Annotated in this window: 42 protein-coding genes and 1 riboswitch (1 of these 43 running past the window's edge); of the genes, 27 read left to right on the forward strand and 15 right to left on the reverse strand. The window is 42.4% G+C overall.

Annotation, left to right across the window (positions count from 1 at the left end; genetic code table 11):
- Positions 1 to 2341 carry the 5' portion of a type I pullulanase gene (gene pulA, locus KR50_RS06115; RefSeq protein ID WP_041056197.1) on the reverse strand. Its footprint begins 218 nt before the window's first position, so the window shows 2341 of its 2559 coding nt (coding positions 1-2341); its start codon is at positions 2339 to 2341; its stop codon lies beyond the left edge, outside the window.
- A gap of 320 nt (positions 2342 to 2661) precedes the next feature.
- Between pulA and KR50_RS06120 the strand changes: the two genes are divergently transcribed.
- The 3 genes from KR50_RS06120 to KR50_RS06130 all read left to right on the forward strand — a co-directional run bounded on the left by KR50_RS06120 (position 2662) and on the right by KR50_RS06130 (position 4706).
- Positions 2662 to 3285: an FMN-dependent NADH-azoreductase gene (locus KR50_RS06120; RefSeq protein ID WP_041056200.1), complete on the forward strand. Its 624-nt coding sequence runs from the start codon at positions 2662 to 2664 to the stop codon at positions 3283 to 3285.
- 422 nt (positions 3286 to 3707) lie between these two features.
- The gene (locus KR50_RS06125; protein WP_041056203.1) at positions 3708 to 3926 is read left to right on the forward strand and encodes a hypothetical protein; all 219 of its coding nucleotides are present in this window, start codon (positions 3708 to 3710) and stop codon (positions 3924 to 3926) included.
- A gap of 159 nt (positions 3927 to 4085) precedes the next feature.
- Positions 4086 to 4706: a flavodoxin family protein gene (locus KR50_RS06130; RefSeq protein ID WP_041056206.1), complete on the forward strand. Its 621-nt coding sequence runs from the start codon at positions 4086 to 4088 to the stop codon at positions 4704 to 4706.
- 127 nt (positions 4707 to 4833) lie between these two features.
- Here the strand turns inward: KR50_RS06130 and KR50_RS06135 are convergent, their stop codons facing one another.
- Positions 4834 to 5160, reverse strand: coding sequence for a DUF4870 domain-containing protein (locus KR50_RS06135; protein ID WP_041056209.1), 327 nt, complete (start codon positions 5158 to 5160; stop codon positions 4834 to 4836).
- Positions 5161 to 5260: 100 nt separating this feature from the next.
- Positions 5261 to 6073: a DUF368 domain-containing protein gene (locus KR50_RS06140; RefSeq protein WP_041056211.1), complete on the reverse strand. Its 813-nt coding sequence runs from the start codon at positions 6071 to 6073 to the stop codon at positions 5261 to 5263.
- 183 nt (positions 6074 to 6256) lie between these two features.
- On the opposite strand from KR50_RS06140, the gene KR50_RS06145 reads away from it, so the two are divergent.
- The 3 genes from KR50_RS06145 to yidC all read left to right on the forward strand — a co-directional run bounded on the left by KR50_RS06145 (position 6257) and on the right by yidC (position 8363).
- Positions 6257 to 7165, forward strand: a complete 909-nt coding sequence (locus KR50_RS06145; RefSeq protein WP_041056213.1) for a diacylglycerol/lipid kinase family protein — start codon at positions 6257 to 6259, stop codon at positions 7163 to 7165.
- A 103-nt stretch (positions 7166 to 7268) separates the two neighbouring features.
- Positions 7269 to 7568: a hypothetical protein gene (locus KR50_RS06150; RefSeq protein ID WP_041056215.1), complete on the forward strand. Its 300-nt coding sequence runs from the start codon at positions 7269 to 7271 to the stop codon at positions 7566 to 7568.
- Between the two features lie 24 nt (positions 7569 to 7592).
- Positions 7593 to 8363: a membrane protein insertase YidC gene (gene yidC / locus KR50_RS06155; protein ID WP_198134234.1), complete on the forward strand. Its 771-nt coding sequence runs from the start codon at positions 7593 to 7595 to the stop codon at positions 8361 to 8363.
- A gap of 96 nt (positions 8364 to 8459) precedes the next feature.
- Here yidC and KR50_RS06160 read toward each other — a convergent pair whose 3' ends face one another.
- The gene (locus KR50_RS06160) at positions 8460 to 9023 is read right to left on the reverse strand and encodes a maltose acetyltransferase domain-containing protein (RefSeq protein ID WP_041056218.1); all 564 of its coding nucleotides are present in this window, start codon (positions 9021 to 9023) and stop codon (positions 8460 to 8462) included.
- A 96-nt stretch (positions 9024 to 9119) separates the two neighbouring features.
- On the opposite strand from KR50_RS06160, the gene KR50_RS06165 reads away from it, so the two are divergent.
- The 3 genes from KR50_RS06165 (at position 9120) to KR50_RS06175 (ending at position 11111) form a co-directional block, all read left to right on the forward strand.
- Positions 9120 to 9875 (forward strand): (S)-benzoin forming benzil reductase, encoded by a 756-nt coding sequence (locus KR50_RS06165; protein ID WP_041056221.1) that lies wholly within the window; start codon positions 9120 to 9122, stop codon positions 9873 to 9875.
- A 188-nt stretch (positions 9876 to 10063) separates the two neighbouring features.
- Positions 10064 to 10318 carry a hypothetical protein gene (locus tag KR50_RS06170; RefSeq protein WP_052476836.1) on the forward strand — a complete coding sequence of 85 codons (255 nt, stop codon included), beginning with the start codon at positions 10064 to 10066 and terminating at the stop codon, positions 10316 to 10318.
- A 178-nt stretch (positions 10319 to 10496) separates the two neighbouring features.
- The gene (locus tag KR50_RS06175) at positions 10497 to 11111 is read left to right on the forward strand and encodes a pyroglutamyl-peptidase I (RefSeq protein ID WP_041056223.1); all 615 of its coding nucleotides are present in this window, start codon (positions 10497 to 10499) and stop codon (positions 11109 to 11111) included.
- Positions 11112 to 11140: 29 nt separating this feature from the next.
- On the opposite strand, the gene KR50_RS06180 is transcribed toward KR50_RS06175, so the two are convergent.
- Both KR50_RS06180 and KR50_RS06185 read right to left on the reverse strand, forming a co-directional pair.
- Positions 11141 to 12280, reverse strand: coding sequence for an MFS transporter (locus KR50_RS06180; RefSeq protein ID WP_041056225.1), 1140 nt, complete (start codon positions 12278 to 12280; stop codon positions 11141 to 11143).
- Between the two features lie 811 nt (positions 12281 to 13091).
- Positions 13092 to 13508 carry an organic hydroperoxide resistance protein gene (locus KR50_RS06185; RefSeq protein WP_041056227.1) on the reverse strand — a complete coding sequence of 139 codons (417 nt, stop codon included), beginning with the start codon at positions 13506 to 13508 and terminating at the stop codon, positions 13092 to 13094.
- 304 nt (positions 13509 to 13812) lie between these two features.
- On the opposite strand from KR50_RS06185, the gene KR50_RS06190 reads away from it, so the two are divergent.
- The 6 genes from KR50_RS06190 to KR50_RS06215 all read left to right on the forward strand — a co-directional run bounded on the left by KR50_RS06190 (position 13813) and on the right by KR50_RS06215 (position 21083).
- Positions 13813 to 15195 carry a PTS mannitol transporter subunit IICB gene (locus tag KR50_RS06190; protein WP_408606145.1) on the forward strand — a complete coding sequence of 461 codons (1383 nt, stop codon included), beginning with the start codon at positions 13813 to 13815 and terminating at the stop codon, positions 15193 to 15195.
- A gap of 17 nt (positions 15196 to 15212) precedes the next feature.
- Positions 15213 to 17318: a BglG family transcription antiterminator gene (locus KR50_RS06195; protein ID WP_041056233.1), complete on the forward strand. Its 2106-nt coding sequence runs from the start codon at positions 15213 to 15215 to the stop codon at positions 17316 to 17318.
- A complete protein-coding gene (locus KR50_RS06200; protein ID WP_041056235.1) occupies positions 17318 to 17752 on the forward strand; it encodes a PTS sugar transporter subunit IIA in 435 nt (144 codons plus the stop codon). Before KR50_RS06195 ends, KR50_RS06200 begins: the two co-directional genes overlap by 1 nt.
- Entirely contained in the window at positions 17749 to 18903 is a 1155-nt protein-coding gene (locus tag KR50_RS06205) for a mannitol-1-phosphate 5-dehydrogenase (protein ID WP_041056238.1), read from the forward strand. The genes KR50_RS06200 and KR50_RS06205 overlap by 4 nt, the downstream gene beginning before the upstream one ends.
- Positions 18904 to 19050: 147 nt before the next feature.
- Positions 19051 to 19914, forward strand: a complete 864-nt coding sequence (locus tag KR50_RS06210; protein ID WP_041056239.1) for a M15 family metallopeptidase — start codon at positions 19051 to 19053, stop codon at positions 19912 to 19914.
- Positions 19915 to 20099: 185 nt separating this feature from the next.
- Positions 20100 to 21083: an NAD-dependent epimerase/dehydratase family protein gene (locus KR50_RS06215; RefSeq protein ID WP_041056240.1), complete on the forward strand. Its 984-nt coding sequence runs from the start codon at positions 20100 to 20102 to the stop codon at positions 21081 to 21083.
- Between the two features lie 597 nt (positions 21084 to 21680).
- Here the strand turns inward: KR50_RS06215 and cls are convergent.
- From cls to KR50_RS06245, 6 genes are all read right to left on the reverse strand, one after another.
- Entirely contained in the window at positions 21681 to 23129 is a 1449-nt protein-coding gene (gene cls / locus KR50_RS06220) for a cardiolipin synthase (RefSeq protein ID WP_041056243.1), read from the reverse strand.
- Between the two features lie 315 nt (positions 23130 to 23444).
- Positions 23445 to 23816, reverse strand: a complete 372-nt coding sequence (locus KR50_RS06225; protein WP_041056246.1) for a VOC family protein — start codon at positions 23814 to 23816, stop codon at positions 23445 to 23447.
- A gap of 264 nt (positions 23817 to 24080) precedes the next feature.
- Entirely contained in the window at positions 24081 to 25277 is a 1197-nt protein-coding gene (locus tag KR50_RS06230; RefSeq protein ID WP_041056248.1) for a M20 family metallopeptidase, read from the reverse strand.
- Between the two features lie 17 nt (positions 25278 to 25294).
- Positions 25295 to 26113, reverse strand: a complete 819-nt coding sequence (locus KR50_RS06235; RefSeq protein WP_041056250.1) for a MetQ/NlpA family ABC transporter substrate-binding protein — start codon at positions 26111 to 26113, stop codon at positions 25295 to 25297.
- Between the two features lie 18 nt (positions 26114 to 26131).
- Positions 26132 to 26782 (reverse strand): methionine ABC transporter permease, encoded by a 651-nt coding sequence (locus tag KR50_RS06240; protein ID WP_041056253.1) that lies wholly within the window; start codon positions 26780 to 26782, stop codon positions 26132 to 26134.
- Complete coding sequence (locus tag KR50_RS06245) at positions 26772 to 27800, reverse strand: methionine ABC transporter ATP-binding protein (protein ID WP_041056255.1); 1029 nt, start codon at positions 27798 to 27800, stop codon at positions 26772 to 26774. Before KR50_RS06245 ends, KR50_RS06240 begins: the two co-directional genes overlap by 11 nt.
- Positions 27801 to 27942: 142 nt before the next feature.
- Positions 27943 to 28044: riboswitch (SAM riboswitch) on the reverse strand.
- A 196-nt stretch (positions 28045 to 28240) separates the two neighbouring features.
- On the opposite strand from KR50_RS06245, the gene KR50_RS06250 reads away from it, so the two are divergent.
- The 3 genes from KR50_RS06250 to KR50_RS06260 all read left to right on the forward strand — a co-directional run bounded on the left by KR50_RS06250 (position 28241) and on the right by KR50_RS06260 (position 31333).
- Positions 28241 to 28582, forward strand: a complete 342-nt coding sequence (locus KR50_RS06250) for a metal-sensitive transcriptional regulator (RefSeq protein ID WP_041056258.1) — start codon at positions 28241 to 28243, stop codon at positions 28580 to 28582.
- Between the two features lie 14 nt (positions 28583 to 28596).
- On the forward strand, positions 28597 to 28806 hold the full coding sequence (gene copZ / locus KR50_RS06255) for a copper chaperone CopZ (protein WP_041056261.1): 210 nt from the start codon (positions 28597 to 28599) through the stop codon (positions 28804 to 28806).
- Between the two features lie 115 nt (positions 28807 to 28921).
- On the forward strand, positions 28922 to 31333 hold the full coding sequence (locus KR50_RS06260) for a heavy metal translocating P-type ATPase (RefSeq protein ID WP_041056264.1): 2412 nt from the start codon (positions 28922 to 28924) through the stop codon (positions 31331 to 31333).
- Between the two features lie 99 nt (positions 31334 to 31432).
- Here KR50_RS06260 and helD read toward each other — a convergent pair whose 3' ends face one another.
- Both helD and KR50_RS06270 read right to left on the reverse strand, forming a co-directional pair.
- Positions 31433 to 33733: an RNA polymerase recycling motor HelD gene (gene helD / locus KR50_RS06265; protein ID WP_041056266.1), complete on the reverse strand. Its 2301-nt coding sequence runs from the start codon at positions 33731 to 33733 to the stop codon at positions 31433 to 31435.
- Positions 33734 to 33934: 201 nt separating this feature from the next.
- A complete protein-coding gene (locus KR50_RS06270) occupies positions 33935 to 34339 on the reverse strand; it encodes a CBS domain-containing protein (RefSeq protein ID WP_041056268.1) in 405 nt (134 codons plus the stop codon).
- A 253-nt stretch (positions 34340 to 34592) separates the two neighbouring features.
- Here KR50_RS06270 and KR50_RS18805 point away from each other — a divergent pair, with 253 nt between their 5' ends.
- Entirely contained in the window at positions 34593 to 34727 is a 135-nt protein-coding gene (locus tag KR50_RS18805) for an Lmo0850 family protein (RefSeq protein WP_269746061.1), read from the forward strand.
- Positions 34728 to 34901: 174 nt separating this feature from the next.
- Entirely contained in the window at positions 34902 to 35798 is an 897-nt protein-coding gene (locus KR50_RS06275) for a diacylglycerol/lipid kinase family protein (protein WP_041056271.1), read from the forward strand.
- 26 nt (positions 35799 to 35824) lie between these two features.
- Here the strand turns inward: KR50_RS06275 and KR50_RS06280 are convergent, their stop codons facing one another.
- Positions 35825 to 37000 (reverse strand): FtsW/RodA/SpoVE family cell cycle protein, encoded by a 1176-nt coding sequence (locus KR50_RS06280; RefSeq protein WP_041056272.1) that lies wholly within the window; start codon positions 36998 to 37000, stop codon positions 35825 to 35827.
- 276 nt (positions 37001 to 37276) lie between these two features.
- On the opposite strand from KR50_RS06280, the gene KR50_RS06285 reads away from it, so the two are divergent.
- The 7 genes from KR50_RS06285 to KR50_RS06315 all read left to right on the forward strand — a co-directional run bounded on the left by KR50_RS06285 (position 37277) and on the right by KR50_RS06315 (position 43429).
- The gene (locus KR50_RS06285; RefSeq protein ID WP_041056274.1) at positions 37277 to 38047 is read left to right on the forward strand and encodes a hypothetical protein; all 771 of its coding nucleotides are present in this window, start codon (positions 37277 to 37279) and stop codon (positions 38045 to 38047) included.
- 232 nt (positions 38048 to 38279) lie between these two features.
- Entirely contained in the window at positions 38280 to 39521 is a 1242-nt protein-coding gene (locus tag KR50_RS06290) for an ABC transporter substrate-binding protein (protein ID WP_041056276.1), read from the forward strand.
- Positions 39502 to 40368, forward strand: a complete 867-nt coding sequence (locus KR50_RS06295; RefSeq protein WP_041056279.1) for an ABC transporter permease — start codon at positions 39502 to 39504, stop codon at positions 40366 to 40368. The genes KR50_RS06290 and KR50_RS06295 overlap by 20 nt, the downstream gene beginning before the upstream one ends.
- A 10-nt stretch (positions 40369 to 40378) precedes the next feature.
- Positions 40379 to 41176, forward strand: a complete 798-nt coding sequence (locus tag KR50_RS06300) for an ABC transporter permease (RefSeq protein WP_041056282.1) — start codon at positions 40379 to 40381, stop codon at positions 41174 to 41176.
- Positions 41173 to 42156, forward strand: a complete 984-nt coding sequence (locus KR50_RS06305; protein WP_041056285.1) for an ABC transporter ATP-binding protein — start codon at positions 41173 to 41175, stop codon at positions 42154 to 42156. The genes KR50_RS06300 and KR50_RS06305 overlap by 4 nt, the downstream gene beginning before the upstream one ends.
- Position 42157: 1 nt before the next feature.
- A complete protein-coding gene (locus tag KR50_RS06310) occupies positions 42158 to 42826 on the forward strand; it encodes a TVP38/TMEM64 family protein (protein ID WP_052476837.1) in 669 nt (222 codons plus the stop codon).
- 21 nt (positions 42827 to 42847) lie between these two features.
- Entirely contained in the window at positions 42848 to 43429 is a 582-nt protein-coding gene (locus KR50_RS06315; RefSeq protein WP_041056287.1) for a CDP-alcohol phosphatidyltransferase family protein, read from the forward strand.
- Positions 43430 to 43666: the final 237 nt, after the last annotated feature.

Here is a 43666-nt window from a genome sequence, read left to right on the forward strand (position 1 = left end):
TTAATTGATAAGCAATTAAATGTTCATCAGTAGGGAAAAAGTGAAGACGGGAAAGGATCTCTTCTTTCGTTTTCATCCGAAATACGTCATTGGATTTCCTAAGTGAGATCAGGCCTTTAACATAGCGGACTTCTTGTTCAAATTCGGCTTTTCGGTTCCAATCAAGCTTGTTAATGTGATCGGGTGAACGGTAGCTGTTGTGGTCTCCGTTTTTTGTTCGCATAAACTCCTGACCAGCATGCAGAAAAGGAATGCCTTGTGATAACAGGATAATGGAAGAGGCCAGCTTGTGCATGCTTTTTAAATCTTCCTGCGAAGCACCTGAGTTTGTCAAAAGCAGCTTATCCCATAAGGTATGGTTGTCGTGTGCTTCGACGTAGTTTACAACTTGTGACGGGCATCTGTACTCCATATTGTCATATGGAAGATACATTCCAGCGGTAATTCCCTGTTTGATGGAATAATTATAGCCGCTCCGGCCGTTCACAAATCCTGAATCATGATCAGAAAAATTATTGCCTTTAAGATGATCCCTGATGGAATCGTTAAAATGTGCGATGCCTGGCATTTTATCAGCATTTGCCTGACTTGCTTTTAAATGTGAAGGGAGTGCTGTTGGCAGATCCCAGCCTTCTCCAAGCATAATGATGGATGGATCCACTTCATTCAGTGCTTTTCTTGCTTCGTTCATGGTGTCAATATCGTGAATGCCCATTAAATCAAAGCGAAACCCGTCAATTTTATATTCTTTAGCCCAGTAGACAAGAGAATCCACAATGAATTTTCTCATCATACGGCGTTCAGAGGCTGTGTCGTTCCCTACTCCAGTCCCATTTGACAGGACTCCGTCTTTTTTAAAGCGGAAAAAATAGCCGGGCATCAGAAGGTGAAAACTAGAGCACGGGACATCATACACATGATTAAATACGACATCCATGATCACGCGCATCCCTTTGCTGTGGATAGCCTGAATCATTTTTTTTAACTCCATGATCCTAGTGGAAGGTTCAAAAGGATTAATGGAATAGGATCCTTCGGGTGCATTGAAATGCTTCGGATCGTACCCCCAGTTGTATTGAGGAGTTTCAAGTTCCTTCTCGTCAATCGTCCAATAATCGTAAATCGGAAGAAGCTGAATATGCGTAATGCCGAGGTCACTAAAATAATCCAAACCAGTTTTGACCCCATCCGGTGTAACAGTGGCCGGTTCGGTCAATCCAAGGTATTTCCCCTTGTGAATGACGCCGCTGTTGTGATCAATAGTAGCGTCCCGTATATGCAGTTCATAAATGACTGCGTCTTCAAGCTGATCTAAAGGAGGGGCAGGTAGTTCCCATAGTGGCGGGTTGGTTCGAGCCAGGTCTACCACGACTCCTTTTTCACCATTAACTGTGACAGCTCTTGCATAAGGGTCAACGGCTTCCTGCCAATTTCTGTCGATCATGACCTTATACATATAGACCGTTCCATCAAGGTTGCCGGACTCCTCATAGTGCCAGGTCCCACAAGATCCCGATGCCATTTCATACTCTGCTTTTTTTGCTCCCTCTTTGGTATACAGAACTAAAATTGCTTTTTGAGCTACAGGGGACCACAACCGAAAAACTGTTTTTTCTTTTGTAAAGAGTGCACCGAGAGGCCCATCGTATGCAAAGTTCTCATCAAATTTTTCGGTCCGGACAATGTTCCCATATGAAACGTCACAATCACCAAAATGAGAAATCGTCACTTTATATTTTTCGTGAAGAGAAAGAGATTCTTTTGTTTTTATGGTCATCTGATGTGCATGGTCAGAAGAATGATGATCTTTAGATACGGAAATATCCTGAATGGTTGCCCCTGACAGACTAACGTCAATATTATCGTGCTCCCAATCAAATGCAAGGTTGGTCGTAACGCTTATATCATGCCAGGTGTTGAGCTTGGCACTTACAATCTCGGGTGAGATGTTTATTTCTTCTTCATGATGAAAAATTCTTTCCGTCCCTTGCATGAGCCAGACTTCTGCATGCCCATTTTCATCGAATTCAGTAATAAATCTGTCATCAAACCGTTTGCTGGCCCAGTCATTTTCGTCTGTGCTTTTGCGAATAATAAATCCGACTCGGGTGATACCTGACGGGTCCTCCATTTCGAATGTTGCCCTTTGTCCAAAAGGACGGTCGTCGGTGAATTCCACCATGCGGCCGTTCTTCCCATCAAGCCATACCCACAAATTCCATCCGCTGTAGTCTTCATCGTAACGGTGATAATGCAGCGTAATCGTAACTTTTTTTTGGCCTATTGTGGAGAGGTTGTCAGCTGAAAAATCTTCTTGTTGTTGACCGTGAATCGTTACCATATACATCCTCACCTTTTCTCACTTATAGTTTTAACGGTATGTTCATACCTTATTTTACGTTAGTTTACGGTAAGGGTGTTTTTAAAAGAGGCTTGTGCTGCCAATTCATCATTTCTGCCCTCACCATTATCATTGGCAATGTATTCTTTTAATATGTCTTTATCTATTTTATCGGTCTGCAAGCAAAATAATAAGTAAATAAATTAAATAAACTGGTGCTATTTAAATTAATTAAAATAAAATTATCAGAAAGCTTCAAATATTTCGTTAAACAGTTATCATATAGGTAGAGCTACTACTTGTAAAGGGAGGAAATAAAAATGAAGATCTTATACATTAACGCGAATCCTAGAAACAAAACATCAGTAAGTGAAGAAATTGCAGATGTTTTTGTCAAAGAACTCCTTGCATCAGAACAGCAAGCTAGTATTGAATATGTTCATTTATATGAAACACAGCTTCAGGAAATTGACGAAGAGGTGTTGGCGGTTTGGGGGAAACACAGATCTGGAGAGGCATTGACGACGAAAGAAAAACAAAAAAATGACGTCATGGAACGGGTGCTGGACCAATTTTTGTCAGCAGATGTGTATGTGTTTATCACACCATTCTGGAATTTGTTATTTCCACCAAGATTAAAAACCTATATCGACTCGCTATGCATTCCAGGGAAAACGTTCCGATACACAGCGGGCGGCCAGGAGGGTCTTGTGGAAGGGAAACGGGCTGTTCACATACAAGCTGTAGGCGGTATATATAAAGGAACCGGCTTAAATTTCTCTGAAGACTATCTAAGAGAAATTATGCGTTTTCTTGGGATTAAAGAATATGACTCAGTTATTTGCGAAGGAATGAGCCAATTCCCCGATATGGCAGATAAAATTCTTGCAGAAAGTAAAGAAGAGGCATCGCAGCTTGCACATAAACTCGCACGAATGGAATAAATCTTCATATGTGCAGCACTTCTGGCATCAGATAAAGATTCACACATTCAAGAGAAGACAATATCGGTCAGCAGAAAAAAAAAGTAAATTTATAAAAAGGTCTTCACGATAAGAATCATAATCGTGAAGACCTTTTTTGCGGAATCATAATAATCCGTTGAGATTAAAAAGGATTGTCATTCATCCTGTTCAAATGTGAGACAGAGAAGAGACACCTTCCGCCCCGCTAAAAAGATTACGCTTAGAACGAAGATAATCCGGTTACCTTTTTAAGAAAAGATTGCTGCATTTTAGTAAAGAAAAAGAAACGATCTTTGTAGGAAAAGTCATCCGTTGTATGGAGAAACTAAAAAAGGATAGGTTCATCGGAGTGGAAGGCGTCGACTCCAGCGGGATGCAGCGGGAAGGGTGAGACAGAGAAGATGCAAAGCAATGAATCGGCTCACCTCCCGCCCCGCGGAAAGCGTATGCCTGAAACGGAGATGAACCGGTCGCATTTTGAACGATCGATTGATGCATTTATAAAGAAAAAAGAAACGATCTTAGCTGGAAAAGTTATACGTTTGATAATGAAAATAAGAAAGGATAGGTTCATCGGAGTGGAAGGCGTCGACTCCAGCGGGATGCAGCGGGAAGGGTGAGACAGAGAAGATGCAAAGCATCGAATTGGCTCACCTCCCGCCCCGCTAAAAAGCGTACGCCTGAAACGGAGATGAACCGGTCAAATTAGCATTATAAATGATTGAACTTTCCACAAAAGGGAATAGGACGGAATAGATATTAATTGAAAGGATGATTGGATGCACGCGTTATTTTTAAACGGCTCACTTAAACCGAGTTCAGAAGACTCGAATACGGATGCACTGATTCGAAAAGTAATCAACTACTATGAAGATATGGGAATCACCTCTGAGGTCATTCGTCTGGCTGATTATACTATTGCACCGGGAGTAGAAGTAGACATGGGCAATGGAGACCAGTGGCCGGAGATTTTTGAAAAAGTGAAAAATGCAGATATCGTTATTTTAGGAACCCCAATCTGGATGGGTGAAAAGAGCAGCATTACGAAGCAGGCCATTGAACGTCTTGATGGAGGAAGCAGCTTAACAAACGAGCTTGGCCAGGCAATTTATTATAATAAAGTAGGAGGAGTTGTCGTAACAGGGAATGAAGACGGAGCAAAAAACGCCGCTTCATCCATGATTTATGCACTTTCTCATATTGGTTTTACCATCCCGCCAAATGTGGATACGTATTGGGTAGGAGAAGCAGGCCCGGGACCATCCTATATGGAAGCGATGCAAAAAGGCGAAAGCGAATTTACGGACCAGCACGTTAAGTTTTTAGCTTATAACACGGCTCATTTTGCCAGGATGCTAAAAAGCAGCCCCATCCCTCCGGAAGGCAATGTGATGGAATAAATGTAAGCCTGAAAGGATCCATCTTAAAGATCTTTTAAACACATAAATGGTCCTTGATCAAATGCTCATCCTTTTCTTTGAAGGAAAAGCATTGATTAAGGACCTTTTAAAAAGAAAAATAAACAGCTCAGCTGAAAAAACGGATGACGAGCGGGATGCGGAACTGTTTTCCCTTAAAAGCATAAATGCCTGCCACAGTAATAAAAACAGCCATCAATATACTAAGGATCACATTAATGATGAAGCCGATGGCGATGAAATAAAAAAATCCGGCGGCTGCCTGATATAAAAAGTAACTGACCAGAAAGTTCAAATAATGAAGTCCATGCTGGTTTACAAATGGAGAGTCTCTTTTTACATACCAGATGAGAAAAGGACCTATAATCGCAGTGAAAAAATTGAGAAAATACAGTAATCCGGCAGCTAGTCGTTCATCAGAGGTTGAAGATTGCATCAAATCACTCCTTTTATATGTTTACGGATTCATCGCCTAGTAGGATTCAATTATAACGAAAAACAGCCTGTTTCACATGGAAACAGACTGCTTCTTGTTCTTATCCTCTTTTGCCAAGCCAGACGGCAGCACTGAATCCCAGAATAAGAGATGCAAGGCTTAACAGGACATTGCTGATGTTCAGGTCAAGTCCCGGGAAAACGACGAACAAAGAACCAAAAACCAAGCCGATAATAAGGGAATACATCAAAAGTGGAAATCGATTCAACAAATAGCGTATTCCTTTACTGCTTAAAATAAAGCCCGTTGCAATTCCTGCACCTACAACGAGAATAACGGGAATATTCAGCTGCGTGATGGAATTAAGAACGGTAGGGTAGACACCAATTATCAATAGGATAAATGAGCCGCTGATACCCGGAAGAAGCATCGCCATACTGGCAACCGCTCCTGAAAAAAACAGCAGGACCAATGTAGAAAGAACGGCGGTGTCTAAAAGGGCGCCATCTTCCACAGGTTTCAAAAAGGCCATACTGGCAACCAGCACGGCGCCAATTAACAGGATTCCTATGTGCTTCCCTTTAAACGGTCCCATGTCTTTTGCTTCTCTTATTAAATAAGGAAGAATGCCTCCAATCAGACCGATGAAAAAGAAATTAGTCGGCTGAGGATAATATACCAGCAGCCATTCAACGACATGACTTAATGAGAGGATGGCAGTCGCCATGCCAAGGCCGATCATCAGCAGAAATGGAACATGTTTTTTCCATTCTCTTGTTGTAATCCCGCTTATTGCATTAATGAATTGATCATAGATGCCCATTAAAACAGCAATTGTACCGCCGCTGACACCAGGAATGACATCACTTGTACCCATGGCCATTCCGCGCAAAATATTTCTCCAATCAAACATATATCGTTCTCCTTTAGCTTATGTAAATAATTTAAAAATAACAGACTGCCAAATTCGCTTAACTCAACAGTCCTCATTATACTTGAAGATAGATGATTCGTCATTGATTAGCAGGAAAAAAGGATAAACACGAATAGATGCACAATTTAATATAAGGCTGTTATAAATCAAGGGGGTAAAAGAATGAAAAGAGCGATGATTATTGCCAATCCTTCTTCAGGAAAAGAAGAAGCAAAAAAGCATTTAGATAAGGTAGTAGAGGTGCTTCGGTCTCTTGAATACGAAACCGTCGTTAAGGAAACAGAAAAGGAAATGGATGCCACGCTTTTCGCAGAAGAGGCTTGTGCAGAACGCTATGACTCTGTTATTTCAATGGGGGGAGACGGCACATTGAACGAAGTCGTTACCGGCCTGGCTGAAAAAGCGTATCAGCCGACACTCGGGATTATTCCCCTTGGAACAGTGAATGATTTCGCTCGTGCCTTATCGATTCCATTGGACCCGGAAGAAGCTGTGGGCATTTTAAAAAATGCGGACAAGCGCTATGTGGATATTGGGAAAATTAATGGAAAGTATTTCATGAATATTATCGCACTTGGAGGAATAGCAGAAGCGACATTTGGAGTATCTGTTGAGCAAAAAACCAAGCTTGGACCTCTAGCTTACATGATAGAAGGCTTTAAAAAAATTAAAGACAAGGAACCATTCGATGCAGTTATTCATCACGATGATCAGGAATGGAACGGAGGGGCGCTGCTTATACTGATTGCGCTGACGAACTCCGTTGGCGGTTTTGAAAAACTGGCGCCAGAAGCAGAAGTTAATGATGGGAAACTCCATTGCTTTATTATTAAAAATGTCTCCATTGTGAATTTAATCTCTATTTCAACAGCGTTGCTAAAAGGAACACTGAAAGAAGATGAAAATGTAGAATACCTGACCGCCTCAAAAATCAGGGTAGCTTCCTATAAAAACTTAATTGCGAATGTCGATGGAGACGAAGGAGATAGTGTACCGATTACAGTGGAGATTCTTAAAAGTCATTTACCAGTATTTGTGCCTAACAACTCTTTGGAAAGCAAGAAAGAATAGGGGAACTTGTGACGATTTTTTAAACGAATCATGATTTTTTGCTTTTCGCTTTTAGGATGCTTTATACTGGATCTATCTAAATGCATGACTAGGAGTCTTTCAAATGGAATTGCTTATACAAGCATTAATGGAATCTTTAAACGAAGGCACCATTCCTTTAGCATTTATGCTTATGATGATCTGGAACTGGGACAAGCCTTTTTATATGAATGGATGGTCGAGCAAATGGTCAGATGATCAGGTTTCTGCTCCGCCTGTAAAAAAATTAATCAGTTACCATTTTAATTCAGTAGAAGCCAGATGCAGCAGGATGATTTTTGGCAAAACCATAAAGATGAAAACTTGTCCTGATGATTCAGACGTAGTCCCTTCTTTTCTTTTTCAACCTTCTATCGGATGTTAAAAAAGAAAAGGAATGGTGGAAACTTTGAAGAAGTCGCTTTTATTTTTTATAGGTATACTTGCAGCCGTTGTACTGTCGGGCTGTACAAGTGTACAGAATGAAACAGGTATTTTTTATCATCTGTTTGTTCTTCCTTTTGAATTTGGAATATATGAAATCGGTACACTGCTAAATGGCAACTTTGGCCTGTCGATTATTATTATCACATTAATAATCCGGCTGATTTTAATGCCTTCCATGCTTAAAAATTATCGAAATCAACAAGTAATGAAAGAAAAAATGAATGGCCTGAAGCCGGAAATGGATGAGATCCAGAAACGCTTAAAGGCAACAGAATCAAAAGAAGAACAGATGAAAATTCAGCAGGAAATGATGGGGTTATATAAGAAACACGGTGTGAATCCTTTGAATATGGGATGTTTGCCGCTAGTGATTCAAATGCCGATTCTAATGGGTCTTTATTTTGCCATCTCTTACTCTGAGGAGATCGCAACCCACTCGTTTCTCTGGTTTAATCTCGGCTCACCGGACATCCTGATGATGCTGATTGCTGGTGCCATTTATTTTGTTCAGGGATTTGTGACGCTAAACAATCTTCCGGAAGCACAAAAAAAGCAAATGAAGATCATTACGTATATCTCTCCGCTAATGATCATGTTTATTTCATTTTCCGCTCCGGCTGCACTTCCTTTATATTGGGCAGTGGGTGGAGCATTCCTGATCATCCAAACCTTAATCGGCCAGCGTTTTTATCAAAAGCATCCGGAAAAAGCACTGGAAGCTCAGGAAACATAATAAAGGAAATATGGATGAAAACAATGTAACAAATGCAAAAGAGAACGCACTACCGAACAAGATTCATGTTCGGTAGGGCGTTCTTTTTGTTCTACGTTACGAAATAGGAATGCTTTTAATCACTCTGGCCGGGTTTCCTCCCACTACTTTATTAGCCGGAACATCCTTCGTTACCACAGCACCGGACGCAATTACTGCATTGTCTCCTACAGTGACACCAGGGTTGATGACAGCTCTTCCGCCAATCCATACATTATTGCCGAACTTCACAGGCTTCGCGTACTCCAATCCACTGTTGCGTTCTACTGGATGAAGGGGATGCGTGGCAGTGTATATATGCACGCCTGGTGCAAGCATGCAATTATCTCCGAATTCAACTTTGCATACATCAAGAATCAAACAATCAAAGTTTGCATAAAAATTTTCACCTGTATGGATGTTATAACCGTAATCACAGCGAAATGGAGCCTCAATATGTATTTGTTCTTTTGTCGAGCCAAAAAGTTCCTTTATAAGCTCTTGTTTCACAGCTTCATCCGTTTCAGTTAATGCATTAAAACTCCTCGTCAGTTTTCTGGCAGACTGCCGATCGGCAACAAGCTCCGGATCATACGCTGCATACATTTCTCCTGCTATCATTTTCTCTTTTTCACTCTTCATGTGAATCTCTCCCGTCTTCTTTATATGGTTATTTTATCGTAGTTCAGGGTACAAAATAGTACAAGTATAAATGTAAAATAAGGGAGAGGAAAATGAATGAAATATGCCATAGTAACGGGAGCTTCACGCGGGTTAGGAGCGGCGGCGGCAGAACAATTATTATCCCGAAATTATCATTTGATTGATGTTTCGCGCACCGGAAATGATTCACTTCGAAAAAAAGCGGACGGGATGGATGGAACCTATACCCACATAAGAGCAGATCTAAGTTCGTCTGAACAAGCACAATCCATTATAGAAAATTGGCTCACAAGCATAAAGTCTTCATCACCAGAAGAGATTTTATTTATTCAAAATGCAGGTACCGTGGAACCGATTGAAATTACCGGTAAACTGGAAATAGAAAAAATTAACCATGCTGTGCAGTTAAATTATGTAACCCCAGTGGTCATTGCTAATACTCTGATTGCTCATCTAAAAGAGCTGGATGTGCGTATGACCATTGTAAATATCACCTCTGGAGCTGCGGATAAACCAAATCACGGATGGAGTATCTATGGAAGCACGAAGGCAGCGCTGAATTTATTTACTGAAACAGCTGCTTTGGAACAGGCGGAGCTTCATCCTGAGTTGAAAATCATTTCATTCAGTCCAAGTATTATGGATACGGATATGCAACAGGTCATTCGTTCTTCTTCTTCTGATGCATTTGCTCAAGTTGAGCGGTTTCAAGAGTACAAAAAGCAAGGGAAATTACGTAAGCCAGAAGAAGTGGGCAGTGCACTGGTCCACTTATTAATGGGAGGAGATTTGCAAAGCGGTAAACTTTATCATATTAACGACCTACTTTGAAAATGTTCATTGCTTAGTATAGTAAAGATAGGATTGGGCATACTTTTTAATGGCCCTTATCCTTTACCATTGTAATAATAAAAATCAGAATCTTTACAGTACGAAAATATTCTGCCGGTTTTAACCAATTATTTGGCGGGTAAAATATAGGGAGCAACAATATTATAGATTGAAGGGAGTTTTACAGTATGAATCTTAAAAAGTGGACACAATTAGGTGCAGCAAGTGTATTAAGTCTAGGACTATTAGCAGCATGCAACGGTGACACGGAAGAGGAAACTCCAACAGACACGGAAACAGAAGAAGAAGCACCGATGGATGAAAACACAGACATGGAAGAAGAAAATGGTGAAGAAACAGAAAAGGAAGATGAAGAAACGGACATGGAAAATGATGACGAAGATGCCGTGCTAGACAACGAAGATGAGGATTCAAACGAATAATAATCAGGAAAACTGATGGAAGGCTGCCGTGCAAACACTCGGCAGCCTTTTTTAGTTTGTACAAAGCTATGGAAACATTGATGAGGATAACTGTCTGCTTTTTTTTTCGTTTTGCGAAATAGTATGTTAATTTATAGGTAGGCAGAGTATAATCCACATTTGTTTAGGAGGTTTCATGATGAAAAAATTAATGCTGACAGGCTTTGAACCCTTTTTACATTTCAAGACGAATCCTACCATGAAAATAGTGGAGGAGCTGGATGGTCAGGTAATAAACGGATTTCGCATATATGGCAGAATTCTGGAAGTGGACTTTAAAAAATCAGGTAACCAGATTTTGGACTGCTGGAATGAAATTAAGCCTGATGCGGTTATTTCACTGGGACTTGCTGCAGGCCGCTCAGCTATAACACCCGAACGAATTGCGATAAATTGCAATGATGGTGAACAGGATAACAGCGGAAACCTTCCGTCGGGAGAGAAAATCATGGAAGACGGACCAGATGGGTTATTCAGCACACTTCCGATCCGGTCCATGGTGGATAAGTTAAAGCAGCAAAACTATCCGGCAGCTATATCAAACTCAGCCGGCGCTTACTTATGCAATCATGTGATGTATCAGATCCTGTATAGGCTGAAACAGAAGGAGCTAATAAGACCAGCTGGTTTTATCCACATACCAGCCTCGCATGAATTAGCAATTCAATATGGAAAAATACCGAGCTGGTTCCAGGAAGATTTAACACAGGCCATTCGGCTTTGCATCGAGACGCTGGAGTCATACTCTCAATAAACTATGACAATTCTGATCGGCATTCTTTATTAAGCTATTTTCTTTACCTTCATTAAAAAGCCAAGAAAAACAGCCGGAAGGACAGCGGCACTCATACCAATAAAAGAGAGACCAGGAGAGACTTCATACAGATAGCCTCCTGCTGTGGTAAGAAGAGCCGTGCTGAACCCCATACCGACAGAAGCATAGAGACCTTGTGCCGTGGGCAGCAGTGGTTTTTCTACTGCGCGATATACATAATTGATAAAGGCATAATGAGCTAAGCCAAATGTCATTGAATGAAACGCCTGAGTCAGGATAAACAGCCAAAGAGACGGAAATAAACCTACGAGCAGCCAGCGGATGACAGAAGCCATTCCGGCAAAAATAAACATGGCTGCAACAGACGTCCGTTTTAACATCCGATCTGCCACAGCAAAAAAGATGATTTCAGAAAGAACGGCAATATTTAAAATAAGTCCTATGTAAACACTTGATACGTTGAGTTCCTGTAAGTAAATGAACCCATAGCTGTAATAGGCTGCATGGGCACCCTGAATCAGAACGCAAATTGTCAGGACGATTAAAAACCCTTTCGTCTTAAAAATTGACCGGTATCCTCCGATCTGAGGAGCAATTTTTTCCTTTAGAGCATCGGGAGCAGGGCGAAGCGCACATGCAGCTAAAAAGAGACTGCCAATCATCATTGCGACGAGAATAGAGGATTCCGTCCACAGGTCTGTTGTTATGCCTATAACAATTAAACTGATCGTATAGCCCGCGGATCCCCATGACCGGCTTCTTCCATAATTAATCCGGTTGGTCTTCATCAGAACGGTGGCGTTGCTTTCCATAAGCGGAAGGATCGTAGGGTAAAATAAACTGTATATGACCATAACCGCTAGTAAAGCTGAAAAGGACTCAGCCGGGATAAAAAGCAACAGAAGAAGAAATGAAAGAGCCGGCATAAGTTTGATCAGCACGGAAAGGCTGAAATGCTTTGTCAGTGCTGGAAATAAAAATAAAGTAGAGAATGACCGTGCAAACAGCCCGGCTGCGATCACGGTGCTTGCTGCAGCAACTGTTAAGTCTTTCTCATAGACCAGCCATCCGGTCCAGTAAGGTAAAAAAATGCCCCATGTGAAAAAGAAGGCAAAGAAATTAGTAGATAACCATGCTTGCTGTTTCAATCAGTATCACTCCATTTGGTAGTACTTTCATAAGTTACAAGTATAGCAGAAATGGAAGATTCAGTAGTTGGAAAAAAAGGACCGGTTCATTTCCGCTGCGTCCGGAGGCTTTCCGCGTGGCGGGAGGTGAGCCCCTTTGATGCTGTCGCATCTGCTTGGTCTCACCCTTCCCGCTTTTTCACGCAGGAGTCACCGGCCTCCGCTGCAATGAACCTATTCTTTGGTGATTTCACTTCTAAATACAATGGGCAACAGCTGCAGATTGTTCTTTATGAAGACAACTAATCTTTTTGTGAAAGGGAAGGACCGGTTCATTTCCGCTGCGTCCGGAGGCTTTCTTACGTGGCGGGAGGTGAGCCCCTTTGATGCTGTCGCATCTGCTTGGTCTCACCCTTCCCACTTTTTCACGCAGGAGTCCCCGGCCTCCGCTGCAATGAACCTATTCTTTGGTGATTTCACTCGTAAATAATGAAACAGCTGTCTAGATCTTTTTACAAGCAGAGTTTTTTTTGAAAAAAGAGCGGGACCGGGTCAAGGGAATTAATCCATCTCCTTTACACCACCTTACTTATTGTTTGGTATACGGCGATTCACAATCAAGATGGTTAACGAAGAATTTAATATCTGCCTGTATAGTTCAGGAGTTCTTGTCGAACCTTCTGTCTCAGCCGTTTCAGACTCTTGGTTACAAGTCTTACCGGTTTGAAGAGGTTGAATATTTGAACTATCTAAAAAAGCCGCAATGATTTCCGTTTGGAAGTCATTGCGGCTTTCGTTATTTATATACAATTAGTAGACTTTGAAAGTGAAATTAGCCTGCTTTTATTTCAAGTGCTACGTCAATATTGCCTCTTGTCGCTTTTGAGTAAGGACAGAATTGGTGTGCTTTTTCAAGAAGTTCTTCTGCTTCGTCCTGGCTAACGCCTGTTACGTCAACTACCAGCTTCACAGAAATTTTAAAACCGTCGTCTTCTGAATCTTTTTCAAGACTCACATGAGCAGTTGTTTTTGATTCTACTTCTTTGTTTTCTTTTTTTGCAATTAAATTAAATGCTCCGTCAAAACAAGATGCATAACCGGCAGCAAATAGTTGCTCGGGATTTGACTTGCCTTCCGGGCTGCCCCCGTCTTTTGGCATTCCAAGTTCTAATTGAATTAAACCGTCAGATGATGATACTTGTCCTTCTCGTCCACCTTGTGCTACGGCAGCTGATGTTAATACTGGCATGCTTCTCATCTCCTCATTTGCTTGCGATTTGTCAAGTCAATTTATATTGACAACATAGTATCTGTTTTCACGATTAATCCATTTTCTAAACATATTTGCAAAAATTCTTTTCTGCGTTTGTGACAATCTGTCAACTTGCCTCTTGCCAAAAACGAGTTTGGAAGTTGTTGTGGATGTGTTGTAAGCGTTTTATGATGAGGTTAAAGATTTACACATGTTAAAAGGAGGAATGAATGTGGAACAGACAAAGAAAAAATCTGGTATACGTGAAAGAGTTCAGCGCTTTGGTTCGTTTTTAAGCGGCATGATTATGCCGAATATTGGTGCGTTTATTGCCTGGGGGTTAATTACAGCTCTTTTTATTCCGGATGGCTGGATTCCAAATGAAAACCTGGCTGAATTAGTCGGTCCGATGATTACGTTCCTGCTGCCTTTGTTAATTGGTTTTACAGGCGGCCGGATGATTCATGGCAACCGCGGTGGTGTGGTTGGTGCCACTGCAACAATGGGGGTTATTGTCGGCGCTGGGATCCCGATGTTTCTTGGTGCGATGATTATGGGGCCTCTTGGCGGCTATGTCATGAAAAAAATTGATGGGTTTACAGATGGAAGAATACGTTCCGGCTTTGAAATGCTGGTAAACAATTTTACTGCAGGAATTGCAGCCGCTATTCTTGCGATTGGCGGACTGCTAGGAATAGGACCTGTAGTCGAAGGAATTACTACAGTACTCGCTTCAGGTGTAGAATTAATGGTTAATGCAGGCTTGCTTCCGTTAGTGAGCTTATTTATAGAACCAGGTAAGGTATTGTTTTTAAACAATGCCATTAACCACGGGATCTTGACTCCGCTTGGCACAGAACAGGCGGCACAAGCAGGTAAATCTGTTTTGTATCTTCTTGAATCCAACCCAGGGCCTGGTCTTGGTATCCTGCTTGCTTATATGTTTTTTGGAAGAGGAACAGCCAGACAAACCGCTTCAGGTGCTTCCATTATTCACTTTGTCGGAGGAATCCACGAAATTTATTTCCCTTATATTTTAATGAAGCCTGTTCTGATTGTGGCTGCTATTGCCGGAGGAGCGAGCGGTGTTTTCACTTTCGTCCTTCTTGACGCAGGATTAAGCGCTCCGCCTTCACCGGGAAGTATTATTGCGATCCTCGCACTTACTCAGCAGGGCAATTATATTGCTGTTATTTCAGGGGTGCTGATTGCAACTGCCGTATCTTTTGGTGTGGCATCGATCTTCCTTCGTACCGCTAAAGCGGATGAAGCGGATAATATTGCGGAAGCAACGGAAAAAATGCAGGAGATGAAAGGCAAAAAGAGTCAGGCATCTGATCATCTTTCAGCTTCTCAGCAGGAAAATGTGAACGACACGTCGTTGACAGCGCCGAATGAGCTTTCAAAGGAAAATATTAAGAAGATCATTTTTGCCTGCGATGCCGGAATGGGCTCAAGTGCAATGGGGGCTTCGCTGCTTAAAAACAAAATGAAAAAAGCTGGATTGCAATACGATGTGACGAATACCGCGATCAATCAGATTCCTGATGACGCAGACTTAGTCATCACACACAAAGATTTAACAGAGCGCGCGATGACGAAAAAACCGGATGCGCTTCATATCTCGGTTGAAAATTTCCTTAACAGCCCAAAATATGATGAGATTATTGAAGCTTTAAAATAAAAAGGAGGTGCTGAGTGATGGTCTATGTGACAGGCAGAGAAAGAAAAATAATGGAAACTTTGCTGCGCACTCAGCATCAATTTACCACGATTCGTGAACTGGCAGACGCTATGGACGTCAGTTCACGGACCATTCACCGCGAGTTAAAGAAAATAGAGCGGATGCTCACGAAGTATTCAATCACTATTGAAAAGCTGGCGGGAGAAGGGATTCGACTCTCCGGGGATGGGAATAAGGTCCTTGAGTTTGAGGCTGCGATTCGAGAAGGGGGCGACCGTGATCTGCAGCAAGATGAGCGGCTTGTCCTGCTGCTGCATTATTTAATTCGCCATCATGAGCCTGTAAAAGCGGCAGTCGCTACACGTGCCCTGAATTGTGCACTCGGCACACTCATGCAGGATTTGGATTTATTAGAAGAAGCCATCAAACCCTATGGCCTCTCCATTATTCGTAAAAGAGGATTTGGCATCCAGCTTGCCGGCTCCGAGCGTGAACGGAGAAGAGCCCTCGCTACACTCCTAATAGAACAAATTGACACTGCTTCTCTTTATTCGATGGTGGATGATCACTTTGTGATTCCAGGCGGCCTTGATGAAAAAATTGCCAATATCGTCAGCAAAGAACTAGTGACTCAGATTGAACGGCTGATTATGGATGAAGTGAAGGAACTGCCTTATACGATTGCAGATACTGCGTACATGGCTCTTGTCATTCACATCGCACTTGCGATGGACCGCATACAAAGCGGAGAACAAATAGAGCTTGAAGAAAATGTGATTCAGGAACTCAGGGAATCAATAGAATTCAAAGTAGCGGAGTCATTAGCAAGGTCTTTATCTGAAGAATTTAATGCAGTCATCCCGCTTGATGAAATCGGCTATATGGCGATTCAATTAAAAGGGGCAAACCGAAGAGAACAACAATCTGTTACAAATCTTGAACAGTCAGAATGGACGTTGATTGTTCAGTCCATCATTCAAAAAGTAGGGAAGCAGGTCGGGGTTGATCTAACCGATGATCATTCTTTATTTGAAGGGTTAATTGCGCATCTTGAACCTGCCATTCACCGGGCAGAAGAAGGCTTGCAGGCATTTAATCCACTTCAGCAGACGATTAAGGACGACTATCCTATTTTGTATCATTCACTTGAGCAGGTCCTGAAGGAGGTCTTTCCGCAGCTGGAGTTTTCAATGGGCGAATTAGCTTTTCTTGTCCTGCATTTTGCGTCCACGCTGGAAATGAGAAAAGAAGCCGTGTCCGTATCAGCGCTTGTCGTTTGTTCAAGCGGGATAGGAACCTCAAAAATGCTCGCAAGCCGGTTGAAAAAGGAATTTCCTGAAATCACAGATATTACACTGGCCTCACTTCAGGATGCCAGAGTGCTCACACTGGATCATTTCGATATGGTCATATCAACAGTCGGCTTAGTGGACATAAATAGAGAGTTTCTTCTAGTTAGTCCACTGCTGCCCGAAAACGAAGTTGAAAAGGTAAGGCGGTATCTTCAAAAAAATATGCCGTTCATTACCAATAAAAAAGGGTATAGAACAACAGAAGTTACTCCATCCTCTGATGCACCTGTTCTTGCTTCACTTGAACAAATCAACAAGCTTACCTCTGTAATGATGGACTTGCTGACGAATTTCGACTTAATAGAAGCAGGGGATGGAAAAACAGAAGAAGATCTGATGAAGATGGTGGATGCTTATTGTGCAGACAAAAAGGCAGTCAGCAGAGAAAATATTGTAAAAGATTTGCTTGAGGCAAGAGAGCATTTAGGCGGTCTTGGCATTCCGGACACAGAACTTGCTCTTTATCATGCAAGGTCTGAAAAAATAGAGCGCCCGCTGTTTGTGATGTTTGAGTTGAAAACACCAATTACTGTTAAAGCGATGGATTCTTCGAGTATTAATATGCAGCGGCTGCTCCTTTTGATCGCACCGGACGGACTGGGTCAGGATGTATACGAATTGCTGAGTTTAATTAGTGCTTCCATTATTGAAGAAGAGCATCAGATGGCACTTTACACAAATGGCAGCAAGGACGATATCTACAGCCTTTTGGAAAGAAAATTTGATCAATTTCTACGTAAAAAAATGAACTTATTCTTGGAGGGATCATGATGAGCACATTATTAACAGCACAAAATATCTTACTGAACACATCACTAAGCACAAAGGAAGAAGCAATTGAACGTGCAGGTAGAGTTTTAGTAGATCAAGGATATGTTACAGAGAATTACATTGCTGAAATGAAAAAAAGAGAAGAACTGACTTCCACTTTTATGGGGAACTTTGTAGCGATTCCACATGGTACGGAGGAAGCGAAGACAGAGGTTAAGGCTTCTGGTTTGTCTTTTCTTCAAGTCCCTGAAGGCGTTGAGTGGAACGGAGAACAAGTGAAGCTTGTGATTGGGATCGCCGGCAAAGATGGAGAGCATCTTGAACTGCTTTCTCAAATTGCCATCGTCTGCTCGGAAATGGAAAATGTTGAAAAGCTGGCATCCGCCACGTCAGAGCAGGAAATTATTCAGATCTTTGAGGATGCAGACGTATGAAACATGCCGTTCACTTTGGTGCAGGAAATATTGGACGCGGATTTATTGGCGCAGTCTTGTCAAAAGCCGGTTATCATGTGAATTTTATTGATGTAAACGAAGAAGTTATTAATGAATTAAATCGTACAGAACAATACACGGTTCAAATTGCTTCAGAGCAGAAAGACTCTTTTGTCGTAAATCATGTTTCAGGTATTCACAGCTCCACTCAAAAGCAGGATGTCTATCACGCAATCGCAGAAGCAGATCTTATCACAGCATCCGTGGGGCCTGGAATTCTGCCGATTATTGCAAAGGATTTGGCAGGGGGACTGGCAGAAGCTGCTCAAAAAGAAAAGCTGAATGAACTGAACATCGTAGCCTGTGAAAATATGATTAACGGAACAAGTTTTCTAAAAGAAGAGATAGAAAAGCATCTTTCAGAAGAAGTTAAACAAAAAGTAAACGAAAAGATAGGATTTCCAAACTCAGCTGTCGATCGCATCGTACCCATTCAGCATCATGAAGATCCTCTAACAGTCGAAGTGGAACCTTTCTTTGAATGGGTGATTGAGCAAAGAGAGTGGAAAGGCGAAATTCCTGTTATTGAGGGAGTACAGTTTGTAGAGGACCTGAATCCATTTATCGAGCGAAAGCTTCTGACAGTCAACACAGGTCATGCAGCCATTGCCTATTTAGGATTAGCAGAAGGATTTGTCACCGTTGATCAGGCGATAGGTCAAGCCTCCATTAAACAAAAAGTTGAAAAAGTCTTGGCTGAAACAAGTGAATTTCTTGTTCAGAAGTATGGTCTTCAACAAGAAGATCATAAGAAATATGTTCTCAAAATCATAGAACGCTTTCAAAATCCTTACCTTTCAGATGAATTGTCCCGTGTAGGACGCGCACCGCTTAGAAAACTTGGCGCAAAAGAGCGGTTAGTTTATCCTGCTGTATCATTAATGAATGAGGGGAAACAGCCTGAAGGACTCATTCAGACGATTGCAGCTGCTCTTCTTTTTGATGAGCAAAGCGATCAGGAGAGTCAGATGCTTCAAAAGGATATAAAAGAAAATGGTGTGCAGCAGGCATTTGCTGCTATAGCAGGTTTGCCAAAGGAGCATGACTTGGTGCAACAAGTGGTACAACAGTTTAAACAGTATCAGAAATAATAATCAGCCTGTCCAGGAAGAAGTATTACTTGGGCAGGCTGATTATTTTATTTCATCACTTTATTAGTCTAAGATGCTATTTGTTTGATAGAATGGAAGTCGGGTGAATAAATGAAGATAAGGTAGCAGGAAAGGAAATGTTTCAGCATGAGTGAAAATCGGTTAGTTAAAAACAAGAAAAAAGGAACAAAAGTGTGGATCACACTGGCCGTTCTTTTTACCATATTCCTTGGAGCTTCCCTAGGCGCATTAAGTGTTTATGATTGGTCGGTTGAAAAAACGATACAAGGATTATTTTACAGTTCAAATCAGTCTAATACAGAAGAGCAGGATAAAGCAGAACCGGAAGAAGAACAAAACCCGGATGAAGTTGCACAGGAGCCTGAGTCGGCAGAAAAAGATATAGAAGAGCCAGAGCCGACAGAAGAAGAAATAGAAGAAGAGCCCACACCTTCTGAAGATGAAGAGCCACAGACACCTGAAACCGTTTCAGAACCAACTTACATTCAAGGGGTTCTTATTGCCAATAAGCAGTATCCTTTGCCCGCCGACTATGCACCGGGAGAGAGTGAAGAAGCAAAGGCTGCTTATAATGAAATGGAAGCTGCAGCAGCAGAAGAGGGTTTTGAACTGATCGCCTTCAGTACCTATCGATCGTATGAGTATCAGGATGAACTGTACCATCGTTACGTGGATGAACATGGTCAGGAAGAAGCAGATCGATTCAGCGCCAAACCAGGCTATTCTGAGCACCAGACGGGACTTGGCTTTGATATTGGAGAAGTCGGAGAAGAAACGTTATGGGCAGATGATGACTTTAAAGATACGGAAGCAGCACAATGGCTTGAAGAAAATGCCCATCACTTTGGATTCATTCTTCGCTATCCACCTGGTAAAGAAGAAATTACCGGTTATCAGTACGAATCATGGCATTTTCGTTATCTGGGAAAAGAACTTGCCGGAAAAGTCTACAGCAGCGGCTTAACACTTGAAGAGTATTTAAATATTTAGCTAGTAACTGTCCGGGGAATCTTTCCCTTGGGCAGTTTTTTCGTTTCTCTAAATAAATTAATCAGTTATACTATTTAGAATAATGAGAAAAAGACATTCTCATTTTAATGATGTGATCAAAGAAAGAGGACGTTTCATTTATTGAGTAATGGGCTGGACAATTCAAATCTAAAGGAGGCGTCAAAATGAATCTGTTGATCTTGGGCGGAACTCAATTTTTAGGAAAGCATGTGGTTGAAAGTGCTTTAGAAGCGGGACATCACGTCACGATTTTTAATCGGGGCAAAACCAATGAGGATTACTTTCCTAACGTGGAAAAAAGAAAAGGGGATAGAAATGGCGATCTGGCTTCTTTAAAAGAAGGGAACTGGGATGCAGTCATCGATGTTTCGGGGTATACACCAAGCCAGGTTAAAGCGACAGCCGAGCTATTAAAGAACCGAGTTAAGCAGTATGTCTTTATTTCAACGATATCCGTGTATGGCGACTTTGCAAATGGCCCTGCTAAAGAGGACGAAACAGCGTTAGCGAAAATGGAAGGAGAATCAGAAGAGATTACAGGGTCAACGTATGGTCCGTTAAAACAAAAATGCGAGGAAATCATTAAAGATCAATTTGGTCACGGGTCACTTTGCATTCGTCCCGGGTTGATTGTGGGACCGGATGATCCGACTGACCGTTTTACATACTGGGTTGAACGAACAGCAAGAGGAGGAGAGGTGGCAGCTCCCGGTGAACCGTCCCGAGCTATCCAATGGATTGATGTGAGGGATTTAGCTCAATGGGTAATCCGTATGACGGAAAAAAGGACGTCAGGTACATTTAATGCTGCCGGTCCTGCAGGAACAATGGATGAGCTTCTGCGGACAGCCAAACAAGTGACCGGATCAACTGCTTCTTTTAAGTGGATTGAGGATCAAACGCTGCTGGAGCATGAGGTGGCGGTCTTTATGGAAATGCCATTCTGGATACCGCGCAGCGACAGCCATCCAGACGGGTTCATTATGGCAGATGCACAAAAGGCGATTGAAAAGGGATTAACCTTCCGTTCACCAGAGGAAACCATTCGCGACACTTACCATTGGCAGGCCGCAAGAAAAGATCATTCCTGGAAAGCGGGACTCGCGGCAGAGAAAGAAAGGAAGATTCTGCAGTCTATGGATGGCTAATGAATAGGGACCGGTTCATTTCCGCTCCGGTCGGAGGCTTTCTTACGTGGCGGGAGGTGAGCCCCCTTGATGCTGTCGCATCTGCCTGGTCTCACCCTTCCCGCTGCATCACGCAGGAGTCCCCGCCCTCCGCTGCAATGAACCTATCCTTATGATCGTATATAGTAGAGGTCTTGAAGCAAACTGTCATTGTTTTCACCCACTCATTCTACTATATGTAAAATGAGAAGGGGAGCGGTTCATTTCCGCTGCGGTCGGAGGCTTTCTTACGTGTCGGGAGGTGAACCCCCTTGATGCTGTCGCATCTGCCTGGTCTCACCCTTCCCGCTGCATCACGCAGGAGTCCCCGCCCTCCGCTGCAATGAACCTATCCTTATGATCGTATATAGTAGAGGTCTTGAAGCAAACTGTCATTGTTTTCACCCACTCATTCTACTATATGTAAAATGAGAAGGGGAGCGGTTCATTTCCGCTGCGGTCGGAGGCTTTCTTACGTGGCGACAGTAAATCAAAAGGTCCTTATGCCATTTGGGCGTAAGGACCTTTTGATTTATAGTATTTTTCTATTTAACTTTATTCGCATCGATGGGACTTCTGTTACAAAATAGGCGACAGAAGCCTTGAGATTGATTCTTTAAACTTAATGTAATTTGAGCGCTTTTTGTAGAGTTCAGGTGTCAGTTCAGTGGAGAGCTCCATATCCTCTATGAAGATCTGACAAAGAGTCGTGACGGTTTCCTGATGATAAACAAACGCGTTCACCTCGAAATTTAAGCGAAAGCTCCTTAAATCAATATTTGCCGTTCCCACGGATGCGGCTTCATCATCCGTTACAAGCGTTTTTGCGTGAATAAAGCCATTATCATAAATATAGATGCGTGCGCCTGCTTTCATCAGCTCACCAACATATGAATAAGTAGCCCAGTATACAAACATGTGATCCGGCTTGTTTGGAATCATAATCCGGACATCCACACCTGATAATGCTGCAATTCGCAGGGAATCCAGTAAGCTGAGATCCGGAATAAAATAAGGTGTTTGAATATAGATATATTTTTTTGCGCTCGTAATTAACTTAATATAACCATTTTTGATTTGTTCCCATTCGGAATCAGGGCCGCTTGATACAATCTGCATAGCGACATCCCCTTTAGTGGGAATTGCCGGAAAATAATTATCCGCATATTCAATATCATATCGATGCGAGGCCTGGTTCCAATCTAAGACAAATCTTGTCTGGATCGGGTGCACTGCGCTGCCTTCCACCCGAAGATGCGTGTCCCGCCAGTACCCAAACCGTTTATCGATTCCAAGGTACTCATCACCGATATTAAATCCGCCAATATAGCCGACCCGTCCATCCACAATAATTAATTTTCTGTGGTTTCTGAAATTAAGCCGAGGGTTAATAATAGGCACATTTGAAGGAAAGAAGGCTTCCACTTCACCGCCTGCTGCACGAAGCTCTCTGAAAAAACGTTTGGTCATGCCCCGGGAACCCATATCATCATACAAAATTCTTATTTTTACACCCTGATTGGCTTTTTTAACCAGCAAAGTCATCAGGCGTTTTGCCAGATCATCACGGCGTAAGATATACGTTTGGATATGGATATGATCTTTAGCTTCTTCAATATCCTGAAACAACGCTTCAAACTTTTTTTGCCCATCCACAAAAATATCCACCGAGTTGTCCTGTGTTAAAACAGCATCATTATTATACAGCTGCATATAAATCAGATCTTGTTTCATTTCGGTCTCACGTGATTTAAACTCAAATGATTTGTCTTGTATAGCATTTATCTGATAGCGGATCAGCTGTTCAATTCCAACTCGGCTTCTGCCTTCCCAATCAAATAAATCCTTTTTGTACAATTGCCGTCCCAAAAGAAGATAAAGAGCGAAGCCTGCTATAGGAATAAAAAACAGGACCATCAGCCATGCCCAGGTTGCCCCGGCATCTTTTCGCTCAAGAAATATAAGGACCCCGGCAAGAACAAAGTTGAAAAAGAAAAAGAAACCGACAATAATAGATATCCAGTCCATAGGTGTCCCTGCCAATCTGTATAAGTAGTTTAGTTTATCCAGCGTAACCTGTCTGACCAAAGAAAAAAAGAAGAAGGTCTAAAAAATATTCATTTATAATCATAGCATACAGAAAAAGGGCGGGAACTGTTCATAGAATAATGATGAATAATTTTTAAAGAACAGGAAAGTTACATCGAAAAAGAATGCTCTCATGAACAAATACCTATTCATGAAAGCACTCTATACTTGGAGGATTATCATTTTTCTTTTATATTCCCTAAACAATTGAATGCTTGGGTTCACTTCGGCTCACCACCTGCAGTTATTATAATCTCACCAATGTACTTGAAGTTTATTACCAGTTGGATCATAAAAGTGGAAGAAGGTATGACCATTATCTTCTTTTATATCCTCGACTATAACTTGATTATTAATTAAGTGTTGATGAAATTCAGATAATTCTGGACTTGTAAAGCCAATGCTAAATTCTTTTTTATTATCAATGGTAAAATGTGCAAATGTTTCATCTTCGGTAGAAACTAAGATAAGTAAGAAAGGTCCTTCATTAACTTTTAAAACTGCAAATTCCTCAGTAATGTTTAGTAACTGTAGCCCTAATACATCTCTATACCAGTGTGCAGACAGTTCTAAATCTTTTACAGGAATTCTAATATAATGTACTTGTTCAATAAATGATTTATTCATAGCATTCTCTCCTTTATTTTATCCGGTATATTAAATAATTCCCTTTCTATCTCCTTTTTCCTTCCAATTATTGAATTAATCTGCACGTTAATTTAAGTAAAAACTTTCACAATATCATTGATCAATTCTAACTTAAACAAACGATTAAAGACCCCTCTAGATAATCATGTCTAAAGGGGTCAAATGATACAAATTTTTATATAAAGCCCAACTTTATGTAAAGCCGCACCATACACCCGTAAGGTTCCAGACGCTTCTACCAGACTATTCCCGTATTTCCTTAAATTCCTGCTGAATTTGCTTAAGCATTTCAGGGTTTGTATAAAGAGTCATAGCGGTTAACGCAAGTGACTTTGCACCGATGATCAAGCCCAAGTCGCCTTTCTTTGATTTCGCTGCTTCTCTAAAAGCATCTGTATGAAGAACTAGCTCCTTGGGACCAATTTGTATATAAGGATGAATGGTTGGCACGACATGACTTATATTGCCTGCATCAGTCGAACCGATTCCATTGCGTCCATCCCCGCTAAACTCACCGCCGAGAGAGTTGAACGCTTCTTCAAAAACATCATCAAAGAGAGGGGTAGGGATTAAGTTATCCACTTCATTTTGAAAAGCAATGACATTAAGTGAAGCACCGGTTGCAAGTGCGGCACCTTCAGCGATAGCACGTACTTTCTCTGTCACCTCGTTTAAAACAGTGCGGCTCGCTGCACGGATATAAAAGCGTGCTTTCGCATACTCAGGAACAATATTCGGCGCATCTCCTCCGTGAGTAATGATCCCATGAATCCGTACATCGTCTTGTACATGCTGACGAAGGGCATTGATGCCATTGAACAGCTGAAGTACGCCATCAAGCGCATTGATGCCGTCCTGTGGGGAGGAAGCGGCATGAGCAGGCTTACCAATAAACTCAAAATCCAGTGGATCAACTGCCAAAGAAGTCGTCGTACGGCCTGACTGATAAGAAGGATGGATCATCATGGCTGCGTCAATGTCCTCTAAGTAGCCGTGTTTAACAAAACTTCCTTTTGCACTCCCGTTAGGTCCGCCTTCTTCTGCAGGTGTGCCGAGAACCACCACTTTCCCGCCGATTTCATCAAGCACGCTCGCTACGCTGTTGGCAGCTGCGATGCTTGCCGTGCCGATAATATTATGACCACAGGCGTGGCCGATGCCGGGAAGAGCATCGTATTCAGCTAAAAATGCAATAGTCGGTCCTGGTTTATTGCTCGATTTCACAGCATAAAAGGAGGTCTCATGACCTGCAACTCCTTTTTCGACCTTGAAGCCTTCAGAAATCAAGTGGCTGGTCAGCAGATCCTGTGCATAAAACTCTTTATTGCCTATTTCAGGGCGTTCATGAATCGAGTGGCTTGTTTGAATATACCCTGATCGACGGGACTCAATATGATGCGTGATGACATCTTTAACAGATGTGGCTGAAACGGAACTCATTTAAAAAACTCCTTTGCTTAATAGTCTGTCAGATCTTCGACTGGAATGAATGTAGGAATCATTCCTCCGTCATATTCCTCTTCAATAAACTGCGCTACATCATCCTCTTGATAAAGTTCGCCAATTCGCTGTAAATCTTCGCGGTCTGTGTCTTCTGTTTGCGCTGCAATAATATTGATATACGGTGTTGCAGTGTCGCTTTCACGGAAAATAGAATCATCCACCGGGCTGTACCCTGCGTCCACTGCAATTCCATTATTGATAATCGCTGCATCTACATCCGGCAGAGAACGTGGTGCCTGACCTGCTACAACAGGAAGAATTTCAATGTTCTTAGGATTACTTGTAATGTCCTGCTCTGTTCCTGTGAGACCTGCTTCCTCGCTCAGTTCAATTAATTCTGCTTCTTCAAGCAGCAACAGTGCTCTGCCAAGATTCGTAGCTTCGTTTGGAACTGCTATTGTTGCGCCATCCGGAAGCTCTTCAATACTTTCTACTTTTTCCGAGTACAAAGCCATTGGTGCAATAACGGTCGAAGCGATCGGTGCTAAATCAAGCTCTCTTTCTTCTATAAAATCATCAAAGTAGGAGATGGTTTGAAAGGCGTTTAAGTCAAGCTCTCCTTCTGAAAGGGCGATATTTGGCTGTACATAATCTGAAAAGGTGACAATCTCAATTTCAATATCCTCTTCTGCAGCTTTCTCAGAAACAAAATCCCAAATGCGCGTATCCGAACCGCTGATTCCGATTTTTATAGGTTCGTTTTCATCATCCCCACAAGCTGCAAGCGTAACGGTAAGTAGTGAAATAAGTGAAAGAATAGTCCATTTTTTCATTTTCATTTCCTCCTAAAATTAACTTCTTCGTATTCTTTTTGACATCAGATTGCCAGTTGTCTGCAAGCCTTGAACCATAACAATTAAAATGCCGAGAGTGATATACATGGTCGTCGTATCAAATCGCTGATAGCCGTATGTGATGGCCAGATCACCGAGTCCGCCGCCACCGACAGCACCCGCCATAGCTGAAGCACCGACCAGACCGACTGTTGCAATAGTGAGCGCAAGTACGAGAGAGCTGAGGGCTTCAGGGATCAAAAATCGAAAGATAATTTGATGCGGTGCTGCGCCCATTGCTTCAGCTGCTTCAATAACACCTTTATCCACTTCTAAAAGAGAATTTTCTATTAGTCTGGCAATATAAGGTCCCGCATAAAACACCAAAGGGACGATAGTGGCTGCTGTTCCAATCGATGTCCCGACGATAAAACGCGTCACGGGTACGATGGCGACGAGTAAGATAATAAACGGTACCGATCGAAAGATATTCACTACGCCATTTAGCACGTTAAATAAAGATGCATGTTCCCAAAGATGTCCTTTCCGGGTAATGACAAGCAAAATGCCTAAAGGCAAGCCAATTAAAGCGGAAAACAAGAGGGAGAATCCGACCATCCAAAGTGTCTCCCATAGTGCTTCGATAATTTGACTAGAATCAACCAGCATCCTGGATCACATCCTTTACTGTTATGTGCTGCTGCTGAATGGAGAGGAGCGCACGTTGAATGTCAGCTCGTTCACCAATAAACTCAACAATAAGATTGCCATATGGAATTCCTTGCAGTTCTGTGATATTTCCATAGAGTACATTTAAATCCAGGGTGAACTCTCTTGATACTCTTGAAAGAAGAGGGTAGCCGGTTGTGCTTCCAGTGAACTGAAGTCTATAAATATGGTTATTCTCTTTTTGATTGATTTCCTTTAAAATGCTTTCCGGCAGCCCGTCATTCATAATAGAGCGCACAAATTTTTGAGTAGTCCTGTGCTGCGGATTTGTGAAGACGTCAAAAACTGTTCCCTGTTCAATAATAGAACCGCTCTCAAGTACAGCGACTTTATCGCAGATTTCGCGGATCACACCCATTTCATGCGTAATCATTAAGATGGTAATCTTATATGCTTTATTTATTTTTCTCAGCAGTTCAAGAATCGATTGGGTCGTTTCCGGGTCAAGAGCGGACGTTGCTTCATCACATAACAGAACGGAAGGATTGGTGGCGAGCGCCCGGGCAATGCCGACTCGCTGCTTCTGTCCTCCCGATAACTGATCGGGATATTGATCCGCCTTATCACCGAGCCCGACAAAATCAAGAAGGTCTGCTACACGGCTCTTAACTTTTTGTTTATTTTCACCTAACAAAAGAAGGGGCATCGCTACATTGTGATAAACCGTTTTTGAATTCAACAAGTTAAAATGCTGAAAAATCATCCCAATATCTTTCCGCGTTTCACGCACTTCTTTTTTTGAAAGTGCGGTAATGTCTTTGTCGTGGATTTTAATTGTCCCTTCTGTCGGCCTTTCTAAAAGATTGACACAGCGGATCAACGAGCTTTTTCCTGCACCGCTGAAGCCGATGACGCCGTAGATTTCGCCTGTTTCGATGGTAAAATCAATCCCGGAAAGCGCCTGCACTGCGTCTTTGCCGCTGCCATATGTCTTACTTACCGATGAAAATTGAATCATACGCCTTCCTCCTTTTTATTTTAACTAATCTGATTTGATTAGTCGGTTTAGAGTACGGAAGAAGCCTGGTTACCAGAAACAGTTCCAATAAAAAAGCCTCTTCCTGAAAAAAACAAGAAGAGGCCGCATACGCTAACACCTCTTCTCATCTCTCAGACTGCTGTCTGCTGGAGTTGGCACGGTGCTAAAATAGTCCGCTGCCGAGGTATCAAAGGGCCAGTCCCTCCACCTCTCGTGATAAGAAGAAATTGTTCTATTTAATTGATGTCCCTTACTTTACTATGGCATATTTACTCTGTCAAACGATTCTTTAAAGTTGAATAATTCAGAAAACTTCCTGTGTTTTCATATCATTGATTGTAAGCGTATTGGTTTACATACCGCCATAGGGTATATTATACTCGAAGACAGATGAAGAAGACAGGTGGGGGGTGAGGAGCATGGAAGGTCTGACAAACCAAGAACCGATTTTAGAAAAAAGTCATTGTGCAGCAGAGGATCATCGCAAAAGCCACCACTCTGAAGAAATGAAACATAATTTAACATCCCGTTTAAATCGTATCGAAGGACAAATCAGGGGAATAAAGGGTATGATTGAAAAAGATACCTATTGCGACGATGTGATCACCCAGATCGCTGCTACTCAATCCGCCTTAAATAGTGTATCGAATCTATTGCTTGAAGGTCATATGAAAAGCTGTATTGTAGACAGAATTCAAGAAGGCGATCTCGAAGTGGTAGATGAACTGCTCGCAACGATGAAACGCCTAATGAAAAAGTAGGAGGATGATTTCAAATGGTAGAAGCAGTAACGTTGAATGTTGAAGGCATGTCCTGTCAGCACTGTGTAGAAGCAATTGAAGGCAATGTCCGTGATCTTGGCGGCGTAAATGAAGTGAAAGTCAACTTGCAACAGGGCACTGTGGATGTTGATTTTCAGGCTGCTTTTGTCACATTAAGTGAAATCCGAGCTAAAATTGAAGAACAGGGCTATAAAATTAAATAATCAAATTGAAGTGTGCAGATTTTCCGCACACTTTCTTTTTCTTCGCTATATACCCTATATAGGTATGTGGCATTATAGTTTTCAACAAAGGTTACTGACAGAAAGGAGTGAGAGAATGACACAAATTAAAAGTAACTTGCATATCACGGGTATGACGTGTGCTGCGTGTTCCAATCGGGTGGAAAAAGGATTAATGAAGCTAGAGGGAGTTGATCAGGCTTCTGTAAATCTGACGCTTGAACAGGCGACAATCTTCTATAATGAAGATGAACTATCGTTAAAAGACATTGAAAAAAAGGTAGAAGATCTTGGATATGGAGTTGTGGCAAAAAAAGCTGAACTTGAATTAACAGGGATGACGTGCGCCGCGTGTTCTTCTAGGGTAGAAAGAGGTCTGCAGAAAGTGAATGGGGTTCAGTCTGCAACAGTCAATCTTGCGCTTGAACAGGGGACCATTCACTACACGGACGGCGCAGTTACAGTGGAAGAATTAATCGAACAGGTAGAGAAATTGGGATATGGCGCGAGACAAAAGCAGAGCGGTGACAAACAGAAAAAAGATCATCGTCTCGTTGAAATTCAAAAACAGCAGCGCAGATTTATCTTGTCCCTCATTCTTTCCCTGCCGCTTTTATGGACCATGGCAGGGCATTTCAGCTTTACACAGTGGATGTATGTTCCAGAAATACTGATGAATCCATGGGTTCAAATGGCCCTTGCGACTCCGGTTCAGTTTTATATAGGAAAAGCCTTTTATACCGGAGCGTACAAAGCACTTAAAAACGGCAGCGCGAATATGGATGTTCTCGTCGCACTGGGAACATCTGCTGCTTACTTTTACAGTGTATATCTTGCCATTCAGTCCATTGGAATGCCAGGCCATACCATGGGTCTGTACTTTGAAACCAGTGCGGTCCTTATCACGTTAATTGTACTCGGAAAGCTGTTTGAAGCAAAAGCAAAAGGAAGATCTTCAGAAGCGATTAAAAAACTGATGGGTCTGCAGGCGAAGACGGCTGTGATCATGAAAGGTGAAAATGAAATAGAAGTGCCGATCGAAGAAGTAAAAATCGAAGACATCGTCGTGGTTCGACCGGGAGAAAAAATACCGGTAGATGGGATCATCACAGAAGGCAGCTCTGCTATCGATGAATCGATGATTACAGGCGAAAGTATTCCCGCAGATAAAGCAGCTGGAGATGCAGTCATCGGCTCGACCATCAATAAGCAGGGGTTTATCAAGCTTCGGGCCTCCAAAGTGGGGAAAGAAACGGCACTTTCACAAATCATACAAGTAGTGGAGCAGGCTCAAGGATCAAAAGCACCTATTCAGCGGCAAGCAGACAAAATTTCTGGTATTTTTGTCCCTATCGTTGTCGGGATTGCTTTGGTAACATTTGCAGTCTGGCTTTTATTTGTGTCCCCTGGTGAAGTGGCCTCCGCACTTGAAGCAACCATAGCCGTTTTAGTAATCGCTTGTCCGTGTGCATTAGGTCTTGCAACACCAACTTCTATTATGGCAGGATCCGGCCGCTCTGCTGAGTATGGAATTTTATTTAAAGGCGGAGCACATCTTGAAACCACACAATCTGTGGACACGGTCGTGCTGGATAAAACAGGAACGATCACAAAGGGTGAGCCTGTTGTCACAGAAGTAAAACCGTTTGGTGCATTTTCAGAGCATCAACTAATGTATTTTGCAGCATCTGCGGAAAGAGGGTCCGAGCATCCACTCGCCAAATCAGTCGTTAAAGGTGCTGAGGAAAAAGAGATTAAGACTTCTTCCGTGCTCGATTTTAAATCCGTCACAGGATTTGGCATCAAGGCCATTGTAGATGGAAAAGAAGTGATGGTCGGCACGCGCAGTCTGATGAGGCAGTCTCATATTCAATACGAACAGCTTGAAGACGATATCCTGGCTCTTGAACATGCAGGAAAAACAGTAATGCTTACGGCTGTGGATCAGCAGTTAGCCGGCTTGATCGCAGTAGCAGACACAATTAAAGAAACATCAAAAGAGGCAATTACAAGGCTGCACCAGGCAGGGATTGACGTAATGATGATCACAGGCGATAACGAACGCACAGCACAATCCATTGCAAAACAAGCGGGCATTACTCAAGTTATTGCGGAAGTACTGCCGGAGGGAAAGGCTGATGAAATAAGAAAGCTTCAAAAGCAGGGAAAAGTCGTGGCAATGGTAGGAGATGGCATAAATGATGCGCCGGCGCTGGCGGTTGCTGACATCGGCATGGCAATCGGCACCGGGACAGATGTAGCGATGGAGGCTGCTGATATTACTTTAATGCATGGCGACCTGAATCGTATTGCAGATGCCATTTTTATGAGCCGAAAAACGATGAAGAATATTAAACAAAACCTGTTTTGGGCATTTGGCTACAACACACTTGGTATTCCAATTGCAGCAGCAGGCCTTCTAGCGCCATGGGTGGCAGGAGCTGCGATGGCCTTCAGCTCGGTCTCCGTTGTCTTAAATGCCTTAAGACTGCAGCGCATCAAACTGTAACCAAGGACCAATTAAATCTAAATGAATAAGCCCCGGACATACTAAACGGCCACTCTTAGACGTGGACTGTTTAGTATGTTCGGGGCATTTTTGTGCGGATTACGTCTTTTGCCAGGTCATTTTTGTCTTTGCCGATTCGTCGAGCAGCAAATCCTCAGGGTGCTCACTATACAAAGCCAGCCTGTGCATGGCACGTGTCATCGCTACATATAAAAGCTTGCGGTCAAGCTCATTTCCCTTATACCTTTCAATCAAAGAAGGAATAAGAACCGCGTCAAATTCAAGTCCTTTGGCTAAATGAGCGGGCAAAAGAGTAATCTGATTTTTCTCAAGCTCTTCATTTTCTGTCAGAAGCTGCACAGTAACTGAGCTCGCAGCAAATAACGTAAACATTCTTTTGCATTCAGCGGGTGTTTTACAGATTATTGCAATCGTCGTGAAGTTTTCTTGTTGAAAGAGTGCAATATCCTGTTCCATTCTTTGTACCAGCGAAGCAGCAGGCAGCTGATGGTAAGAAGGCAGCACTCCATGGCGCACAACCGGCTCAACAAGAGGAAGCGACTCTTCCATTTTTTCTAAGATCATATTGGCAAGATTCATGATTTCAATTGTCGTACGATAACTTTTTTGCAGTGTAAAATAATGCGCTTCGCCAAATATTTCTTTTTTCACAACACCCCAGTCCCGCATCCCACGGTAGGAGTGAATGCCCTGTGCTAAATCCCCGACAATCGTAAACAAACTTGTATCGAGAATTTTTCTGAGCGCAGCAAGCTGAAAATAACTGTAATCTTGGGCTTCATCAATAAACACATTTTTGACTCTCGATTCATCATCCAGCCCATATAGCCGGCCATGTAAATAGTAAATAGGCGCAAGATCCTCCAGTTCAAACATGCGGCTTGAAAGGAGGCGCTGACTGTATTGAACCAGCTGGTCGACGTCCTCTCGGGCTAATTCAGGGGCACATAATTCGAGCAGCTCTCGTGAAGTAAGCAATTCTTTGTAGTAATCAACCGCACTTTTTCGTTCAAACTGTTTCATATATGCTCTGACTGTAGAACGGGCTTCTTTTTGAATGGCGTCGGTCCTTTGCGCTTTCGTATCCATAATGAACGTCACTCTTTTTCTGCGCTTTGCATCATTCCGGATGCCATATAACGCTTTTTCAAGCGCCTCATCATAGACATCTTTTATTTTTTTGAGGACTTCTTTTTTCTTCGTTCGCAAGTGATTTTGAATGACCCCTTTTATTTTATCGAATCTTCTATAGACCGGCAGATAGTGATAATCATGCAGAAATAGATTGGCAAGTCTGTCTCCGCGCAGGATTCTAAATTTCTCTAGCATAACGTCTGTTTTAGGAGCCAGCGATTCTTCTATATGATTCAAGTAGCGGTCGATGATTTTCAAGAATAGGAGAGAGCCTTTAAATTCGGAAAGCTTCTTAGTTTCTTCACTTGAATCATCTTCTTCAATTAAGGAAACCAGCTTCTTTACCGGATCTGCAAGCCGTATGGTCTGGCCAGTCGCTTTCGTCATGTAGTCTATTAAGGTCGTTTGGTTAATTTTATCCACGCCTAATTCCGGCAGAACTTCTGAGATATATTCAATAAATAGCTGATTAGGTGCAAGAATCATTAAGTCAGAGGGATGGAAGGTTTCGCTGTTTACATATAAAAAATAGGATATCCGGTGAAGCGCAATCGTAGTTTTGCCGCTGCCGGCAGCCCCTTGTACAATAATCGGACGATTTAAGGGAGCGCGGATGATGTCGTTTTGTTCTTTTTGAATAGTGGATACAATTTCGGTTAACCGATTATCGGCTTTTCCTGCAAGCGACTGCTGAAGGAGCTCATCGGTGGTCGTTAGATCAACATCCTGAATACTGAGCAGTTCGCCTTTTTCAATTTGATACTGCCGTTTAAGGGATAAATAGCCTTGTGTCGTCTCACCGTTTACTTCATATTCCACTTCTCCAAGACGCCCGTCATAATACACATTTGAGACAGGTGAGCGCCAGTCCACAATAATCTGAGACTGATTTTCCGGATTATGTAGAGAAGCTTTTCCAATATACAGAGACTCTTTTTCTTCATTTTCCTTTTGATAATCAATTCGGGCGAAATAAGGTTTGTCGTAGACACTTTGAAGCCGTTTAACCTGATCCGTATTCATCTGAAGCAGACTCGCTCCAGTTAAAAGGTTCATATAGCTTAAGCTGCTGTCTAAGGAGTCAAGCGTTTCATACGCTTCCTTTAAATGCTGCCGGGCATTTCCTGCGCTTTGCTTTGAAGTCGCAAGTGCCTGGTCAATGTAAAGTCTGGTGAAGAGTAAACGATCCACTTCGTTTTTAAAATCGGGGTGTGAGAAGGAAGAATGTTTTGTTTTGTCGGTCAAATTTGTCACCTCAATCGCTAGATTATCGATCGCAGCCGCGAAAAAAGAGCGTTTACAATCGTACCATAGTGACAATAAAAAAAGAAGAGGAAATGTAAAATTTCCCCTTTGGACCAAAATGAAATCTGCGTTATTAAAGAGCGCTTGAACTGCTTTAACGTATAAAAGGGGCCAGACCCCTTCTATACGTTAAAGCGTTAATTAAGGCTGTGAAATATCTGTCAGGGCGTCTCCTGCCTGGTCGTTGGATTGAGTGGAAACGGCAAGGTCGCCAAGTGACACCATCCCAATGACTTTTCCGCCATCTACTACTGGCAATCTGCGCACCTGATTCTCTGCCATAAGTGCAGCAGCTTCCTGAGAACTCATGTCGGGTTTGACGCTGATGACATTGTGTGTCATTACCTCATCTATCTGCTCCTCTTTGTGCTCTGCTATGCCACGAATGACGACATCACGATCGGTTACCATTCCAATTACTTTGCCTTGATCGAGGACTGGCAAAATTCCTATATTCCGATCTTTCATGATCTTCGCCACTTGTTCGATAGAATCTGTTTTTTCACAGCTTATTACTTCATCAGTCATCACTTCGCGCACATTCATTAAAAGCACCTCCATATTGTCAAAAATCATCTGTAGTATTGGGAAATCAATCATATTTATACATTTTCCTTAAAGTGATTGTTCAATAAATGTTCAAGAATAATGTTTTTTTTACGCTAAAGGGATTAAATGATGAAATTGGTGGTATTATACCCGTAAACAAGATGAATAAAATTTCAAAAAAATGAAACCATATAAAGGCATAGAACGTATTACTAATTATCAGCATGTAAAATAAAGAGAGGTGTCGATCATGACTAGAGACAGTGAAAGTCTAAAAAGAATGATTGTCAAACTGTCAGAAGTAGGTGTTAAAATCACCAAAACAAAGTCACGTCTGGAAATTCTTGAATCAGTCAAAAGCACCCAGCAGATCTCCAGTACGTAAAGAACAGCGGATTCCAACCCCTCTAGCGGCCTATAATTACATAAACAGGATCAAGGTGCTCATTTTATTGAAATGTGAGGACCTTTTTTTCGTTTGAATGCACCTTCACAGAGAAAATAGGGTATAGAAAGGTAATTAGTTTATTTACAGGTTTAAGAAAGGAGAAAGCTTTTCATGTATAAGACAGCGATGTTAATTTATAACGGAAACGCAGGCCAGAAACAAATGGATAAAATTCTTGCTCAAATAATAGGACCACTCAGTTTGGCCATTCCGAATCTGACTTTGCTTCAAACCCAGAAACCAGGGGATGCAGAGCACTTTTGCAGGCAGCACGGAGAAGAAGTTGAACTGGTAATTGCTTTAGGTGGTGACGGAACGGTGCATGAATGCATCAATGGACTCTCTCCATTAGATAAGCGCCCCATTTTCAGTGTCATTCCATCTGGGACATGCAATGATTTTGCGCGTGCTTTGGACATTCCGCTCAACATAAAACAAGCAGCAATGCTCATCAGTGAAGAAGGAATAGAAGAAGAAGTTGATATTGTGCAGACGAACGATCAATATTTCGGGAATTTTTGGGGGACAGGTCTAATTGCTGAAGCATCACTCAATATAGACGAGCAGTCAAAAGGAGTTTTTGGCCGATTGAGTTATTACGTCAGCGCGATTAAATCGATGACTGCCCAAGACCGCTTTTCATTTGAAATGGAAGTGGACGGTGAAACACTGAAAGATGAAGCGGTAATGGTACTTGCATTAAACGGGCGATTTATAGGGGCAACCGAATTTCCGCTTTCAAGCATTCAGTTAAATGATGGGAAGATCGATGTGATGGTCATCAAAGAAGCGGGTTTTCCATTATTTAAAGAAATCCTTTCTGCCAAAGCCACCGTTGACTGGGAAAAAGATAAAAGCACGATTGATCATTTTCAAGCGTCTTCATTAAAAATCTCCACTTCTTCCAAGCGCTATATAGATTTAGATGGCGAGCATTATGAAGGAAAAGACCACAGCATGACGGTGCTGCCTGGCCATTTAAATGTGGTAAAAGGAAATAGAGGATAAAAAAAAGAGGCATCAGCCTCTTTTTTTTACACTTCTTCATCTGAAGAAAACATATAGGTGCGATGATGAAATTTCATTGAAAAGATTAAACCGAGTGCAAACATAATGCCGATTAGCGAGCTGCCCCCATAACTGATCAACGGAAGCGGGATCCCTGTAATCGGCAGAAGCTGGATCGTCATCCCGATGTTTTGGAAGGCATGGAACGTAATCATGGAAATAATTCCTGCACATACGTACACATTAAATGGACTTTTCGTTTGCAATGAGACTTTTGTTAAATGATAAATCAGCATGAAAAACAAACTGACAATAATACTTGCGCCGATGAAGCCATATTCTTCCCCGACAACGGCAAAGATAAAATCCGTGTGATTATCAGGAACGTATACCTGACGATCCTGATATCCTTTACCAAAAATCTCACCCGATCCAATGGCGCTCATGGAAGTCGTGAGCTGATAGGCATCACCGGAAGAAAATTGATAAGGGTCAAGCCAGGAATAAATTCTTCGCAGCTGATAATCGTCAAAATATTGAGCGATTAAGCTGGGGGCAAAAATAACAATTGAAATCAAAGAGGCTGCGAGTGCGCCTACCGTTAAAAATGCGGGAAACAGAATCTTCCAAGTGATACCTGAAACTAAAACGATCCCTGCTGTTATCGCGATGAAAACCAGCATGGTTCCAAGGTCTGGCTGTTCATTAATTAAAATAAAAGGAACGCCTGCAACAACACCGATTTTAGCAAGCATCCAAAGATCGCTTTTCACCGTCCGATGTCCATAGGTTTCATTATGTGAAGCGACCACCCGTGCAAGGGCAATAATCGTAAAAGTTTTCATAAATTCAGACGGCTGCAGGGTACCGATAACAGGAAAACGATACCAGCTGTAAGCTCCATTTATGTAAGGAACAATACTTTCAGGTGCTACAAGAAGTCCGACTAAAAGCACAATGCCAAAGCCATAAAGCACCCAGGCAATTCTTCTGAACTGATCCATATCCAGTAACATGGTTATACTAATGATGACAAAACCCACAACATAAAGCATGCCCTGTCTGAGCGCAAAATTCATGTTCCCGTATTGCTCAGTCGTTTGTGCAGACGAAATGGCAAGAATACTCGCCATCATAAAAAAGATCAAAAGGATCGCCAGGCTCCAATCAATGCGATCTGAAAATTGCTTCTGGTTATTCAATATATTCACCTGAATTCTATATACTTTAGTAAAGCTTAATCAGTTATTTTTGTCACTTCTACTAGACTATCAAATGTCAGATCAATTCACAATTGACAGGAAGTCTTATCTTGCTTAACTGTAACATGATTCTTTTGATGCATGCGTTAATATGTTAATTAATTAAGCTATTCTTAAATTAGACGGGAAAGGTGTAACAAAAGTTTCTTTTTTTATTCGATCTTTTACAGCTGAATACACTATACTTAATGAAATAACAGAAGGGGTGATGGTCAGTTGAAACCTCAAGCGGGATCTTCTGAATGGATTTATATTCATCTTAATTCAGCGCAGGATTATGTGATGTCTGCTGGCATCGAATTTAAAGAATTTTACCATGCATTGTCTGCAAATCTCCATCACCTTTTGCTCCTGAAACATCAGTATGACAATGCATCTTTTAATATGCATACTCATATGGAATATGTCAGTGCAGATGAGTTGAGTAAGATGGCTAAGGACACGATTGAATCATACGGGGATTTTTGCTGGATTGATTTTGAGGATGAAGCAGGAGTCGATGAAATGACTTCTCAGGAAATCGCCGAGCTATTATATATCGGGCATATGAAAAATCATCTTCGACTACCATTTTATCGAAAGCTCAATAATCAATACGTTTACCTTACAGCGGAAGACGGCACGATGAATCGTACGTATTACCGTAATTGGGAAGATTTTTATTCAGTATTGGGCACAGTACTGCCGGCTAAATGGTATCACCATCGAAACGGAAAAAACATGATGCGATGGAAAAAGGAAAAAATGATCTCTTTGCTTCCAAAAGAAACGGTAAGAACCATAACTCATTTGTTGCAGGAGGGAGCCGTCATCTCACTTGCAAAAGCCAGTACGACGAGAACCAAAATAGACATTCCTATTTGGCTCGTAGGGGATTATGAAAGTCTCAATGATCTTGAAGAAGAGATGACAGTACGGATGAAACAAACCCCCGATGCCTGGTTTAGCTACGATCGCAAGTCCAAAGATTGGACAGCGGTTATTTAAAAATCCGTTTTCGCTGATAGGAAAAAAGCTGCCTCCTGAAAAATGGAAGCAGCTTTTTTTGGAATCAACTCAGAACGAGTCAGGTCGTGATTGTGATTCTATGCTATAAAGAAGTGATCTTTTTGTAGAGCACTATCGTTACCTTTATAGAGAAAAAAAGACTACACTGTTAGATAGAAACACTTTGGTTCAAACTACGTTCAAGTAGGCATTAAGAGAAAGTGGTGAGCGCATGAAAAAATCTTTTTTTCTTACACAAAGCATTCTGATCCTTGCATTAGCAGGGTGCACGGGTCAACCACCTGCATCCAATTCGTCCGAACAGACGGAGCAGCAGACATGGGAGGAAATCCGGCAGACAGCAGCTGGAGAAACGGTTCGAATGTATATGTGGGGAGGAGATGAAGGAATCAATCAGTATATGGATGAATGGGTGAAGCCTCGTTTGAAAGAAGAGTATGATGTAACGCTTGAACGCATCCCCTTGAATACGAACGAAATTATTCAAAAGCTTGAAACAGAAAAAAGAGCGGGACAGCAGGACGGGACGATCGACCTGATTTGGATGAATGGTGAAAATTTTAAACGGGCAAAAGAAAGCTCGCTGCTGCACGGTCCATTTACGGAGCAAATCCCCAACTATCAATCCTACTATGATACAGAAAGCCTCGATTTCACTTATGATTTCGGTACCGAAACAGAAGGGTTTGAAGCGCCATGGGGGAAAGTGCAATTTGTTTTCCATTATGATTCTTCAAAAATCAGCAACCCGCCTTCTACATTAGAAGAGCTTCAGAAATGGACCCGCGAAAATCCGGGGAAATTCACCTATCCTGCTGCAGGAGACTTTACGGGGGATGCATTTATCAGACATGTTCTCTACGGAAAAGCTTCTTCTTTGGAGCAGCTGCTTGATGAACCTTTTTCTATGAATTTAATCGAAGAAGAATCAGAGGATGTCTGGCGCTACTTAAATGAGATGGAACCTGATCTGTGGAGGAGCGGGGAAACCTATCCGTCCTCACTCACTGAACTTGACCGGCTGTACAGTCAAGGAGAGATCTGGATGACGATGGGCTACAATGAGGCAAGAGCGGAAGTCCTTGTTGAGGATGGGATTTTTCCGGAAACAACGGAATCCTTCATCCTGGAAGAACCCGGTTCGATAGGAAACACTCACTTCCTATCCATTCCTTTTAACAGTCCAAATAAAGAAGCGGCCATGGCGGCCATTGATTTCATGCTGGCGCCAGATGCTCAATCAGCAAAGCTTTCCCCGGAGTATTGGGGTGAAAATACACCGATTGATTTAACTGCATTAAGCAGTGAGCAGAAAGAGCCATTTGAGAAAATTGATCGGGGAAAGACGGTTTTGGATCAGCAAACGCTGAACGATGCGTTTTTGCCGGAAATAGATGCTGCGTATGTGCCGTGGCTGCAGGAGAAGTGGATTGATGAAGTGGCATCTCAATAAACGAACCACAGCTTTACTAGTGCCCGCTTTCTTCTTTCTTTTACTCGTTCTCTACAGCCTTGTGATGTCATTTGTAGAAAGTGTAAAGGGACCGAATGGGTGGACACTTTCATACTATAGAGATTTGTTTTTGGAGGAAAGACTATATGCTTCTTTTGGCTATAGTCTTTCCATCACATTGATCTCCACCGCTTTATCGATTGTCATTGGATGGGCGCTTATCCGTTCCTTTCACACACTTATTGAAAACAGTTTAGGCAAGTGGATTTTATGGATTCCGATGCTGTTTCCTCATTTTGTGTGGGGATACTTTGTCCTTTTACTTCTTGGACAAAGCGGCGTGCTTTCCTCTTTTTTGTACAGTATCGGCTTGCTTGAATCAAGAAATCAATTCCCCGTGATCGTTCAGGATAAAGAAGGATTGGGCATCATTATTACGTATTTATGGAAAGAGATTCCCTTTGTCGTGTTAATGCTGCTTCCGGTATATGCACAGCTGCCGAAGCAGTATGGAGAAGTCATTCATGTGCTTGGGGGCACGAAGAGGGATTATTTTAAAACGATTGAATGGCCGTGGGTACAGCCGGTTCTCGTGGAAGTCTTTTTAATTGTAACGGCGTTCATTTTTACAGCGTATGAGGTGCCAGCACTCCTTGGTGTCCAATATCCACAAATGACGGCCGTTTTAGCATACGATTGGTTTTACGGCATCAGCTGGGATGAACGCTCCTATGCGTTTGCGCTGCTGTTTATGATCTCGATTGTCATGAGCTTGTTTGCCCTGCTGTCCTTTCTTTTACTAAACAGAAGAAGATGGCTTATTTCAAAAAGTCAGCATCAGCGATAGGAGGAGTAAGGTGAAAAAACCCGTATTTTATTTGTTATCAAGTTTACTTTTTCTGCTGCCTGCTCTTATGCTGGCTGTGAAAAGTTTTACCCCTGTCTGGAAATGGGGGGAGCCTCTGTCATTTGATTGGACGCTGCGCGGATGGGAAGTATTTCTGATGGATTCAAGGATTTATGAGGCTCTTTTACTATCCATTCTCATTGCTTTGACCGTAACCTTTTTAAATCTTTTTGTCGGTATTCTTGCAGGGAAAGCTCTTTCCCATTCCGATTTTAAAGGAAAGGGCCTGCTTGAAACGTTCTTGCTGCTTCCTTTATTTATTCCAACCATGGCAGCAGCACTCGGGCTTCACATTACCATGATCCGTTTAGGACTCGCGAATCAGTGGCTCGGAGTGGTCATTGTTCATCTCGTACCTACCATTCCGTATACAATAAAAGTCATGAAAGCGGGTTATGACAGAGTTGGGTCCGGCATTATCGAACAGGCGAAGGTTCTTGGCGGAGGCTCCTTTCATGTGTTCAGGTCCATTGAGCTGCCTTTACTGATGCCAAGTGTGCGCAGTGCTGTCTTTTTAACGGTTACGATCAGTATGAGCCAATATGTCCTGACGGCTGTGATTGGCGGTGGAAACGTCATTACGCTTCCCATAATTTATTATCCATTTTTGCAATCGGTCAATGATACGGTGATGGCGGCTTTTTCTATTGCATTTGCCCTGCTGCCCGTCATTGCAGTGGCAGTGGTTGAATTATTATCAAAACTTTTGACATATAAAGGGACTTTAGTAAACAGAGGTGTTACATGACCTATTTTTCACTTAAGAAAGCAACGAAAGTGTATCAGGAAAAAGCGATTTTTACCGATGTTCAATTTTCGCTTGAAAAAGGAGAAATTTTATCTCTCGTCGGTCCATCAGGCACAGGGAAATCCACATTACTACGCTGTATGGCAGGCCTTGAGCATTTTACCTCAGGACAGGCGCTGCTTGAGGACCAGCCGGCAGAACATCGGAAAACAAATGAACGCACGGTGGGAATGGTGTTTCAGCAGCCGTTGCTGTTCCCTCATTTAACGATTTTGGAAAATGTGATTTATGGGTTAAAACTGAAACGCTCCAAAAGAGAAGCTGCAACTGAAGGCATTAAGTATATAAAATCAGTGGGGCTTGAAGACTATACTCATGCCTACCCCCATGAATTATCAGGTGGCCAGCAGCAGCGGGTCGCTTTAATCAGGGCGCTGGTGCTTAAGCCAAAGCTCCTTTTACTCGATGAGCCGTTCAGTTCACTTGACCCCGATTTAAGGCGGGAGCTGAGAGACTGGGTCAGAATGCTGCTGAAAAAGGAAAAAATGACAGCTGTTTTTGTGACACATGATCGTGAAGAAGCCATGCTGCTTGGAGATAAAGTCGCCGTCCTTGCAGAAGGAACCATTCAGCAAATCGGCATTCCAAGACAGGTATACGAGCACCCGGCAAATAAACTGGTCGCCAGGCATTATGCAGATGTCATTGTGCTTAATGAAGATGAGTACGCACCGAATCACCTTTTTGTGTGGAGCAAGTCAAAAGAGGCTTTTAGTGAGGAATACCACGTATTAGAAGCGCATTGGCTTAATCAAACCTATCAATTTGGCGATTCCTATGCCCATGTACAGCTCACAGACACGAAAAGAAGACATATCATCCCAGTCAGGCAGAACCTATCTCACCTGACGCCCGGTGAAATCGGATATGTGGCAATAAACAGGAAAGAAATACGATCATTTTCGCAAAAGGAGGAATAACATGAAGGCAAAAGTAAAGCAGTTTATTCCTCTAGTCTTATTTGCAGCTGGACTTGGGCTGCTTCTTTGGTTCAGCAGCCAGTATATAAATGCAGGCCCACAGGAAATTCAGGTATGGATTGAGTCTTTTGGGATATGGGCACCGCTGCTCTTTATTCTAATCTATACAATCAGACCGCTCATTCTTTTTCCGGCGTCTGTGATCTCGCTTGCTGGCGGTCTCGCATTTGGTGCTCTTGAAGGGTTTCTCTATATTTTAATAGGAGCTACTTCGAGTGCAGCGGTTGCTTTTTGGGTCGCCCGAACGTTTGAAAAATCATTTGTGAAGGGGAAGCAGGAAGGGAAAGTCGCAGAAATCATGAAACTAATGGAAAAAAGGGGCTTTTTTTATGTACTGGTTCTTCGCTTTATCCCCATGCTGAATTTTGATTTAATCAGCTATGCAGCCGGATTGGCAAATGTGCGCTTCAGGTCCTTCATTCTGGCAACGATCATTGGAATCATTCCTGGGACATTTGGTTATGCTTTTATTGGCTCAAGCTTTGCTCAGGGCAACACCCGTTTGATCGTCATTACAGTCCTCACAGGATTAGCGCTGCTTATCATTCCTTTTCTCTACAGAAAAAAAGTAGCTTCATGGCTTGGTATTGAAAAAACAACTGATACATAGAAGAAGGAGGTGTCAGTAGAAATGCTGGATACACATGCACGAAAATATGTACAGCCCGCTATTCAGAAGACTGCTGACAGCCTGCTGAAAGCGGGACTAAGCGCCAATCAAGTCACCGTTTTGTCCTTTTTAATTGGGACGTCCTCCGGTGTACTGGTTTATCTCGGTTTCCCCTGGGCTGCCGTGATTGCCTTGTGGCTTTCCGGCTATCTCGATGCAGTAGACGGCTCAATGGCCCGCGCAACGAAACCCTCTCCATTTGGCACGGTAATGGATGTAACGTTTGATCGGATTGTGGAAATCAGCGTCATTTTAGGGGTAGCGTTCTTACTGCCGGATATTTTATGGGCAGCCCTGCTGCTGATGGCATCGATCGTCGTCTCCATGACCATATTTTTAACGGTCGGAAATGTTTCCGAAAACAACGGAGTCAAATCCTTTCACTATCAGGCAGGTCTCGCTGAGCGAACCGAAGGCTTTTTATTTTTAACCGCTTTAATGATTTTTCAGGATTACGCTTTGTGGATTACACTGGCATTTTTTGCAGTGGAGCTGTTTACGGCGGGGCAGCGGTTTTTGGAGGCGAAGCGATTGCTGTCGTAACCGCAGACCGCTGAGAAGCGCTCGCATTCTTCGTTGCTCATTCCGCCCCAGATGCTCATTGCCAGAAGAGGCAACTCCGCTCTGTGTCGGAATTCGCGCCTCGAATGACAAGCGCTTTCAGCTAGTCTGCTGGATTGTCTTTTAAAGGGAAATTTTTTGGACGACTTTATTTTACTTGAAAAAGACCGCTGAGAAGCACTCGCATTCTTCGTTGCTCATTCCGTCCCAGATGCTCAT

This window comes from Jeotgalibacillus campisalis (genome assembly GCF_000829515.1).
In the GTDB taxonomy this organism is placed as follows: domain Bacteria; phylum Bacillota; class Bacilli; order Bacillales; family Jeotgalibacillaceae; genus Jeotgalibacillus; species Jeotgalibacillus campisalis.

Bases quoted from the DNA above. Each gene is read 5' to 3' on its own strand.
- KR50_RS06160 (WP_041056218.1), bottom strand. From the start codon at position 9,023: ATGAAGAGTGAAAAAGAGAAAATGATAGCAGGAGAAATGTATGCAGCG.
- KR50_RS06190 (WP_408606145.1), top strand. From the start codon at position 13,813: ATGATTATGCCGAATATTGGTGCGTTTATTGCCTGGGGGTTAATTACA.
- KR50_RS06145 (WP_041056213.1), top strand. From the start codon at position 6,257: ATGAAAAGAGCGATGATTATTGCCAATCCTTCTTCAGGAAAAGAAGAA.
- KR50_RS06235 (WP_041056250.1), bottom strand. From the start codon at position 26,113: ATGAAAAAATGGACTATTCTTTCACTTATTTCACTACTTACCGTTACG.
- KR50_RS06295 (WP_041056279.1), top strand. From the start codon at position 39,502: ATGAAGTGGCATCTCAATAAACGAACCACAGCTTTACTAGTGCCCGCT.
- KR50_RS06200 (WP_041056235.1), top strand. From the start codon at position 17,318: ATGAGCACATTATTAACAGCACAAAATATCTTACTGAACACATCACTA.
- KR50_RS06270 (WP_041056268.1), bottom strand. From the start codon at position 34,339: ATGAATGTGCGCGAAGTGATGACTGATGAAGTAATAAGCTGTGAAAAA.
- copZ (WP_041056261.1), top strand. From the start codon at position 28,597: ATGGTAGAAGCAGTAACGTTGAATGTTGAAGGCATGTCCTGTCAGCAC.
- cls (WP_041056243.1), bottom strand. From the start codon at position 23,129: ATGGACTGGATATCTATTATTGTCGGTTTCTTTTTCTTTTTCAACTTT.
- KR50_RS06305 (WP_041056285.1), top strand. From the start codon at position 41,173: ATGACCTATTTTTCACTTAAGAAAGCAACGAAAGTGTATCAGGAAAAA.
- KR50_RS06230 (WP_041056248.1), bottom strand. From the start codon at position 25,277: ATGAGTTCCGTTTCAGCCACATCTGTTAAAGATGTCATCACGCATCAT.
- KR50_RS06125 (WP_041056203.1), top strand. From the start codon at position 3,708: ATGCAAAGCAATGAATCGGCTCACCTCCCGCCCCGCGGAAAGCGTATG.
- KR50_RS06205 (WP_041056238.1), top strand. From the start codon at position 17,749: ATGAAACATGCCGTTCACTTTGGTGCAGGAAATATTGGACGCGGATTT.
- KR50_RS06185 (WP_041056227.1), bottom strand. From the start codon at position 13,508: ATGCCAGTATTAACATCAGCTGCCGTAGCACAAGGTGGACGAGAAGGA.
- KR50_RS06275 (WP_041056271.1), top strand. From the start codon at position 34,902: ATGTATAAGACAGCGATGTTAATTTATAACGGAAACGCAGGCCAGAAA.
- KR50_RS06245 (WP_041056255.1), bottom strand. From the start codon at position 27,800: ATGATTCAATTTTCATCGGTAAGTAAGACATATGGCAGCGGCAAAGAC.
- KR50_RS06290 (WP_041056276.1), top strand. From the start codon at position 38,280: ATGAAAAAATCTTTTTTTCTTACACAAAGCATTCTGATCCTTGCATTA.
- KR50_RS06225 (WP_041056246.1), bottom strand. From the start codon at position 23,816: ATGAATAAATCATTTATTGAACAAGTACATTATATTAGAATTCCTGTA.
- KR50_RS06130 (WP_041056206.1), top strand. From the start codon at position 4,086: ATGCACGCGTTATTTTTAAACGGCTCACTTAAACCGAGTTCAGAAGAC.
- KR50_RS06170 (WP_052476836.1), top strand. From the start codon at position 10,064: ATGAATCTTAAAAAGTGGACACAATTAGGTGCAGCAAGTGTATTAAGT.
- KR50_RS06165 (WP_041056221.1), top strand. From the start codon at position 9,120: ATGAAATATGCCATAGTAACGGGAGCTTCACGCGGGTTAGGAGCGGCG.
- KR50_RS06310 (WP_052476837.1), top strand. From the start codon at position 42,158: ATGAAGGCAAAAGTAAAGCAGTTTATTCCTCTAGTCTTATTTGCAGCT.
- KR50_RS06240 (WP_041056253.1), bottom strand. From the start codon at position 26,782: ATGCTGGTTGATTCTAGTCAAATTATCGAAGCACTATGGGAGACACTT.
- KR50_RS06135 (WP_041056209.1), bottom strand. From the start codon at position 5,160: ATGCAATCTTCAACCTCTGATGAACGACTAGCTGCCGGATTACTGTAT.
- KR50_RS06215 (WP_041056240.1), top strand. From the start codon at position 20,100: ATGAATCTGTTGATCTTGGGCGGAACTCAATTTTTAGGAAAGCATGTG.
- KR50_RS06120 (WP_041056200.1), top strand. From the start codon at position 2,662: ATGAAGATCTTATACATTAACGCGAATCCTAGAAACAAAACATCAGTA.
- KR50_RS18805 (WP_269746061.1), top strand. From the start codon at position 34,593: ATGACTAGAGACAGTGAAAGTCTAAAAAGAATGATTGTCAAACTGTCA.
- KR50_RS06150 (WP_041056215.1), top strand. From the start codon at position 7,269: ATGGAATTGCTTATACAAGCATTAATGGAATCTTTAAACGAAGGCACC.
- KR50_RS06260 (WP_041056264.1), top strand. From the start codon at position 28,922: ATGACACAAATTAAAAGTAACTTGCATATCACGGGTATGACGTGTGCT.
- KR50_RS06250 (WP_041056258.1), top strand. From the start codon at position 28,241: ATGGAAGGTCTGACAAACCAAGAACCGATTTTAGAAAAAAGTCATTGT.
- KR50_RS06195 (WP_041056233.1), top strand. From the start codon at position 15,213: ATGGTCTATGTGACAGGCAGAGAAAGAAAAATAATGGAAACTTTGCTG.
- KR50_RS06140 (WP_041056211.1), bottom strand. From the start codon at position 6,073: ATGTTTGATTGGAGAAATATTTTGCGCGGAATGGCCATGGGTACAAGT.
- KR50_RS06210 (WP_041056239.1), top strand. From the start codon at position 19,051: ATGAGTGAAAATCGGTTAGTTAAAAACAAGAAAAAAGGAACAAAAGTG.
- KR50_RS06175 (WP_041056223.1), top strand. From the start codon at position 10,497: ATGAAAAAATTAATGCTGACAGGCTTTGAACCCTTTTTACATTTCAAG.
- KR50_RS06315 (WP_041056287.1), top strand. From the start codon at position 42,848: ATGCTGGATACACATGCACGAAAATATGTACAGCCCGCTATTCAGAAG.